General features: G+C 70.5%; 45 protein-coding genes (1 of these 45 only partly in view). 16 read left to right on the top strand and 29 right to left on the bottom strand.

Going from position 1 to position 46,444, the window contains the following annotated elements; genetic code table 11:
- Positions 1–157 precede the first annotated feature (157 nt).
- The gene (locus AB0A65_RS20920) at positions 158–1,090 is read left to right on the top strand and encodes a hypothetical protein (RefSeq protein ID WP_359953484.1); all 933 of its coding nucleotides are present in this window, start codon (positions 158–160) and stop codon (positions 1,088–1,090) included.
- Between the two features lie 57 nt (positions 1,091–1,147).
- Here the strand turns inward: AB0A65_RS20920 and AB0A65_RS20915 are convergent, their stop codons facing one another.
- From AB0A65_RS20915 to AB0A65_RS20905, 3 genes are all read right to left on the bottom strand, one after another.
- Positions 1,148–1,525 carry a DUF5130 family protein gene (locus AB0A65_RS20915; RefSeq protein ID WP_359953503.1) on the bottom strand — a complete coding sequence of 126 codons (378 nt, stop codon included), beginning with the start codon at positions 1,523–1,525 and terminating at the stop codon, positions 1,148–1,150.
- A 55-nt stretch (positions 1,526–1,580) separates the two neighbouring features.
- Positions 1,581–1,844 (bottom strand): hypothetical protein, encoded by a 264-nt coding sequence (locus tag AB0A65_RS20910; RefSeq protein WP_359953482.1) that lies wholly within the window; start codon positions 1,842–1,844, stop codon positions 1,581–1,583.
- 206 nt (positions 1,845–2,050) lie between these two features.
- Entirely contained in the window at positions 2,051–2,605 is a 555-nt protein-coding gene (locus AB0A65_RS20905; RefSeq protein WP_245888852.1) for an HNH endonuclease, read from the bottom strand.
- A 227-nt stretch (positions 2,606–2,832) separates the two neighbouring features.
- Between AB0A65_RS20905 and AB0A65_RS20900 the strand changes: the two genes are divergently transcribed.
- Both AB0A65_RS20900 and AB0A65_RS20895 read left to right on the top strand, forming a co-directional pair.
- Positions 2,833–3,840, top strand: coding sequence for a mechanosensitive ion channel family protein (locus AB0A65_RS20900; protein WP_359953480.1), 1,008 nt, complete (start codon positions 2,833–2,835; stop codon positions 3,838–3,840).
- 86 nt (positions 3,841–3,926) lie between these two features.
- Positions 3,927–4,355, top strand: a complete 429-nt coding sequence (locus AB0A65_RS20895; protein WP_359953478.1) for a globin — start codon at positions 3,927–3,929, stop codon at positions 4,353–4,355.
- Between the two features lie 60 nt (positions 4,356–4,415).
- Here the strand turns inward: AB0A65_RS20895 and AB0A65_RS20890 are convergent, their stop codons facing one another.
- The 5 genes from AB0A65_RS20890 to ettA all read right to left on the bottom strand — a co-directional run bounded on the left by AB0A65_RS20890 (position 4,416) and on the right by ettA (position 9,072).
- The gene (locus AB0A65_RS20890) at positions 4,416–5,123 is read right to left on the bottom strand and encodes a hypothetical protein (RefSeq protein ID WP_359953476.1); all 708 of its coding nucleotides are present in this window, start codon (positions 5,121–5,123) and stop codon (positions 4,416–4,418) included.
- 222 nt (positions 5,124–5,345) lie between these two features.
- Positions 5,346–6,116, bottom strand: coding sequence for a YbjN domain-containing protein (locus AB0A65_RS20885; RefSeq protein WP_359953474.1), 771 nt, complete (start codon positions 6,114–6,116; stop codon positions 5,346–5,348).
- Positions 6,117–6,446: 330 nt separating this feature from the next.
- On the bottom strand, positions 6,447–7,001 hold the full coding sequence (locus tag AB0A65_RS20880; RefSeq protein ID WP_359953473.1) for a hypothetical protein: 555 nt from the start codon (positions 6,999–7,001) through the stop codon (positions 6,447–6,449).
- A complete protein-coding gene (locus AB0A65_RS20875) occupies positions 6,989–7,390 on the bottom strand; it encodes a thioesterase family protein (protein ID WP_359953471.1) in 402 nt (133 codons plus the stop codon). Before AB0A65_RS20875 ends, AB0A65_RS20880 begins: the two co-directional genes overlap by 13 nt.
- Positions 7,391–7,392: 2 nt before the next feature.
- Positions 7,393–9,072: an energy-dependent translational throttle protein EttA gene (gene ettA, locus AB0A65_RS20870; RefSeq protein WP_359953470.1), complete on the bottom strand. Its 1,680-nt coding sequence runs from the start codon at positions 9,070–9,072 to the stop codon at positions 7,393–7,395.
- A 162-nt stretch (positions 9,073–9,234) separates the two neighbouring features.
- On the opposite strand from ettA, the gene AB0A65_RS20865 reads away from it, so the two are divergent.
- The 3 genes from AB0A65_RS20865 to AB0A65_RS20855 all read left to right on the top strand — a co-directional run bounded on the left by AB0A65_RS20865 (position 9,235) and on the right by AB0A65_RS20855 (position 15,214).
- A complete protein-coding gene (locus AB0A65_RS20865; protein ID WP_359953468.1) occupies positions 9,235–10,665 on the top strand; it encodes a trehalose-6-phosphate synthase in 1,431 nt (476 codons plus the stop codon).
- Positions 10,666–10,731: 66 nt separating this feature from the next.
- On the top strand, positions 10,732–13,326 hold the full coding sequence (gene otsB / locus AB0A65_RS20860) for a trehalose-phosphatase (RefSeq protein WP_359953466.1): 2,595 nt from the start codon (positions 10,732–10,734) through the stop codon (positions 13,324–13,326).
- A gap of 61 nt (positions 13,327–13,387) precedes the next feature.
- Positions 13,388–15,214 carry a protein kinase gene (locus AB0A65_RS20855; RefSeq protein ID WP_359953464.1) on the top strand — a complete coding sequence of 609 codons (1,827 nt, stop codon included), beginning with the start codon at positions 13,388–13,390 and terminating at the stop codon, positions 15,212–15,214.
- Between the two features lie 206 nt (positions 15,215–15,420).
- Here AB0A65_RS20855 and AB0A65_RS20850 read toward each other — a convergent pair whose 3' ends face one another.
- A complete protein-coding gene (locus tag AB0A65_RS20850; protein WP_359953462.1) occupies positions 15,421–15,768 on the bottom strand; it encodes a hypothetical protein in 348 nt (115 codons plus the stop codon).
- 392 nt (positions 15,769–16,160) lie between these two features.
- Between AB0A65_RS20850 and AB0A65_RS20845 the strand changes: the two genes are divergently transcribed.
- Positions 16,161–16,676 (top strand): DUF3145 family protein, encoded by a 516-nt coding sequence (locus tag AB0A65_RS20845; RefSeq protein WP_359953460.1) that lies wholly within the window; start codon positions 16,161–16,163, stop codon positions 16,674–16,676.
- 70 nt (positions 16,677–16,746) lie between these two features.
- On the opposite strand, the gene AB0A65_RS20840 is transcribed toward AB0A65_RS20845, so the two are convergent.
- A complete protein-coding gene (locus AB0A65_RS20840) occupies positions 16,747–17,394 on the bottom strand; it encodes a disulfide bond formation protein DsbA (RefSeq protein WP_359953458.1) in 648 nt (215 codons plus the stop codon).
- 100 nt (positions 17,395–17,494) lie between these two features.
- On the opposite strand from AB0A65_RS20840, the gene AB0A65_RS20835 reads away from it, so the two are divergent.
- The gene (locus AB0A65_RS20835) at positions 17,495–18,397 is read left to right on the top strand and encodes a helix-turn-helix domain-containing protein (RefSeq protein ID WP_359953457.1); all 903 of its coding nucleotides are present in this window, start codon (positions 17,495–17,497) and stop codon (positions 18,395–18,397) included.
- Between the two features lie 79 nt (positions 18,398–18,476).
- On the opposite strand, the gene truB is transcribed toward AB0A65_RS20835, so the two are convergent.
- The 4 genes from truB to AB0A65_RS20815 form a co-directional block, all read right to left on the bottom strand.
- Complete coding sequence (gene truB / locus AB0A65_RS20830; RefSeq protein ID WP_359953455.1) at positions 18,477–19,391, bottom strand: tRNA pseudouridine(55) synthase TruB; 915 nt, start codon at positions 19,389–19,391, stop codon at positions 18,477–18,479.
- 217 nt (positions 19,392–19,608) lie between these two features.
- Entirely contained in the window at positions 19,609–20,946 is a 1,338-nt protein-coding gene (locus AB0A65_RS20825; RefSeq protein WP_359953454.1) for an MATE family efflux transporter, read from the bottom strand.
- The gene (gene rbfA, locus AB0A65_RS20820) at positions 20,943–21,395 is read right to left on the bottom strand and encodes a 30S ribosome-binding factor RbfA (protein ID WP_359953452.1); all 453 of its coding nucleotides are present in this window, start codon (positions 21,393–21,395) and stop codon (positions 20,943–20,945) included. Before rbfA ends, AB0A65_RS20825 begins: the two co-directional genes overlap by 4 nt.
- A gap of 104 nt (positions 21,396–21,499) precedes the next feature.
- Positions 21,500–21,796: a DUF503 domain-containing protein gene (locus tag AB0A65_RS20815; protein WP_359953450.1), complete on the bottom strand. Its 297-nt coding sequence runs from the start codon at positions 21,794–21,796 to the stop codon at positions 21,500–21,502.
- A 125-nt stretch (positions 21,797–21,921) separates the two neighbouring features.
- On the opposite strand from AB0A65_RS20815, the gene AB0A65_RS20810 reads away from it, so the two are divergent.
- The 3 genes from AB0A65_RS20810 (at position 21,922) to AB0A65_RS20800 (ending at position 24,429) form a co-directional block, all read left to right on the top strand.
- On the top strand, positions 21,922–22,452 hold the full coding sequence (locus AB0A65_RS20810) for a DUF6069 family protein (protein WP_359953448.1): 531 nt from the start codon (positions 21,922–21,924) through the stop codon (positions 22,450–22,452).
- A 76-nt stretch (positions 22,453–22,528) separates the two neighbouring features.
- Positions 22,529–23,791: a sensor domain-containing protein gene (locus tag AB0A65_RS20805; RefSeq protein WP_359953446.1), complete on the top strand. Its 1,263-nt coding sequence runs from the start codon at positions 22,529–22,531 to the stop codon at positions 23,789–23,791.
- Entirely contained in the window at positions 23,782–24,429 is a 648-nt protein-coding gene (locus tag AB0A65_RS20800; protein WP_359953444.1) for a response regulator transcription factor, read from the top strand. The genes AB0A65_RS20805 and AB0A65_RS20800 overlap by 10 nt, the downstream gene beginning before the upstream one ends.
- Here AB0A65_RS20800 and AB0A65_RS20795 read toward each other — a convergent pair.
- From AB0A65_RS20795 to rimP, 5 genes are all read right to left on the bottom strand, one after another.
- Positions 24,426–25,853: a methyltransferase gene (locus AB0A65_RS20795; RefSeq protein ID WP_359953443.1), complete on the bottom strand. Its 1,428-nt coding sequence runs from the start codon at positions 25,851–25,853 to the stop codon at positions 24,426–24,428. The genes AB0A65_RS20800 and AB0A65_RS20795 overlap by 4 nt on opposite strands.
- The gene (infB, locus tag AB0A65_RS20790) at positions 25,854–28,784 is read right to left on the bottom strand and encodes a translation initiation factor IF-2 (protein WP_359953442.1); all 2,931 of its coding nucleotides are present in this window, start codon (positions 28,782–28,784) and stop codon (positions 25,854–25,856) included.
- A gap of 95 nt (positions 28,785–28,879) precedes the next feature.
- Entirely contained in the window at positions 28,880–29,170 is a 291-nt protein-coding gene (locus tag AB0A65_RS20785) for a YlxR family protein (RefSeq protein WP_359953440.1), read from the bottom strand.
- Between the two features lie 46 nt (positions 29,171–29,216).
- Entirely contained in the window at positions 29,217–30,251 is a 1,035-nt protein-coding gene (gene nusA, locus AB0A65_RS20780) for a transcription termination factor NusA (protein ID WP_359953438.1), read from the bottom strand.
- 77 nt (positions 30,252–30,328) lie between these two features.
- Positions 30,329–30,790: a ribosome maturation factor RimP gene (gene rimP / locus AB0A65_RS20775; protein ID WP_359953436.1), complete on the bottom strand. Its 462-nt coding sequence runs from the start codon at positions 30,788–30,790 to the stop codon at positions 30,329–30,331.
- Between the two features lie 82 nt (positions 30,791–30,872).
- On the opposite strand from rimP, the gene AB0A65_RS20770 reads away from it, so the two are divergent.
- From AB0A65_RS20770 to AB0A65_RS20750, 5 genes are all read left to right on the top strand, one after another.
- Positions 30,873–31,268, top strand: a complete 396-nt coding sequence (locus AB0A65_RS20770; RefSeq protein WP_359953435.1) for a hypothetical protein — start codon at positions 30,873–30,875, stop codon at positions 31,266–31,268.
- Entirely contained in the window at positions 31,265–31,678 is a 414-nt protein-coding gene (locus AB0A65_RS20765; protein ID WP_359953433.1) for a DUF4439 domain-containing protein, read from the top strand. The genes AB0A65_RS20770 and AB0A65_RS20765 overlap by 4 nt, the downstream gene beginning before the upstream one ends.
- A 119-nt stretch (positions 31,679–31,797) precedes the next feature.
- The gene (locus AB0A65_RS20760; protein ID WP_359953432.1) at positions 31,798–32,379 is read left to right on the top strand and encodes a PadR family transcriptional regulator; all 582 of its coding nucleotides are present in this window, start codon (positions 31,798–31,800) and stop codon (positions 32,377–32,379) included.
- An 8-nt stretch (positions 32,380–32,387) separates the two neighbouring features.
- Positions 32,388–33,107, top strand: a complete 720-nt coding sequence (locus AB0A65_RS20755) for an ABC transporter ATP-binding protein (protein ID WP_359953430.1) — start codon at positions 32,388–32,390, stop codon at positions 33,105–33,107.
- On the top strand, positions 33,107–35,905 hold the full coding sequence (locus AB0A65_RS20750) for an FtsX-like permease family protein (RefSeq protein ID WP_359953429.1): 2,799 nt from the start codon (positions 33,107–33,109) through the stop codon (positions 35,903–35,905). The genes AB0A65_RS20755 and AB0A65_RS20750 overlap by 1 nt, the downstream gene beginning before the upstream one ends.
- A gap of 53 nt (positions 35,906–35,958) precedes the next feature.
- On the opposite strand, the gene map is transcribed toward AB0A65_RS20750, so the two are convergent.
- The 10 genes from map to AB0A65_RS20700 all read right to left on the bottom strand — a co-directional run.
- Positions 35,959–36,855 (bottom strand): type I methionyl aminopeptidase, encoded by an 897-nt coding sequence (map, locus tag AB0A65_RS20745; RefSeq protein ID WP_359953428.1) that lies wholly within the window; start codon positions 36,853–36,855, stop codon positions 35,959–35,961.
- Between the two features lie 387 nt (positions 36,856–37,242).
- Positions 37,243–37,776: a hypothetical protein gene (locus AB0A65_RS20740; RefSeq protein WP_359953427.1), complete on the bottom strand. Its 534-nt coding sequence runs from the start codon at positions 37,774–37,776 to the stop codon at positions 37,243–37,245.
- Between the two features lie 200 nt (positions 37,777–37,976).
- The gene (gene ispG / locus AB0A65_RS20735) at positions 37,977–39,158 is read right to left on the bottom strand and encodes a flavodoxin-dependent (E)-4-hydroxy-3-methylbut-2-enyl-diphosphate synthase (RefSeq protein WP_359953426.1); all 1,182 of its coding nucleotides are present in this window, start codon (positions 39,156–39,158) and stop codon (positions 37,977–37,979) included.
- 28 nt (positions 39,159–39,186) lie between these two features.
- A complete protein-coding gene (locus AB0A65_RS20730; RefSeq protein ID WP_359953501.1) occupies positions 39,187–40,455 on the bottom strand; it encodes a site-2 protease family protein in 1,269 nt (422 codons plus the stop codon).
- 15 nt (positions 40,456–40,470) lie between these two features.
- Entirely contained in the window at positions 40,471–41,655 is a 1,185-nt protein-coding gene (gene dxr, locus AB0A65_RS20725) for a 1-deoxy-D-xylulose-5-phosphate reductoisomerase (RefSeq protein WP_359953499.1), read from the bottom strand.
- A 47-nt stretch (positions 41,656–41,702) separates the two neighbouring features.
- Positions 41,703–42,548 (bottom strand): formyltetrahydrofolate deformylase, encoded by an 846-nt coding sequence (gene purU, locus AB0A65_RS20720; protein ID WP_359953424.1) that lies wholly within the window; start codon positions 42,546–42,548, stop codon positions 41,703–41,705.
- 79 nt (positions 42,549–42,627) lie between these two features.
- A complete protein-coding gene (locus tag AB0A65_RS20715; RefSeq protein WP_359953422.1) occupies positions 42,628–43,935 on the bottom strand; it encodes an ABC transporter substrate-binding protein in 1,308 nt (435 codons plus the stop codon).
- A gap of 44 nt (positions 43,936–43,979) precedes the next feature.
- Positions 43,980–44,756: a carbohydrate ABC transporter permease gene (locus AB0A65_RS20710; protein WP_359953497.1), complete on the bottom strand. Its 777-nt coding sequence runs from the start codon at positions 44,754–44,756 to the stop codon at positions 43,980–43,982.
- Between the two features lie 103 nt (positions 44,757–44,859).
- Positions 44,860–45,849, bottom strand: coding sequence for a sugar ABC transporter permease (locus AB0A65_RS20705; protein ID WP_359953420.1), 990 nt, complete (start codon positions 45,847–45,849; stop codon positions 44,860–44,862).
- Positions 45,850–46,080: 231 nt separating this feature from the next.
- Positions 46,081–46,444, bottom strand: partial view of an MMPL family transporter gene (locus AB0A65_RS20700; RefSeq protein WP_359953418.1) — the 3' end only. The gene runs 1,802 nt beyond the window's last position; only the last 364 of its 2,166 coding nucleotides appear in the window; the start codon falls outside the window, past its right edge — the gene reads right to left on this strand; it ends in the stop codon at positions 46,081–46,083.

Below are 46,444 nucleotides of genomic sequence, written 5' to 3'. Positions count from 1 at the left end.
GGGGCCGGGCGCTCGCCGCGCACGCGCGCGGCCGCTCGGCGCGCGGGCCCCGGCCTGGCCGGTCCCGGAGCCCCGAGCGCTTTTCACACCGTTGGTAAGCTCGCCGTGTCGCGGCGCGGCCGCGGCGCCCGCCCGGGGATGAATGGAGAGAGCAGTCTTGTCCGCGCTTTTGCCGGTGGTCGTCCTCAGCGCCACCCTGGTCGCGTTGTTCGGGGTGGTCCTGCCGCTCCTGCTCCTCGGTCCAGTCCTCGCCTCGCGCACGCGCCCCCAGCCCCAGCAGCTCCTGTTCGCCGTGGTCCTGCTCATCCCCACCGTCGCCATCGGCTCGGTGTTCCTGTCCTGGTGGGCCATCGGCTGGCTCGGCCGCTACGACGTGTCCGCGCCCGAGCTCACCGGCATCGCGCTCGTCGCCGCCGCCGTCATCGGCCTCATGGCGCCCCTGCGCCTGCCCGGCGGCTCCGGCCCGTTCTGGCTCAAGCCGCTCCTGGGCTTCGCGTCCGGCATCCTCGTGCCGATGACGATCATCTGGACGATCGAGGCGGGACTCCACGAACTCGCCGCCGCCGGGATCGGACTGCTCGTCCTCGTCGTGCTCGTCGTAGTCTTCCGCGTCATCGCCAAGCCCATCGCCGACCGCCGCCAGGCCAAGCAGGTCCGCACCTCCGTGCGCCGCTTCCAAGGCCAGCTCGTGGACGTCACCGACGCCGCCTGGAGCCTCGCCAGCGCCCGCGGCGACGCCAACCGCATCATCCTCACCTACAGCGGCGAGGCCGACGGCAAGCCCGTCGGCGCGGCCCTGATGCTCAAGCGCGACATGGACTGGGTGCCCCAGGCCCGCGAGAACGAGTCCGCCGTGTTCGAGCTCGCGCGCGGCCTCAACGGCCAGCCGACCGAGGCGGTCCTGGCGCAGAAGCAGATCGGGACGCCCGCGACACTGACACTGCGCATCCCCGGGACGACGATCCTGTCGATCCGCGAGACCGTCGCCGACACCCTCTCGTGGGTCGAGTTCGTCTCCAAGCTCGAACTCACCGACGCCGACGAACTGATCAAGCGCCAGCAGCCCGACGCGCAGGACGCCAAGGAGTAGGCACGCGAAACGGCGGCCCGGATGCGATGCATCCGGGCCGCCGTTCTCGTTGCTGCTCTAGCGTCCTTGCGCGGTCTCGGCGAGCATCCGCAGGCCGGTGACGATGCCCCCGGCGAGCTGGCCCGCGCCGAACGCGGCCTCCATGGAGAAGACCACGAGGGCCGCGGAGCGGTCCGGGACCTTCTCCTGCGCAAGGCGGCCGGTGACGATCTCCAGCTGCCGCTGCTCGGGCGAGACGGCGATGAGCACGGAGCGGTCCGGGTCGGCGAGCCGGTCGTGCAGCTCCTCGGCCGCACCGCGGACCGGGTCGTGCAGCGGGCCGACGTACACGCTGTAGTGCAGGCCGCCGCCGTCGCGCTCGGCGACCGACAGCGCCTCGTCGATGTGGAGCAGCTCCTTCACGTCGAAGGGCCCCTCCAGCATCGGCTGGCGCATCAGCTCGGGGCTGCGGTCCACGCCTTCGACGACGCCTTCCGCGACCGCGACCTGGTTACCACTTGCCATGGGAGCCTCCCTTGGGGCCGCCGGCGAGGGCCTCGCCGTGGGCGGCCGCGTCGAGCTCGGCCGCGTGCGAACCGGTGTCGCCGGGCACCGCGCCGTTGCGGGCGACGAACCAAACCGGCTTGAAGTCGTAGGGCTGGCCCGCACGGTAGCGGGACTGCGGGCGCGGGTGGCGCATGAAGACCACGGCGAAGACCGCGACCACGACCAGGATCGGGGCGCCGAACAGAATCAGCCAGTCCTGGAATGTCATTGTGTTGCTCCCCTAGTTGCAGAGACAGGGTGACCTCTTCGCCAGCCTAATCCAATTGCGCCCCTCACATCGCCGCAGGTGGGAACTCGGTGCCGCGGGCCGCATGCACTGCCGATCGCGAAGGGGCGAAAGGCATCGGACACGGGAAGGGCCCGCCGGCGGTCCGGAGACCTGGCCGGCGGGCCCCGCCCGTCCGATGGGGAGCGCTATGAAAGGCGGGCGCGCTCCTTCCCGTGGCGCGGCAGCCACGCCTCCCAGGCCGGGTCGGGGCGGCGCTGGCCGCGGAAGCCGCGCAGCTGCCAGCCCGACGGGGGGCGGGGGACGCGGGGCAGGCGCCAGCCCAGCTCCGCGAGGGTCTTGTCGCTCTTGCGGTGGTTGCAGGGGGCGCACGCCGCCACGACGTTGTCCCACGTGTGGGTGCCGCCGCGCGAGCGGGGCACCACGTGGTCGATGGTCTCGGCCGAGGAACCGCAGTACACGCAGCGCCAGTCGTCGCGGGTGAACACGCCCCGGCGGGACGGGCTCGCGCCCACCTGGCGGGGGATCGCGACGTAGCGGTTGAGGCGCACCACCGAGGGGACGGGGATGTGCATGGTCTCAGAGCGCAGAAAACCGTCACCAGGAGTGACGGTCTCGGCCTTCCGGGTGAGCAGCAGCACGGCCGCCCGCTTCACCGGTATCACGCACAGCGGCTCGTAACTCTGGTTGAGCACCAGCGCCGACCCGAGGCCGACGCCGTGGGTGAAGAGATTCGGATGCACCCCTGGGGAAGGGTCATCGCTGTCAAGCGTGCTCCTATGTCGAGGACCTATCACGGTGACGTACCTCCAAGCCATCGGTCCCGTCAAGTTTGACCTATATCTCAGAAAATTGCACCCTGGTTCCGTGGGATCTTGAATGACGAACGAATATCGTCTGATCGAACCCCCGGTGGCGCCGGACGGTGCGGTCCCGGTGCCCGTGCGGCCGGGGCGGAAAGCGGAGAAGGATGAACGTGGAAACGGTTGCGGCGGCCGAGACGGCCTCTCCCTGCGAGGCGGGCTTCAACGCCTGCACGCTCCTCTACAAGATCACCGACAACGAGGAGTTCTCGATCGATGCGGGCGTCGTGCTCGACAAGATCGGGCAGGTCCTGCTGATCCTCATCGCGGCGTTCGCGCTGCGATGGCTGGTGAACCGCACGATCTCCCGGATCATCAAGCAGGTCACCACCATCAAGGGCCCGCAGTCGATCGCGGAGCTCGCCGACAAGCTCGGCTCCTCCAACTCCCGGCGCGACGAGCTGCTCGGAGACCGGTCGGCGAAGCGGGCCGACACCCTCACCGGGGTGCTCCAGCACGTCGCGGGCATCGTCATCTACACGATCGCGTTCATGCTGGTCCTCAGCGCCTTCAGCGTGAACCTCGCGCCGATCCTCGCCAGCGCCGGCATCGCGGGCATCGCGATCGGCTTCGGCGCGCAGAACCTCGTGCAGGACTACCTGGCGGGGATCTTCATCCTCCTCGAAGACCAGTACGGGGTCGGCGACAACGTCGACGTCGGGGACGCCACGGGCACCGTGGTCGACATGGGCCTGCGCGTGACCACGCTGCGGTCGCTCGACGGGACACTGTGGTACGTGCGCAACGGCCAGATCCTGCGGGTCGGCAACTCCAGCCAGTCGTGGGCGTACGTGGTGGTGGACACGCCGCTGCCGCCGACGGCCGACATCGACCGGGCCGGGGAGATCATCACCGAGGTGGCGACCGCGTTCGTCGAGGACGAGGACTGGGAGGCCCACATCCTCAAGGCCCCCGAGTACCTGGGCCCGGTGGAGATGACCATCGACGAGATCAAGGTGCGCCTGGGCGTGCGCACCACCTCCGACCAGCAGTGGGCGGCCGGGCGCGAGCTGCGGCGGCGGGTGACCGAGGCGCTGCGCGAGGCCGGGATCATCGACCCGGCGGGCTCGGGCCGGATCTACGTGCCGCGCACGCTGCCGAACGCGCCCGCCTAGCGCGCACATGGTGATATCGCGCCCATTCGGTGTGACGCGCGCCGGATCGGCTTTCCAGTGCGCCCCGGGGTTGGCACGATTGGGAGATGCCTAGTGACAGCCCGCGAGCCGTTGTGCCCCTCACGCCGACAGGACAGCCCGCGCCCACGCAGTCGTTCTACGAGGCCGTCGGCGGCGAGGACGCCTTCGACCGCCTGGTGACCGCGTTCTACGCGCAGGTCGCGGAGGACCCGGTCATGCGGCCGATGTACCCGGAGGAGGACCTCCGCCCGGCCGCGCGCCGCCTGAAGATGTTCCTGGAGCAGTACTGGGGCGGCCCCCACACGTACTCGGAGGAGCGGGGCCACCCTCGCCTGCGGATGCGCCACGCGCCGTTCACGATCGGCGAGGTCGAGCGGGACGCGTGGCTGAAGTGCATGCGGACCGCGATGGACGAGGTGGCGCTGGCGCCGGAGTACGACCGCGTGATGTGGGAGTACATGGAGCGGGCCGCGGACTTCATGCGGAACGCATAGCCAGCGACTTGAACAGGGCCCGGGCGCATCGCGCCCGGGCCCTGTCGTCGTCTCAAGGGCTCACGGGGAGCACTTGACGATGACCTCCTGGTACAGCTCGGCGGCCTGCTCCTGGTACTCGACGTACTCGTCGGTGAACAGCTCCTCGAAGCTCTCCGCGTCGGTGTTCAGCTCGCCTTCGAACTCGTAGCTGTTGTACGCGTCGAACGCGGTCTGGCACGCCTCGAAGTCGTCGGCGGTGAGCTGGAGCGCGGCGAGGTCGCTCACGAGCTCGCCGTTCTCGGTCTTGAGCTCCTCGTGGACATCGATGAGCCGTTCGAGTTCGGCGGCGTTGCCATCGGACTCCTCGGACTTCTGCGTGTAGGCGTACGCGAAGGCCCCGGCGACGAGGGCGACCACGACGAGCGCGATCACCAGGACGACGGTCCCGGCCCTGGAGGGCTTGCGGGGCAGCGGCGGGGGCGGCACGAGCATCGGGCCGGTCGGGACGGACTGGACCGGGATCGGGCCGGTCGGCATCGGGCTCGTGGGCATCGGCGGTGCGTACTGCGGAGGTGCGGCCACGGGGGGCGGGGTCATCGCGGGCGGCAGCTGGGACGGTGCGGCCGCGGGGGCGAGGCTCTCGGTCTGCGCAAGAGGCTCGGGGGCCGGGGCCGGGGCCGGGGCTTCGGGAGCCGTTGCGGCCGAGGGGGTTTCCGGCTCCGGTGCCGGGGTCTCCGCGGGGGGCTCGTTCGCCGGGGGCTCGGCGGCGGGGTTCGGGAGGGTCATGGGTGCTCCTGTATTCATTTGGATGTCAAGGGAACCTTCAGATTACCGAAGTCCCTTGGAAAGCGCAGTCCCGATTCCCGTGCGTCACATGTGTTTTCGCAGCTAGTGGGCATCACTCCCGGCATTTCCGACCAAAAGGGACTGGACAGAGGGGATTCCCGGAGTGAAAACGGGGGCCGGAGCGCTTTCGCGTTCCGGCCCCCGTTCGGGTCTGGCGGGGCGTTACAGGAGTTCGCCTTCGAGCCACTCCACGAACGTGCCGGAGATGGCGGTCCCGCAGTCGATGAGCTCCTCAAGGAGCGCGGTGGTGATGCCGGGGCGGACGGGGACCTGGATCTCGCCGAACACGGGGAGCGCGCCGGACTCGGTGGGTTCGCCGAGGTACGCCTTGAGGAAGCGGCGGGTGCGGTTCCACTCGTTCATGGCCGCGTAGCCGCGCTCGGACCACTCGCGGGGGACGGTCTGGTACGCGCGGGCGCGCAGCACCAGGATGTCGGCGTCCGGGCCCTCGGCGCGGACCTGCACGATGTGCCGCTCCCAGAGGGCAACGATGCCGCCGTTCTCGTCCACGAGGTAGCGGATGTCGAGGTTCTTCAGGGCCGCGATGATGCGGTCGGCGTCGAGCGGGGCGGCCTCGTCGCGGGCGTCGGCGGCGATCTGCTCCAGGTCCGTGATGAAGTCGGGGTCGATCTCGGCGAGGTCGGCCTTGATCAGGTGCCAGCGCTCGACCTCGGAGATCTGCTCTTCCTCGGGGCCGAGGAGGAGCTGCTCCGCGGTCGTCTCGTGGCGCAGCTCGCGGCCGGCGAGCTCCATTTCGAGGGCCTCGGCCGCCTCGCGCTCGCGCTCGGCGCGCGGGTTCGGGACCGCGCTCGGCTGGCTGCCGCGCGCCTGGGCGCGTTCGGCCGAGCCGCCGATCTCGCTGTCGGCCTCGGGGACCGCCTCGGTCACCGGGTTGTCTTCTGCGTCGCGTTTTCTGCTGCGCCACCATGCCATGGTGTTGTCCGCCTTCCCACCCAAAATGCGAATCACTGGCGTGCTTGGGTACTTCGTTGGCATTTGCACTGGACTGAAGCATTGGTTGTGATTGGTTGTGCTTCGCCGGGCACAGCCAAGTTACGTCGCGTTGCAGTGAGCAGACTAGGGACTCGGTGCGACTTGGCACAACCGTCAGTCAATCCTGACTGAAAGTATGAACCGTCGAGCGTTTGTTCGCAGGCCCGCTCTGGGTACTGTCACGGGTTTCATATGTATCAGAGACGGAAGCCGCGTCCCATCCTCCGGACGTCGGGAATCGGTCACTGAACGGTGTGACGGTCGTTCGGACTACAAGAGGGGCAGGCCGCGGTCGCGTTCCCATACGGCCCCGAACGTCCCGGACAGGCCCAGGCGCCTCCCGGCCCGCAGGACCTTCACCGGCTCGTCCCCCAGGAACCCCATGCGGCACAGGGCGGCCACGAGCCGGACCTGGACCGGGTAGTGCGCGCCGGAGTGCTCGACCGTGAGCGCCACGTGGTCGAGCATGGCGTCCCGCAGGCGCCGGTCGCCGACGCCGCTGCCGCGGCGCTCGCGCAGGGCGTCACCGGCCTTGCGGTCGATGTCGGCGACCTCGGCGGCGGGCACGGTCTCGACGACGGCCCAGGGCCGCTGCGGGAGGCGCCCGCGCCAGGCGGACTCGGGCTGCGCGGCCGCGTCCCCGGTCGCGAGGTCGGCGGCGCGGTAGACGCCGTCGGGGAGGCCCTCGGCGGCCCGCACGGCGAGGACGCCGATCGGCAGGGTGGCCCAAAGGCGCCCGTCGCGTGCGAGGACGGGCGCGTCGGGGTCGAGCCGGGCGACGCGGGCGGCGAAGGCGGGGCCGTCGCCGGAGGTCACTCGGTCCACCGCTCCAGGAACGCCCGCTCGACGTCGGTGACGCGGCGGGGCCGCTGGGTCGCGGTGTTGAACGGGACCATCACGGTCTTCGCCTTGAGCGCGAGCTTGTCGTTCGCGATGAGCTCGTAGGCGAACGTGAACGAGGAGTTCCCGATCCGCTCGACCCACAGCTCCACGCGGGTCTCGGCGGGCACCACCACGGGCAGCAGGAAGTCCACTTCGTGGCGGGCGACGACGACGCCTTCGCGGAAGCCGGAGATCCCGGCGTCCCCGGCGGCGTCGAACATCATCGCCACGCGGGCCTCTTCGAGGAGGACCAGGAACTTGTTGTTGTTGACGTGCCCGAACACGTCCATGTCCGACCAGCGCAGCGCCACGTCGACCTTGAAGCGGGCCACGGCTAGTCCCGGGTGAGCTTGCGGTGCGTGACGCGGTGCGGGTTGGCGGCGTCGGGGCCGAGGCGCTCGATCTTGTTCTTCTCGTACGAGTCGAAGTTGCCCTCGAACCAGAACCACTTCGGCATGCCCTCCGCGTCCTCGCCCTCCCAGGCGAGGATGTGGGTGGCGACCTTGTCGAGGAAGGCCCGGTCGTGGGAGATGACCACGGCGCAGCCGGGGAACTCCAGGAGGGCGTTCTCCAGGCTGGAGAGCGTCTCGACGTCGAGGTCGTTGGTGGGCTCGTCGAGGAGCAGCACGTTGCCGCCCTGCTTCAGGGTGAGCGCCAGGTTGAGCCGGTTGCGCTCGCCGCCGGAGAGGACCTTCGTGGGCTTCTGCTGGTCCGGGCCCTTGAAGCCGAACGCGGCGATGTAGGCGCGCGAGGGCATCTCGACCTTGCCGACCATGAGGTAGTCGAGGCCGTCGGAGACGGTCTCCCACACCGACTTGTCGCCGGCGAGGCCCGCGCGGTTCTGGTCGACGTAGGAGATCTGGACGGTGCCGCCGACGTTGACCTCGCCCGAGTCGGGCTTCTCCAGGCCGGTGATGGTCTTGAACAGCGTGGTCTTGCCGACGCCGTTGGGGCCGATGATGCCGATGATGCCGTTGCGCGGCAGGTTGAAGTCGAGGCCGTTGATGAGCGTGACGCCGTCGAAGCCCTTGTGCAGGTCCTTCGCCTCGATCACCGTGGAGCCCAGGCGCGGGCCCGGCGGGATCTGGATCTCCTCGAAGTCGAGCTTGCGGGTCTTCTCCGCTTCGGCGGCCATCTCCTCGTACCGGCCGAGGCGGGCCTTGGACTTGGTCTGGCGGCCCTTGGCGTTGGACCGGACCCATTCGAGCTCGTCCTTGAGGCGCTTCTGGAGTTTGGAGTCCTTGCGGCCCTCCACCTTCATGCGCTCGGCCTTCTTCTCCAGGTATGTGGAGTAGTTGCCCTCGTAGGGGTAGGTGCGGCCGCGGTCGAGTTCGAGGATCCACTCCGCGACGTTGTCGAGGAAGTACCGGTCGTGGGTGATGGCGATGACGGCGCCGGCGTAGGAGGCGAGGTGGCGCTCCAGCCAGAGCACCGACTCGGCGTCGAGGTGGTTGGTGGGCTCGTCGAGGAGCAGCAGGTCGGGCGCTTCGAGCAGCAGCTTGCACAGCGCCACGCGGCGGCGCTCGCCGCCGGAGAGGTTGGTGACGGGCCAGTCGCCGGGCGGGCAGCGCAGCGCGTCCATGGCCTGCTCGATCTTCGAGTCGAGCTCCCAGGCGTTGGCGGCGTCGAGCTCCTCCTGGAGGCGGCCCATCTCGTTCATGAGCTCGTCGGTGTAGTCGGTGGCCATCTCCATGGCGACCTCGTTGAACCGGTCGAGCTTGCCCTGGATGTCGGCGACGGCCTCCATCACGTTGCCCATGACGGTCTTCGACTCGTTCAGGGGCGGCTCCTGGGCGAGCATGCCGACCGTGGCGCCCACGGCGAGCTTCGCCTCGCCGTTCGAGACCTGGTCCTGGCCCGCCATGATGCGCAGGAGGCTGGACTTGCCGGCGCCGTTGGGGCCGACCACGCCGATCTTCGCACCCGGGTTGAAGTACAGGGTGACGTCGTCGAGGACGACCTTGTCACCGTGCGCCTTGCGCGCCTTTTCCAGGGTGTAGATGAACTGCGCCACGCTGATCCTTCGCTTTGCGACGAGCTGTACGGAACTGACCGGTACCAATGATGTCAAGCCCCGGGGCGCACCCGCCAATGGGGCCTCGCGCGGGAGCGCGTACGTCACCACCGCACTCTGAAACCCCTTCCCCGCTAGGCTTGGAGAAAGGAGGAAAACGAATTGAGCAACGCACAGTTCATCGTCGTGGCCAACCGCCTCCCCGTCGACTCAGTCGTCGATGCAGAGGGAAACCGAACCTGGCGCCGATCCCCTGGCGGCCTCGTCACCGCCCTCGAACCCGTTCTCCAGGCCAACCAGGGCACGTGGATCGGTTGGGCCGGCACCGCCGGCGCCGCCCCCGAGCCCTTCGAGTCCGACGGCGTCACGCTGCTGCCGGTCGAACTCAGCGAGAACGAGATCTTCCGCTACTACGAGGGGTTCTCGAACGCCTCGCTGTGGCCGCTCTACCACGACGCGGTCGAGCCCCGCGTCTTCCGCCGCTCCTGGTGGAAGTCCTACTACGAAGTGAACGAGCGGTTCGCCGAGGTGTGCGCCCGCGAGGCCGCGCCCGGCGCGGTCGTGTGGATCCAGGACTACCAGCTCCAGCTCGTCCCCGGCATGCTCCGCGAGCGCCGCCCGGACCTGAGGATCGGGTTCTTCCTGCACATCCCGTTCCCGCCCGTCGAGCTGTTCATGCAGCTCCCCCACCGCATGGAGATCCTCAAGGGCCTCCTCGGCGCCGACCTCGTCGGCTTCCAGCGGCCCCTCGCGGCGCAGAACTTCCTCGCGCTCACCCGGCACCTGCTCGGCTACCGGCCGAGGGGGCACTACGTCACCGTCGACGACCGCCTCGTCAGGGCCGACGCCTTCCCCATCTCCATCGACACCGCCGCCAACGAAGAGGTCGCCGGCACCGAACGGGTCCGCCAGCGCGCCAAGGAGATCCGGGCCGAACTCGGCGAGCCCGAGACGATCATCCTGGGCGTGGACCGGCTCGACTACACCAAGGGCATCGAGCAGCGCCTCAAGGCGTTCCGCGAGCTCCTCGAAGACGGCCGACTCCAGGTCCCCAAGGCCGTCATGATCCAGGTCGCGACCCCCAGCCGCGAACGCGTGGACCAGTACCGGGCCCTGCGCGAACGCGTCGAACGCGAGGTCGGGCGCATCAACGGCGAGTACGGCCAGGTCGGGCTCCCGGCCGTGCACTACCTGCACCAGTCGTTCGACCGGTACGAGCTGGCGGCGCTCTACCAGGCCGCCGACATCATGGCCGTGACCCCCCTGCGCGATGGGATGAATCTCGTCGCGAAGGAGTACGTGGCGAGCCAGGCCGACAACCGCGGCGCGCTCGTCCTGAGCGAGTTCGCCGGTGCCGCAGGGGATCTGCGGCAGGCGTTCCTCGTGAACCCGCACGATCTGACAGACCTGAAAGACGGATTCGTGACAGCGGCGACCGCGTCCGCCGACGATAGGATGAAGAGGATGCGCGCCATGAGGAGGTACCTGCGCAAGCACGACGTGTCCCGGTGGGCCCGGTCGTTCCTCACGGCGCTGGGAGTTCCGGAGCGCAGCGCGGCGTACAATCCGGGCAGCCTGCCCTCCGCCGACTGAAAACGGCAGGCAGGGGCCGGTAGGCACACATATTCCGCAACGACGGTGTTGGAGAGATACGCCACGATGACCGCACCTAGCCCAGAGGGCCGTGCTCCGGAGAGCCCCGGCTCCTCCGAAGAGCTCCGCTCGGCCCTCACCTTGCTCGCCCGCGTTCCGCAGCTGCTGATCGCGTGCGACTACGACGGCACGCTCGCCCCCATTGTGACCGACCCCTCGCAGGCCAAACCGATCCCCGAATCGGTGTCGGCCCTGCGGACGCTCGCGAACCTGCCGCAGACCAAGGTCGCGGTCATCTCGGGTCGCGCCCTGCGCGACCTGGCGGCCCTGTCCCGCCTGCCTTCCGAAGTACACCTGGTCGGATCCCACGGGTCCGAGTTCGACATCGGCTTCACCCGGGCGCTCTCCAGCGAGGACCAGCGGTTGCGCGACAAGCTCGTCGCCGAGCTCACCGCGATCGCCGAACGCTACAAGGGCGCCCGGGTGGAGCCCAAGCCCGCGGGCGCGGCCCTGCACGTGCGCGAAAGCAACGAGGCCGACGCGAGCGGCGCCGTCGAGGACGTCCGCGAGGGCCCCTCGACGTGGGACGGCGTGCAGACCACCGAGGGCAAGGCGGTCATCGACCTGTCCGTGGTCGCCACCCACAAGGGTGACGCCCTCGACAAGCTCCGCCACCAGCTCGGCGCCTCCGCCGTCCTGTTCCTGGGCGACGACGTCACCGACGAGAACGCGTTCGCGCACCTCCACGGCCCCGACGTCGGCGTCCGCATCGGCCCCGGCCCCACCCGGGCCGCCTACCGGCTCGACGACCCCGAGGCCGTCGCGAAGCTCCTCGCGAGCCTCGTGGACACCCGCCGGGCCTGGCTCCAGGGCGAGTCCGCGCAGCTCATCGAGCGGCACGCGATGATCGCCGACGGCGCCAACCACGCGCTGCTCACCCCCGAGGGCCGCGTCACCTGGATGTGCCACCCCAAGCCCGACTCCGGGTCGGTCTTCGCCGACCTGCTCGGCGGCGACCACGCCGGGCACTTCACCGTCCAGCCCGTCAGCGCCGGCATCCCCCTCGGCCAGCGGTACGTCGCCGGGACCATGTCCGTCGAGACCCGCTGGTCCGGCCTGTCGGTCACCGACTGGCTCGACTCCACCCCGCGCCGCCGCGGCGACCTCAACGCCACCGTCCTCGTCCGCGAGGTCACCGGCGAGGTCCCCGTCAAGATCACGTTCGCGCCCCGGCCGGAGTTCGGGCAGATCCCCGTGCAGCTCCAGCCCGTCGGCGACGAGGGCCTCAAGGTCCTCGGCGGCCGCGAGCCCATCAGCCTGCGCTCCCCCGGCGTCGACTGGCACATCGAGTACGACGGCCAGCACTCCCTCGCCGTCGCCACCGTCGACCTCGCCCAAGCGGGCGGGTCGCTCGTGCTGGAGATGCGCGCCGGGATCGACGACCTCAGCGAATGGCGCCCGCCCGTCCACGTCCGCCGCCGCACCACCGAGGCGGGCTGGCGCAACTGGTCGGACTCCCTGAAGCTCCCGCGCATCGAGCCCGAGACCGTCGGCCGCTCCGCGCTGACGCTCAAGGCCCTCTGCTACCAGCCGACCGGCGCGATCCTCGCCGCGGCCACCACCTCGCTCCCCGAGGAGCTCGGCGGCGTCCGCAACTGGGACTACCGGTTCTGCTGGATCCGCGACGCCGCGATGACCGCCAACGCGCTCGTCGACCTCGGCTCCCTCCAGGAGGCCGAGTCCTACTTCACGTGGGTCGCCGGCATCCTGGAGCGCACCGCCGGGCACCCCGAGCGGCTCGCGCCCCTCTACGACATCGAAGGCCAGGCCCCGAGCCCCGAGGCCATCATCGACACGCTCCCCGGGTACGCCGGGGCCCGCCCGGTGCGCATCAACAACGCCGCGTCGAACCAGGTCCAACTGGACGTGTTCGGCCCCGTCGCGATGCTCATCGAGGCCGTCGCGCAGCGCCGCGGGCACCTCTCGGAGTTCGAGGAGCGCGTCATGGCGAGCATGGTCGAGGCCGTCGCCAAGCGCTGGCACGAGCCCGACCACGGCATCTGGGAGGCCCGCCAGGCCCCCCGGCACCACGTCTACTCGAAGGTCATGTGCTGGGTGACCGTGGACCGGGCGCTCAAGGTCGCCGAGCAGTTCGGCATGGAGTACAAGCCCGACTGGCCCGAGCTGCGCGACCAGATCGCCAAGAACGTCCTCGAACTCGGCTGGCACGACGAGGCCGGGGCCTACACGGCCGCCTACGGCCACGACGACCTCGACGCCGCGTCCCTGTGGGTGGGCCTCTCCGGCCTGCTCCCGCCCGACGACCCGCGCTACCTCAAGACCGTCCTCAAGATCGAGGCCGGCCTGCGCTCGGGCCCGTCCGTCTACCGCTACCACCGCGACGACGGCCTGCCCGGCACCGAGGGCGGGTTCATCATCTGCGCCGCCTGGCTCGCCGAGGCGTACCTCCAGGTGGGGCGCCGCACCGACGCCGAGGAGCTGTTCGAGCAGATCCTCGCCTGCGCCGGCCCGACCGGGCTCCTGCCCGAGCAGTGGGACCCGATCGCCGAACGCGGCCTCGGCAACCACCCGCAGGCGTACTCGCACCTCGGCCTCATCCGGGTCGCGAACCTCCTGAACGGCGCCGCCGGACACATCTGAGAGTGATTCAGGGCGGGGGCTAATCTGGACCGGACACTGTCCCCGGCAGAGAGCCCCCGCCTTGAGCCTCCCCAACCCGGCCATCCCCGGATTCCGCGACTTCGAGATGGTCGCGCACGGGTCGACCGCGTTCGTGTACCGCGCCGTCCAGGAACGGCTCGACCGGACCGTGGCCGTGAAGGTCCTCCTCGTCGACGACGACATGACCACCGCCGACTCCGTCGAGAAGGAACTCGAAGCGACCGTGGCGGTCTCGAACCACCCCCACATCGTCTCGATCATCGACACCGGGCACACCGACGCCGGGCAGCCGTTCATCGTCATGGAGTACTGCGAGGGCGGCTCCTACTCCGCGATCCTCAAGGCCGACGGGCCCCTCCCCGTCGCCGACGTCCTCGACGTCGGCGTCAAGATCGGACAGGCCCTCCAGGCCGCCCACCACGCGGACATCCTCCACCGGGACGTCAAGCCGCAGAACATCCTCCGCGGCCAGTACGGCCCCGCGCTCGCCGACTTCGGCATCGCCCGCAGCACCGCCGCGCTGGCGGCCACGGCCGCGATCGACAAGCTCACGCCGCTCCACGCGTCCCCCGAGGCGCTCCTGCGGCAGGTCCAGACGCCCGCGAGCGACCTGTTCAGCCTCGCCTCCAGCATGTGGCACCTCCTCGCCGGGTTCGCGCCGTTCGCGAACCCCGAGGGCGGCACCGACCCCGACACGCACCGCGAGCGCGTCACCTCCGACGCGCAGCCGCCGCAGCTGCCCCGCGAGGACGTCCCCGAGTGGCTGGAGACGCTGCTCGTGCGGAGCCTCTCGCGGGACCCGGCCCGGCGGCCCGCCTCGTGCGAGGCGTTCGCCGAGGAGCTCCAGCGGGGCATGTACGGCGGCGGGGTCGGCAAGGCCGCGGCGCCGTCGGTCATCGGCGACGTCTCGAACGAGGAGACGGTGTACCGGCCCGAGGTGGCGTCGCGGGGCACGCGGGTGCCGCTCGACCCGTTCGCGCCCGTGCAGCAGCCGCCGATGCCGCACTCGGAGTACGGGAACACGCTCGGTTCGACCGCCGGGGGGATGACCGGCGGCGGGACGGGCGGGTTCGGTTCGCAGCTGGGCCACGCGGTGGACCCGCGGTACGCGCAGCTGAACGGGACCCCGGCGGCGCCGCCGATCTCGGCCGCGCCGTTCTCGGGCGCCCCGATGTCCGCGCAGCCGTTCTCGGGGGCCCCGGCTTCTCCCGCACCGCAGATCGCCCCGTACTCGGCGCCCCCGCAGGCGCCGGTGAGCATGCAGCCGCCGCCCTCGCCGTGGACGGCGCAGCAGGCCGCGCCGCCGATGCACCCGCACTCCGCGTCACCGGTGCAGCAGGACCAGCAGGTGTTCGCGCCGCCGGTGATCGGCCGCGACGGCGCGAAGCAGCGCAAGACCCAGGCGTACAAGGCCCCGAAGCAGCTGCAGCGCAAGGAGAAGGACAACCGGAGCCTCAAGGGCTACGTGATCCTGGGGATCTCCATCAGCGTGGTCCTGGGCCTGGTCATGACCCTGTGGCTGTGGCTGATCGTCCCGAACAAGGACGAGGACGACCTGGACCAGGCGAACACCGACGGCGGCGGGGCCCCCACTGGCCTGGCGATCGAGTCGTGGGACGCGGGCGAAGTGACCCTCGCGTGGACCGCGCCGGAGGGCGCCACGTCGAGCCTGCGGTACATCGTGTTCGCGCAGCGCGTCGGGGACGACCAGGCCGAGGCGCTGAACACCGACGGGACCCTGGAGACCACGTTCACCAGCGCCGGGTTCAGCCCGGACCAGGACTACTGCTTCCTGGTGAGCGCACTGTGGTCGGTCGACGAGGTGCCGAAGTCCGAACCGGTGTGCACCGCCGATCTCGGCGACTGACCGAATGCCCGATAAGGGTCGGCCGATCGGGTGATCCGCGCCAATCCGCGGACGCATTCCGCAGTTGCAGAAATTGGACCGCGAATAGCGCAGTCGAACATTTGATCGATTGGTTTTCGGGGCGCGCGAGTGCGCCCCGAGTCGCGCGCATGAAAAAGCGCCCCACACCCGAGGGCATGGAGCGCGGTTGTCGCGGGGGCGGACCCTTACGCGGCGACGGCCTCGGCGGTGAAGACGCCGGCCTCTTCGAGCGACTTCAGGGTGGTGTCCCAGCCCTGCTCCGCGGGAAGCGAGGACGCGAGGCCCTCGATCTCGGCCTTGAGCTTCTCGCCGTGGCCGGCGGCGGCCAGGGCCTTGAGGGCCTCGGTGAACGCCTCGGAGCCGGTGGCGAGGTGCAGGGTCTTGCCGGTGGTCAGGTTGCGCAGGTACACGTGCTTGCCGCCGTTGAGCGGGATCAGGTACTTGAACTCGCCGAGGACGCTGAGGCCCGCGGCACCCTTGCCCTGGCCGGCCTTGACGGAAGCGCGTGCTGTCTTGGAAGTGTTGGCTGCCACGCCGGTCTCCTCACCATGTCGTGTAGACGGATCTTCGGTCTCGCGCAGGAAGAGCAGCCCCGAAGACTGTCACGAACCTGGGTTGGACCACAAAAGAAAACCGACAGTATGCCGGTCATGCGCAAGTGTAGCTCAGGTGTGTCCTGCGACGACTAGCACATGCACCGGGTGTGACACATCGAATGATCGAAAAAGTGAGTGCCCGGGGCCGTTTAAGCCTAGCGCGATGCTTTCGAAGCTGTCAGTATGTAACAGAGCGGAATAGCGTGCCGGGTCCGAGTCCATCCCTTCTTCGACCCGGGCGACACCCGTTGTGCGGCTTCAAGTCGTAGTCAAATGACCACAAGGAGTGAGCCAGTACTCAGATACGCCGATTCCCAAGGAGGTGCGCGATGCAGACACGCGGCGTGATCTACATCCACTCCAGCCCGCCGGCCGTGTGCCCGCACGTCGAGTGGGCGATCGGGCGTGTCCTGGAGAGCTCCGGCGGCACCTCGCGGCAGGGAACGGTCAAGCTGGGCTGGTCCCCGCAGGACGCCGAGCGGGGCACCATGCGCGCCGAGCGCGCCTGGACCGGCTACGCCGGCATGGGCGCGGAGTTCGCGAAGGCCCTGGTGCAGTGGCCGATGCTGCGCTTCGAGGTCACCGAGGACCCGAGCGCGGGCGTGGACGGCGAGCGCATCATGCACGTCCCCGGCCGCGGCGCCTACCGCGCCGCGATGAGCGCCAGCGGCGACATCATGATCGCCGAGGACCGCATCCGCGCGCTCCTGGCGACCACCACCAGCGCCGAGGCGCTGCGCTCCGGGCTGGACCAGCTCCTGGGCCTGGAGTGGGAGCGGGAGCTCGCGCCGTACCGGCAGGCCGTCGGCGGCGCCGAGCAGTCCTGGCTCTCCCAGGTCAGCTGAGACGAGAGAGGAAGGCCCGCAACGCGATCGCGTTGCGGGCCTTTCCGTGTGCGCTATTGCGGTCGTGCTACTAGAGCTCGTCGGCGAGGTTGTCGAAGTTCGGGCCGTCGGTGCGCGAGCGCTTGAGCTCGTAGAAGCCCGGGGTGGTGGTCACGGCGTAGACGCCGTCCCACAGCTTCGCGGCGGCCTCGCCCTGCGGGGCGGGGGTCACGACCGGGCCGAACAGGCCGACCTTGACGCCCTCGTCGTTCTCGACGGCGACGACGGGCGTCCCGACGTCGGTGCCCACCAGGCCGATGCCGCGCTGGTGCGAGGCGCGCAGTGCCTCGTCCCAGTCCTCGGTCTTCGCGGCCGCGGCGAGGTCGGCCGGGAGGCCGACGGCGTCGAGGGCGGACGGGATGTAGCTCTCGGGGTCCTTGTCCTTGCGGAGGTGGATGCGGTTCCCGAGGGCGGTGTAGAGGCGGCCGAGGGTCTCGTTGTCGTACTGCTCGGCGACGGCGGTGGCGACGCGCACGGCCGGGAGCGTGCCGGGCATGAACGCGCGGTAGTTCTCGGGGAGCTCGTCGAGCTTGGGCTCGTTGAGCACGTACAGGCTCATGACGTTCCAGTGCACGTCCAGGTCGCGCAGTTTCGACGCCTCGATGATCCAGCGGGAGGTCATCCACGCCCAGGGGCACGCGGGATCGAACCAGAAGTCGACGGTCTTGGGTTGTGTCATGGGACTAGGGTACTTTCAATTTGAACTAGTTCCCAGGCGGCTCGGATCCATGATCGGAACCCACCGCGCAATCCGGATTAAAAGGATAAACTTGCCGCTGATGCTGGTGAATACGCGACAAGATGACATAACGGGCCGGTTCTGGGAGGGCGCCAGCGAGCACCCCGCCGAGCTCGTCGCCGAACCGTTCGGCACCGCTCCGGCCCCGTCGTTCGAGATCCACACCCTCGCGCGCCTGCGCGCGGGCGGTGCGCCCTCGCGGCCGTTCCGGCCCGACCGGCACTGCCTCGTCACGCTCTCCTCTGGGGCCCTTCGCCATTCGGTGGACTTCCGGGAGCACGCGATCGCGCCGGGCCAGTGGCTGTGGGCCCGTCCCGGGCAGGTGCAGCGCTGGGGCGCGCTCGACCGCGCCGAGGGCACGGTCATCCGCTTCGCGACCGGGTTCCTCGACCCCGACACGGCGATCGGCGTGTGCGCCGACGACCCGCACGCGCCGGTGCTGCGCGCCCCGGCCGCGGAGGACCACGCGCTGCTGCGCGCGGCGACCACGCAGCTCCAGTGGGAGCACTCGGCCGACCGGCTCGCGGAGGACACCCGGCGGCAGGTGCTCCGGCACCTCCTCGCGGTCCTGGTCCTGCGGGTGGCGAGCCTCCCGAGCGCGGCGGCAGGGAGCGAGCAGGGCGAGGTGTACCTTTCCTTCCGCGACGCGGTGGAACGCGACTTCGCGAACACGCGGACCCTGAGCGACTACGCCGAGGCCCTGGCGTGCTCCCCCAGGACGCTGTCGCGCGCGACGATCACGGCCGTGGGGATGCCCGCCAAGGAGTTCATCGACCGCCGGGTCGTGCTGGAGGCCAAGCGGATGCTCGCGTGCTCCGCGGTCCCGGCCGCGAGGATCGGCGACCGCCTCGGCTTCTCCTCGGCGACCAACTTCAACAAGTTCTTCGCCCAGCGCACCGGAACGACCCCGATCGCCTTCCGCAGCCAGATCCTCGCCGGCTAGCGGGCACCCGAAAGGCCCGCCGCACCTCAGGGTTTGGGCCCCCGGTTCGCAATGGTGCCAGCGGGGTCCGACAATCCGGCTACGAGGCCGCCGCGAAGACGGTCTCGGGTTTGGCCGTGTCGCCGTGCTCGGTCATGACGGCGAGGAGTTCGCCGGCGGCGTCGAGGACGGCGTAGCGGCCCTCGATGCCCGCGGCGGCGAGGGGCTTGCCGTAGGAGAGGGCCTTCGCCTCGGCGTCGGTGGCCGTGCGGGTCGGCATGAGGCGGGCCGCGGCGTCGCCCATCGTCAGGGTGCCGAGCGGTTCGCCCGCTTCGGAGCGCTCCGCGAGCGCTTCCAGGGTCGCGGCGGTGTCGAGGCCGAAGCCGCCGATCCTGGTGCGGCGCAGGGCCGTCAGGTGCCCGCCGACCTCAAGCACGGCGCCCAGGTCGCGGGCGATGGCGCGGATGTAGGTCCCGGAGGAGCAGGAGACGTCCACGTCCACGTCGGTGAAGGTGCCTTCACGGCGGATGTCGAGGACCTCGATCGCGGCGATCGTCACGCGCCGGGGCTTGAGTTCGACGGCCTCGCCGTCGCGGACGAGCTTGTAGGCGCGCTGCCCGTCGACCTTGACGGCGCTGACCGCGCTCGGGACCTGGTCGATCTCGCCGGTCATGGCCGCGAGCCCGGCGCGGATCGCGTCCTCGGCGACCGCGGAGGCGTCGGCGGTCGCGGTGGGATCGCCCTCGGCGTCGTCGGTCACGGTGGACTGGCCCAGGCGGATCGTCGCGGCATAGGACTTGTCGAGGCCCGACACGTAGGTCAGCAGCTTCGTGGCCTTGCCGACGGCGACGATCAGCACGCCCGTGGCCATCGGGTCCAGCGTGCCGCCGTGGCCCACCTTCCGGGTGCCGCAGATGCGGCGCATGCGGGCCACGACCCCGTGGGAGGTGATGCCCTGGGGCTTGTCGACGACGATGAGGCCCGGCTGCGGGCCGTTCTTCTGCGCTGCGGTCACGGTCGTAGAGGCTAACCGGCCGCCGCCGCGGCGCGCGCTACTGGTGGCGGTCGAGCGATTCCTGGAGGGCGCGCAGCGCCTCCGCCTTCTCCTCATCCCAATTATTGGGACGGACCCGGCGCTTGCGGCGAGGTGATGAATCAGTCTTCATCCTGGAGACCTTAACGGAGGTTCAGGTGCCTCACTACGCCGAATTCACATTGTGAGACGGAAATTGTCAGGCCCGCTCGGCGCCGGTGACGGCCCAGTCACCGGATCGCAAGCGCCACAGGATGAGTCCGAGCCGCACGAGCATGTAGACGGCGATGCCGCCCCAGATCCCCGCGAGGCCCCAGTCGAAGACGAGGGTGAGCCACATGAACGGCAGGCCGCTCGCGATCGAGGCCACCGTCATGTTCCGCAGGAACCGCAGGTCCCCCGCGCCGATGAGGACCCCGTCGAGGGCGAAGACGACGCCCGCGACCGGCAGCAGGAGCACCAGCCACGGCCACACGCTCCCGAGCTGGTCCCGCACGGCCGCATCGGAGGTGAACAGGCCCGGCAGGAACGGGATGAGCACGAGGACCACCACGAGGAACAGCAGGCCGTAGCCGACGCCCACGATCGTGATGCGCTTCGCGGAGGCCCGCGCGGTCTCGGGGCGGCCCGCGCCGAGGTCGGCGCCGATGAGGGCCTGGGCGGCGATGGCGACCGCGTCGAGGGCGAGCGCCGCGAAGAACCACAGCTGCATGCCGATCTGGTGCGCGCCGAGCGCGGCGGTGCCGACCCGGGCGGCCACGGCCGCCGCGGAGAAGGAGCTCACCTGGAACGCGGCGCCGCGGATGATGAGGTCGCCGTTCGCGGTGAGCTGCTTGGACATCAGGGGCCAGTCGACGCGCAGGCTCACCCCTTCGCGGCGCAGCGCGAGGAGGAACAGGGTGCCGGAGATGGCCTGCGCGACGGCGTTCGCCCACGCGGAGCCGACGAGGCCGAGGCCGACGGGGTACACGAGGACCGGCGCGAGCGCGGCCGAGATGAGGAACGAGACCGTCACGAACCACATGGGGCGGCGGGTGTCCTGGACGGCGCGCATCCAGCCCTGCCCGGCCCCGGCGACGAGGAGGAACGGGGCGCCGAGGATCGCCACGCGGAGCCATTCGGCCGCGGCGGCCTCCACGGCCGGGTCGTCGCCCATGAGGCCCGCGAGCGGGCCCGCGAAGACCTCGATGGCGGCGATCATGAGCAGGCCCGCGGCGAGGGCGATCCAGGTGCCCTGGACGCCTTCGGCGACGGCGCCGGGGCGGTCGCCCGCGCCGTAGCGGCGGGCGGCCCGGGCGGTGGTGCCGTAGGCGAGGACCGCGCCGATGAGCGGCGCGAGGCCCATGATGACGCCGCCGAGCGCGAGCCCGGCGAGCGGCACGGCACCCAGGTGGCCGACCACGGCGGTGTCGATGAGCAGGTAGATGGGCTCGGCGGCGAGGACGACGAGCGCCGGGATCGCCAGGGAGGCGATCGTCCGGTAGGAGGCCGGCCGCGGAGGGGCCGCGGCCGGGTCGACGGGGGTGCCGGAGGTCACCGGCGGGGCTCTTCGGCCGCCTCGTCCTCGGGCTCGTCCTTCTCGACGTACGGGTTGGCCTCGCCCGCGTAGGCGGCGCCCTCGGCGATCTTGTGGACCTCCGCGTCGGCCGCGGCGGCCTTCGCGAGGAGCTCCTCGATGCGGTTGGCCTGGTCGGGGACGGTGTCGGCAATGAACTGGAGGGACGGCGCGTGGCGCATCCCCAGGGCCCGGCCGACGGTGGTGCGCAGGTGCCCGGTGGCGCGCTCCAGGCCCGCCGCGGACGCCTTGACCTGGTCCTCGTCACCGAGGACGGTGTAGAAGACCGTGGCCTCGCGCAGGTCCGAGGTAATGCGGGCGTCGGTGATGGTGACCATGCCGACCCGCGGGTCCTTGAGTTTGCGGACCGCCTGCGCGGTCAGCTCCATGACCCGCTTGGACACCTGGGCCCGCTTCGCTGCGTCTGCCATCGCTCTTCCTGCCTTCCACTTCCACTGCTGCGCGCACCTCGGTGCGGATGCGCCTTCGTCGACCGCGCCCCGTCTGGGCGCGGATCCTCAATCGCCTGTGCTGTCTAATCGTCCTCGGGGCCGAAGACGCGCCGCCTGGCGCTGAGGAGCTCCACTTCGGGGCGGCCCGCGACGTGGTGCTCGCAGGCGTCGAGGACCTCCGCGACGTGGCGGTGGTCCCCGGCGACGGCGGCGACGCCGATCGTAGTGCGGCCGTGGACCTCCTGGTCGCCGACCTCCGCGACCGCGACCTCGTACTTCCGCAGGGAGGCGACGATCGGGCGCACGTAGGAGCGCTTGGCCTTCAGCGAGCGGGAGTCCTGGGGCAGGAGGAGGTCGAATTCAACACATCCGGTGAACACCGCTCTAGATTACGCGCAGGGCCCGACATCCCCAAGATCTTTACAGCCGCCGGAAATCACCGGTTTCGCGACGTCCGTCACGGGTACCTGCCACGATGAGGCCGGAAGCGGACCGAGGAGGAGCCATGGCGTCACCGCAGAGCGGCTGGGACCGGAACTACCAGGAGCAGCCCACGCGGCCCTACCCGCCGGTCCAGCCGGAGCAGGGCGACCGCCCGAGGGTGGACGCCGGGAAGCTGTGGGCGGGCGGCTTCGGGACGGCCGTCGTGGCCGCGCTCGTCGCGCTCGTGGGCATCCTCCTGGTGCGCGGGGTGCTCGGCATCCACATCCTCTCGCCTTCGGACGCGGGGGCCTACGGCGACACGACCACCACCACTTACGCGTTCGGGGCGTTCGGGATCGCGATCCTGGCGACCGCCGCGGTGCACCTGCTGCTCATGCTCATGCCGCGCCCGATGGCGTTCTTCAACTGGATCATGCTGCTGGTCATCGCCGTGGGCGTGCTCATCCCGTTCACCGCCTCGGCGGAACTGGAGTCGCAGATCGCGACGGCGGCGATCAACCTGGTCATCGGCCTGTGCATCATGAGCCTGCTCAACTCGGTCGCGGGCATCGCGACCAGGGCGGGCCGAGCGCCCGGCGACGGGATGCTCTGAAGGTAGGGCAGGCCCTACCGTGAACAAGCGGGACCGCCGGGTCGTACCGGGCGGCCCGCTTTTCTACTGTTGACCCATGCGTACAACCCTCCGGCAACTCGGCACCGACACCGGATACCTCCTGTCGATGTTCTTCATCGCCCTGCCCTCGTTCATCATCGGCCTGGTCGGCACCCTCCTCGGGGTCGGCACGGCGATCATCTGGATCGGCGTGCCCATCGCCGCCGCCACCATGTTCGCGATGCGCGGCATGGCCGCCGCGGGCCGCTCCATGCTCCCCGCGGTGCTGCGCCGGGAGCTGCCGAAGCCCCGCTACAAGCGCTCCCCGGAGGACGCCTCGGCGCTGCGCCGGTTCCTGACCGCGCTCACCGACGGCCAGTCGTGGCTCAACATCCTGTGGGCCGTGACGATCCTGCCCGTCGCCATCGCCGGTTTCGTCATCGCGCTCGTGTGGTGGGCCGTGACCCTCGCGACCCTGACGTGGCCGGTGTGGGGCTGGATCATCATCGCCGCGACCGGCGAGTCGGAGCAGGGCCTCGAATACGCCACCGAATGGCTCGGCTGGGGCGACTCGTACCTGGCGATGTCGGTGCTCTGCTGGATCGCCGCGGCCGTGATGATCCTGACGATCGTCCCGGTCACCCGCGGCATGGCCGTCGCCGAAGCCTCGATCGGCCGCGGCATGCTCACCTCCATCAGCGGCCTGCACGAGCGCATCGACCAGCTGGAGGAGTCCCGGGCCGCCGCGACCTCCGCGGAGGCCGACGCCCTGCGGCGCATCGAGCGCGACATCCACGACGGCCCGCAGCAGCGCCTCGTGGGCCTGGGCATGGAGCTCGCCCGCGTCAAGCGCCAGCTCGCGACCAACCCCGAAGCGGCCCAGGAGACCCTGGAGGCGGCCATCGCCCAGACCAGGGAGACCATCGACGAGCTGCGGTCGCTCTCGCGCGGCATCGCCCCGCCGATCCTCACCGACCGCGGCCTGGAGGCGGCGCTCGCGGCCCTCGCGGCCCGCTCGCTCGTCCCGGTGGAGCTGGAGACGAACCTCAACGGCCGCTACCGGGCCGCCGTCGAGAGCACCGTGTACTTCGTGACCGCCGAGTGCCTCACGAACGTGGCCAAGCACTCCCAGGCCACCAAAGCGACCGTGTCGGTCGAGGACTGGGGCGATAGGCTGGTGCTCTCGGTCGGCGACAACGGCGTCGGGGGCGCGCACGTCTCGAAGGGGCACGGGCTCTCGGGCCTCACCGACCGGGTCAAGGCCGTCGAGGGCCAGTGGACCATCGACTCCCCCGACGGCGGTCCGACAGTGATCGTCGTGGAGGTTCCGTGCGAGTAGTGATCGCCGATGACGCCGTGCTCATCCGTTCAGGGCTCGTGAAGCTCTTGGAGGAGTTCGGATGCGAGGTGCTCGCCGAGGTCGGCGACGGCGACGCCCTCGTGGAGGCCGTCGCCGAGCACAAGCCGGACGTCTCGGTCGTCGACGTCCGCATGCCCCCGTCGTTCACCGACGAAGGGCTCAGAGCAGCCACGCGCGCCCGGGAGATCGTCCCGGGCGCGCCCGTGCTCATCCTCAGCCAGTACGTGGAGGTCTCCTACGCGGACGACCTCCTCGCGGACGCCCGCGGCGCCGTCGGGTACCTGCTCAAGGAGCGGGTCATCGACATCGAGGACTTCATGGACTCCCTGAAGCGCGTCGCCGCGGGCGGCACCGTGTTCGACCCGGAGGTGGTCTCGCAGCTCATGGTCAGGCGCCGCAAGAACGACCCCGTCGCGACGCTGACGCCCCGCGAGAAGGAGGTCCTGGGACTCATGGCCGAGGGCCACTCGAACAAGGCGATCGGCAAGAAGCTGTTCATCTCCGACGGCGCGGTCGAGAAGCACATCCGGAACATCTTCACGAAGCTCGCGCTCAGCAGCGAGGACGGCGACCACCACCGCAGGGTGAAGGCCGTCCTGGCGTACCTCAGGTCCTAGAGGACGAGGAAGCCGCGCTCGATCAGGCGCTTCACGACGGGGTAGAGCTGGGCGTACAGCAGCGCCGGCTCTGCCCCGTACGTGTCGGCGAGGAGCTGCACCTGGAGGCGCACTTCCGCTTCGCCGTTGCACGCGCCGAGGAACTGGACGACGAGCGGGTCGGCCTCCTCGGCGTACCGCATGCCGTGCGCCTGCTGGAGCCACTGCCGGTCCACGTCCCAGCCCTCGTCGCCCAGAGCGGCGGTTTGCTGGAGGACCGTGCCGTCGGCGACGCGCAGCCGCGACTCCCACAGCACCTCGGGTTCGAGCGGGTCGTCGCGCAGTGCGAACCAGTCGGCGACGCGGTCGGACCACGGGGCCTCGACCGCGTGGCGGGCTTCTTCGCAGACCACTTCCGTGGGGCCGTCGATGCGGCGGACGGAGACGAAGCCGAAGCCGACGGCCTCGACCTCGTTGGCCGCGAACCAGTCGAGCCAGGCCGCGGCCTGCTCGGCGTCGTGCGACTCCCCCGAGTCGCGCTGCCAGGTGCGCACGTAGTCGAGCGGGTCGAGCACCTCGCGCTCCACGGCCCACACCCGCACGCCCGCGTTGGGGAACCAGCCCGCGACGCGCTCGGACCAGTCCTCGCCCTTGCGGTGCAGCCAGTTCGCGAGGAACTGCATGGTCCCGCCGGGGTTCAGCAGGTCGACGGAGGCCGCGGCGAGCTCGGCGGCGATGCCGTCGGCTTCGCGGCCGCCGTCGCGGTAGGTCCAGCCGGTGCCGGGCGTGCCGATGACGAACGGCGGGTTCGCGACCACGAGGTCGAAGCGCCGCCCGGCGATCGGTTCGAGCAGGTCCCCTTGCAGCAGTTCGAGCTCTGTGCCGTTGACCGCGGCGTTCAGTGCGGCGAACGCCAGGGCGCGCTCGCTCAAGTCCGTGGCGGCGACCCGGTCGGCGGGCAGCGCCAGGGCCTGGACGCCGCAGCCGGTGCCCAGGTCGAGGGCGCTCGCGACGGGGTCGCGGAGCGTCAGGTCGAGGAGGAGCTTCGAGGCGCCGCCGACGCCGAGCACGTGCTCGGGGCCGCGGCCGCCCGTGGTGTTCGGCAGCTGGTCGGAGAACAGGAGCCGGTCGCCCTCGAACTGGAGGCCCCAGCCCGCGGACACCTCGTCGCCGCCGGTCAGGAGACCGCATTCACGGGCTTCATCGAGCGTGAAGGGAGCCAATGCGCCCGCCACCGCGGCGGCAGGGACCGGGACGCCCGCGACCCACAGGCGGGCCCGCACGCCGAGCGGGTCGTCCCCGCACTGCGCGAGCAGCGCCCGGTAGTCGCCGCGGTCGGCGGCAGCGACCGCGTCCGGGCCGTAGACGCGCCGCAGCGCGGCCCGGTCGAAGCCCCGAAGGGCCCGTCCGAGCCGCGCAGCGGCTTCAGCTTCGAGCAGACGCACTTACGAGCGCGGCTTCTCGCGCATCTCGAAGGCTTCGATGATGTCGCCCTCTTCGATGTTGTTGTAGTTCTTCAAGGTGAAACCGCACTCGAAGCCCTCGCGGACCTCGTTGGCGTCGTCCTTGAACCGGCGCAGCGACGAGATGGTCGTCTCGATGACGACCGCGCCGTCGCGCATGAGGCGGACCTTCGCGTTGCGCTTGATCGAACCGCTCGTGACGAGCGCACCGGCGATGTTGCCGAGCTTCGACGAGCGGAACACCTCGCGGATCTCGGCCGAACCGAGCGCCGCCTCTTCGTACTCGGGCTTGAGCATGCCCTTGAGCGCGGTCTCGATCTCCTCGATCGCCTGGTAGATGACGGTGTAGTACCGGACGTCCACGCCTTCGCGCTCGGCCATGTCGCGGACGCGACCCTCGGCACGAACGTTGAACGCGATGATCGTCGCGGCCTCGCCGTCGCCCGCCGCGGCGAGGTTGACGTCGGACTCCGTGATCGGACCGACGCCGCGGTGGATGACCTGGAGGTGCACTTCCTCCGGGATCTCCAGCGCGACCAGCGCCTCTTCGAGGGCCTCGACCGAACCGGCGCCGTCGCCCTTGATGATGAGCGAGAGCGTGGTGCGCTCGCCTTCGGCGATCTTGTCCATGAGGTTCTCGAGCGTGGTGCGCGAGACGCGGGACGCCTGCTGCGCCGCACGGCGGCGGGCCTGGCGCTGCTCCGCGATCTGCCGGACCGTGCGGTCGTCGTCGGCGGCGAGGAACACGTCCCCCGCCATCGGGACGGACGCGAGGCCCTGCACCTGCACCGGGAACGACGGGGTCGCCTCGATGACCTTGGTGCCGTCGGCGTCGTGCATCGCACGGACGCGTCCGTGCGCGCCGCCGGCGACGATCGAGTCGCCGACACGCAGCGTGCCCTTCTGGACCAGGACCGTGGCGACCGGGCCGCGGCCCTTGTCGAGGTGCGCCTCGATCGCGATGCCCTGCGCGTTGCCGGTCTCCGAAGCCTCCAGCTCCAGGGACGCGTCGGCGGTCAGGAGCACCGCTTCGAGCAGCTCCGCGATGCCGATGCGCGGCTTGGCGGCCACGTCGACGAACATGGTCTGCCCGCCGTACTCCTCGGCGACCAGGCCGTACTCGGTCAGCTGCTGGCGGACCTTGCCCGGGTTGGCGTCCGGCAGGTCGGTCTTGTTGACCGCGACCACGACCGGGGCGCCGGCGGCGCTGGCGTGGTTCAGGGCCTCGATCGTCTGCGGCATGACGCCGTCGTCCGCCGCGACCACGAGCACCACGATGTCCGTGACGTTCGCGCCGCGGGCGCGCATGGCGGTGAAGGCCTCGTGGCCCGGGGTGTCGATGAACGTGATCGCACGGTCTTCGCCCTCGTGCTCGACGTGGACCTGGTACGCGCCGATGTGCTGGGTGATGCCGCCCGCCTCGCCCGCCACGACGTTCGTGTGGCGGATCGCGTCGAGGAGCTTCGTCTTACCGTGGTCGACGTGGCCCATGACCGTGACGACCGGGGGACGCGGGACGAAGTCGTCCTTGTCCTCGGCGTCGAGGTCGATGCCGAACTGCGACAGCAGCTCGCGGTCCTCCTCCTCGGGGGACACGATCTTGATGTCCCAGTCGAGGTGGGTGCCGAGGAGCTCGAAGGTATCCTCCGACACGGACTGCGTCGCGGTCACCATCTCGCCCAGGGTGAACAGCTCCTGGACGAGGGTGCCCGGCAGGGTGCCGATCTTGTCGGCGAAGTCGGCGAGCGACGCGCCGCGGGCCAGGCGAATGGTCTCGCCGTTCCCTCGGGGCGCGCCCGACTGCATCCTCGGCGCGGCCAGGTTGTCGAACTCCTGGCGCCGCTGACGACGCGACTTGCGGGACTTGCCGCGGGGTCCGCCGCGGCCGAACGCGCCTGCGGCACCGCCGCCGCGCGCCTTGCCGCCGCCGCCCGCGCGACCGCCGCCGCCCCGGTACGGGGCCGGCGCGCCGGTCGAAGGACCGGAACCGCCGGTACCGCCCGCGGCTCCGCCGCCGCCGGCACCGCCGAAGTTGCCGCGGTAGTTGCCGCCGCCCCCACCGGGACGACCGCCGCCGCCACCGGGACGGCCACCGCCGCCGCCGGGGCCGCCGCGACCGCCGCCGCGGGCACCGCGCGCGCCGCCGTCACGACCGCCGCCGGCCGGACGACCGGGCATCATGCCCGGGTTCGGACGCGGAGGCATCATGCGCGGGCTGGGGCGGGGACCGCCGGGGCGCTCGGCGCCGCCGTCTGCGGGACGCGACTTCGGGGCGGGAGTGCCGCCGCCGACGCCGAACGGGTTCTTCGGGCCCGGCTTCGGCGCGCCCGGACGGGCGGCCGGGGCCGGAGCGGGCTTCGGGCCGGGCTTGGGAGCCGCCGCGGCGCGCTTGGCGGCCTCGGCCTGCTCCTGCTGGCGCTTGAGCAGCTCCTCGGCGCGCTTCTGCTCCGCGGCCACCTCGATGTCGCGGGCGGACGCGGGCTTGATCTCGGGCTGGAGCGGGGCCGGAGCGGGCTTGGGGCCCGGCTTCGGACCGGCGGCCGCACCCGGCTTCGGGGCGGCCTTCTTCGCGGCCTTCTTGGCCTCGGCTTCGGCCTTCGCCTCGGACTTGGCGTCCTTGGCGTCGACCTTGGCCTGCATGATCTTGGACGGGCTCGGCGCCGCCGGGCGCGGCTTGGAGGCCGCGGGCTTCACGGGGGCGGCCGGCGTCGGGGTCTCGGTCTTCCCGGCCGACGCTGCCGGGGCGCCCTGTGCGGCGTCGTACTCCTGCCGCAGCCGACGCGCCACCGGCGCTTCGACCGTGCTCGACGCTGACTTCACGAACTCGCCCATCGAGCCGAGCTTCGCGAGCAAGTCCTTGCTCGTCGTGCCCAGTTCCTTGGCAAGTTCATGTACGCGGGGCTTTGCTGCCACTGCACTCCTCACATTCGAGGCCGTACGGGCAGCGCCCGCCGACCTCAGCCTTCCACTGACAACCAGTTCATCGGGAGAACTTCATCGCGTGGTCTTCATTCGGTCTCTACCTGCTTTTCGTGTGCGGGAGTCGGCCTCTCGGCCGACTCCGACTCGACAAGGGCTCGCACCATGGCGACGTCCACGGCTCCGTCTATCCTGAGGGCCCTGGCGAACGCACGCTTGCGAACTGCCTGGTCAAGGCAGTTCGTAGAGTGGTGCACATGGGCTCCGCGGCCGCTGAGGCGGCGCTGCGGGTCCGGAACCAAGCGGTTCTGGGAACCCTCAGAGCGTTGGACGACGACGCGCAGCAGCTCGGAAGCGGAAGCACGTCTGCGGCAACCCACACAGGTGCGGACTACCGCTGCGTCACGTTGCGATCCGTTAATAAGTCTACCTCCCGGAGCGGCGGCCGCCACCGGCCGGGCCGGTCTCCTCCTTCGTGCCGCCGGACACGTGCGCGTCGGACTTGATGTCGATCCGCCAACCGGTGAGCCTGGCCGCAAGGCGCGCGTTCTGCCCTTCCCGGCCGATCGCCAGCGAAAGCTGGTAGTCGGGGACGATCACCTCAGTGGAGCGCGTGGACTCGTCCACGACCCGCACCGACAGGGTCTTCGCCGGGGAGAGCGCGTTCGCGACGAACTGCGCCGGGTCGGCGCTCCAGTCGACGATGTCGATCTTCTCTCCGCCGAGCTCGCTCATGACGGCGCGCACACGCGAGCCCATCGGGCCGATGCACGCGCCCTTCGCGTTGACGTCCTTCGTTGTGGCGCGCACCGCGATCTTGGAACGGTGACCGGCTTCACGTGCGATCGCCGGGATCTCCACGGCGCCCTCGTCGATCTCGGGGACCTCGAACGCGAACAGCTTCTTGACCAGGGCGGGGTGGGTGCGGGAGAGGGTGATCTGGGGTCCGCGGGCGGTCCGGTTCACCTGGATCACGATGGCGCGGATGCGCTTCCCGTGCTCGTAGGTCTCGCCGGGCACCTGCTCGTTCAACGGGAGGGTCGCCTCGATCTTGCCGAGGTCGACGGTGACGATGCCGCGCTCGTTGCGCTCCCCGTGGGCCTGGACGACGCCGGTGACGATGTCGCCCTCCTTGCCGGAGTACTCGCCGTAGTTGACCTCGTCGGCCGCCTCGCGCAGGCGCTGGAGGATGACCTGCTTCGCGGTCTGGGCGGCGATGCGGCCGAAGCCCTCGGGGGTGTCGTCGCGCTCGGAGACGACCTCGTCCTCTTCGTCCAGCACCGGGACCAGGACATTGGCGATGCCGCTGTCGCGGTTGACCACGACACGTGCGCGCTCATCGGCCCCGGGGGTGTGCTTGTAGGCGGTCAGCAGCGCCGATTCGATAGCGCCGAGGATTGTCTCGAAAGGGATGTCGCGCTCGCGTTCCAGCGACCGCAGCGCGGCCAGGTCGATATGCACCCGTTCTCCTTAAGTCTTGAGTTGTCCTCACCGCGGCCGTTCAAGGCGTGCGAGCCGGTGGCGTCGCCTTCGGACGCTCATCGCAGCTCGATCTGCACCTTGCCGGGCCCCAGCTCGGCATAGGTGGCCGAGCGGCGCACGCCGTCGGCCTCTAGTTCAATCCCCCGCTCGCTGGCATCCGCGATCCGCCCTTTCACGGGCTCCTCCCCGATGTTCACGGCTACCAAGCGCCCAATATTACGCCGCCAGTGCCGGGGCTCGGTCAGCGGACGGTCGACCCCCGGCGACGACACTTCCAGGGTATATGCGGTGTCCGCGAAGGGTCCTCCCGTCGAGTCGGCCTCGTCCAGGGCCTTCGAGCACGCTTTCGAGACAACGGCCACATCGTCCAGACTGATCCCGCCGTCCTTGTCCACAAGGACCCTGACGAGGAGCCTCCGGCCCGCTTTCGTGACGGTCAGCCCCTCCAGGTCGTACCCCGCGGCCGAGACCGCCGGGTCGAGGATGGATTCCACTTCGGCGCGCTGCTCGGATCCCATGCGCACTCCTCTCGTATCGCCTATTTCGCCGAGATTAACCGCCCGGAGTCAGAATGGAAAGGCAGCCTGGGAAACTGGGTGTGTGTTCACGACTCGACGCGGACTCCTGGTAGGCGCGGCCGTCCTCACGGCCGCGGGCTGCACCGGGCAGACGGGCCAGATCATCACCGCCGACGCCGACCTCACCGCTGCGCTCCGCACCGCGCGCGCACTCGCGCAAGGAGCAGAAGCCCTGGGATACAACGAGATCGCCGAAGACCACCGGACCCACGCCGCGACACTGGAGCGGCTGCTGCGCCCGAGCTCGGTATCGGAGCAGGAAGCGGAGGCGCCCGCCGACGCGGCCGCCCTCGCCGACGCCGAGACCGCCGGGAGCGCCGAGGCCGCCGAGGCGTGCATGACGACCCAGTCCGACTACGCCGTGCTCTTCGGCGAGATCGCCGCCAGCCGCGCGGCCCACGCGGCGGTGATCGCGTGACCGCGATCGACACCGGCCTGGCCGCCGAGTACGCCGCGATCTACGCCTACGGGGCCGCCGCCGTGCACCTCGACGGCGATCCCAGGGAGCGGGCCGAGGCCCTCGAATCGGAGCACCGGTCCCGGCGCGACGTGCTGCTGGACCACTACGCGGCCGCGGGCGCCGACGCGCCCCCGCCCGAGCCGTCCTACGACGTCGGCGTCATCGGCGACGCGGCCACCGCGCAGGAGCTGCTGACCACGGTGGAGGAGAGCGTGGCGACGACGTGGCGGGCGGGCGTGGCCGCGTCCGACCCGGAGGAGCGGCAGTTGTGCCTCGACATGTACTCGGCCGCGGCCGTCGCGCTCGCGCGGTGGCGGCTGGCCGTCGGCCAGGCCGTGGCCGACCCGTGGCCGGGGCGGCCCGAGTAACGCGCTGACCTGGGATCACACCGAGGACCCATACCGCGTATCCATCATTTGCATACCCGCTATACCCTACTGAGTATCTCTTCACGGTGAAGAGTGTCCCCAGCGATGCGAGGTTGCACATGAGTGTCAAGCACAGCCTCCTGGCGCTGCTCGAACGCGGACCCGCCTACGGGTACCAGCTCCGCTCCGCGTTCGAGAGCGCCACCGGCAACACCTGGCCGCTCAACATAGGCCAGGTCTACACCACCCTCAACCGGCTCGAACGCGACGCGCTCGTCGAGGCCATGCCCGAGAACGACTCCGGCCAGCGCCCCTACCGGATCACCGACTCCGGGCGCCGCCACCTCGCGGGCTGGTTCGCCTCCCCCGTGCAGGCCGCCGACCGGCCCCGCGACGAGCTGACGATCAAGCTCGCCCTGGCCGTGACCACACCCGGGGTGGACGTCGCCGACGTCATCCAGCGGCAGCGGACGGCCACCCTCCGGCTCCTTCAGGAGTACACCCGGCTCAAGGCCGCCGAGGACCAGCCCGAGCTGGCGTGGCGGCTGGTCCTGGAGTCGATGATCTTCCGCGCGGAGGCCGAGATCAGGTGGCTCGACCACACCGAGGCCGTCGTGGCGCGCACCGGCCGCCCCGAGCCCCGCCCGTTCCCCCAGCACGCCGACGAGTCCGAGACCGAAGTCCTCCAAGAGAAGCGGTGACCCCCACCATGTCCGTTCTGCAACTCCAGGGCGTCACCCGCGTCCACGGCGACGGCGACAACGCCGTCAACGCCCTCATCGACACCGACCTGCGCATCGAGGCCGGGGAGCTCGTGGCCATCATGGGCCCCTCCGGCTCCGGCAAGTCCACCCTCCTCAACCTCGCCGGGGGGCTCGACGCCCCGACCTCGGGCGCGGTCCTGGTGGAGGGCACGATCCTCGCGTCCCTGAACAAGAAGAAGCTCGCGGCGCTGCGGCGCCGGAGCATCGGGTACGTGTTCCAGGACTACAACCTGGTCCCGAGCCTGACGGCCGCCGAGAACGCGGCGCTGCCGCTGGAGCTCGACGGGATGGCCGCGGGCAAGGCCCGCACGCTCGCGCACGCCGCGCTTGAAGAGGTCGGCCTCGACGCCAAGCAGGGCGACCGGTTCCCCGACGAGCTGTCGGGCGGGCAGGCGCAGCGCGTCGCCATCGCCCGTGCGCTGATCGGGGACCGGCGGCTCGTGCTCGCCGACGAGCCGACCGGCGCGCTCGACTCCGTGACCGGCGAGGAGGTGCTCAAGCTGCTGCGGCGCCGCTGCGACGAGGGCGCCGCCGGGCTGCTGGTCACCCACGACGCCCGGCACGCCGGGTGGGCCGACCGCGTGGTGTTCCTGCGCGACGGCCGCGTCGTGGACTCCTCCGCGCCGCTGGCCGACGCCGAGACGCTCCTCGAAGGGGCCCAGTGATGTTCGCGAGCCAGCGGCTCGGATTCCGCATCGCCCGCCGCGAGGCGTGGCGCTACAAGGGCCGGTCGGCCCTGTCGATCGTCCTGCTGGGGCTCCCGCTGCTCGCGGTCGCGATCGCGGCGAGCGCCTACGACACCGTCAGCCTCTCCGACGAGGAGACCGCGGAGCAGGTCCTCGGGAGCAACGAGGCGTACATCGAGTTCAGCACCCCCGGGGCGCCGCTGACGCAGCACAGCTGGAACGAGCTGTGGCCGTACTACGACATGGAGGACTACGAGGACCCGGGCCGCGCGGTCACCGACCAGGAGATCCTGGCGACGCTGCCGGTCGGCTCGTGGATCGCCCCGTACACGCCGTACTCCGGCTCGGGGGAGACCTCGCAGGTCGAGACCCCGGACGGGCTCGGGAACATCTTCACGTTCGGTTACAACCTGGGCGACGCGGCCTATGAGGACGCGGGGCTCGTGTACCGCGAGGGCTCGGCTCCGGGCCGCGGCGAGGTCGTGCTGAGCACGGCCGCGGCCGAGTACCTCGGCCTCGGGGTCGGGGACGACCTGTCGGTCGACGGCGGGCGGGGCTCGGGCGAGCACGAGGTGAGCGGCATCGTGGAGATGCCGTGGGACCTGAACGGGCGCTTCGCGATCGGCGGGATGTTCCCCGCCCAGGCGAGCGGCTGGCTGGTGGACACTGACGAGCCGCTGACCATGGACCAGGCCCTGGCGCTCAACGAACTGGGGCTGACCGTCTGGTCCCAGTCGCTCCTGGACACCCCGCCCTCCGGCGAGTACGCGTCCACCTCGATCGCGATGGACCAGTCGGAACTGGCGATCTTCGGCCTCATCGTGGTCGTGGTGATCATGGAGGTCGTGCTCCTGGCCGGGCCGGCGTTCGCGATCAGCGCGCGGCGGCGCACCCGCGAGTTCGCGCTCATGAGCGCGAACGGGGCGACGCCCGGGCAGATCCGCACCACCGTCCTCGCCGGTGGCGTGCTCTTCGGGGTGCTCGCGGCGGTGGCGGCGATCGCGGTCGGCATCGGCCTCATCGCGGTCGGGATGCCGTGGCTGGAGCAGCTGGTCGGCCACCGCAGCGCGGGGCTCCAGGTGCTTCCGGCGCTCCAGGCCGCGCTGGTGGGCGTCGCGATCGGGACCGGGCTGCTGTCGGCGCTCGCCGCCGCGATCAGCGCCTCCCGCATCAACGTGGTGGAGGCGCTGACGGGCCGGGCGGGGCGCCGCAAGGGCTCGAAGCGCCTGCTGCTCATCGGACTGGGCGTCCTGGCCGCGGGTATCGCGGCGGGCCTGGTCGGTGTGGCGGTGTGGAGCGTGCCGCTGCTGGCCGCGGCGATCATCCTGGCGCAGCTGGGTCTGGTCGCGTGTACGCCGTCGCTGCTGACGTTCGCGGCGAAGCTCGGCAAGTGGCTGCCGCTGGCGCCGCGGATGGCGCTGCGGGAGGCCGGGCGCAACCGCGGCTCGGCGGCTCCTGCCATCGCCGCGGTGCTCGGCGTGGTCGCGGCGGGCATGGCGTTCTCGATGGTCGTCTCCGCCGACTCGGTGCGGACCGCGGCCGACCAGGAGCAGTTGCTGTCGCAGGGCGACATGACCTTGACGATGTACAACAACCTCGCGGACCAGGGCGAGGTCGACTGGGACGCGGCGGCGGCCGAGGCCGAGCCGATCCTGGAGTCGCGCATCGGCGACGTCGACCTGGTTCCGGTGACGACGTACACGCCCGATGACGGCTGCGGGGCCGTCGCGGAGGAGCCGGGCAAGGCCGTCGACTGCCAGTGGACGTTCGTGCGGCCCGAGGAGAACCGGTGCCCGTACTGGGCCGTCGAGATCGCCGACCAGGACGACCAGCGGGCGGCCGCGGAGGCGGCGCGCGAGGACGAGCGGTGCGACGAGACGCCGAACGACTTCTGGGGCAGCCTGTGGGACGTCCCGGGTTCGACCGATCCGCAGATCGTCGCGGCCTACACCGAGCTCGAAGGCGAGGAGCTCGACGAGGCGGTCGCGGTGCTGGAGGCGGGCGGGGTGCTGGTGACCGATCGGTTCGCGATCACCGACGACGGGACGCTGACGTTCCAGCAGACGCTCACCGTCTACGAGGAGGAGACGGGCGTCCAGGGGGACGAGGAGACCGAGGAGCGCGAGGTCGCGATCCCGGCGATGTACGTGGACCGGGGGCAGCTCGGCGCCAACCGCGTGTTCTTCAGCCCTGATGCGGCCGAGGAGCTGGGGATGACCCCCGGCGTGTGGCAGCAGGTGTTCCTGGTGGAGGGCGCCGGCGAGGTGGACGCGGCTGCGGCCGAGGGGCTCGCGGCGGACTTCGACCAGGAGCTCGCGGGCGGCGACGTGTGGGCGAGCTTCATGGTCGTCGACTACACCGACGACTTCATGTTCTACTTCACGATCGCCGTGACGGGCCTGTGCGCGCTCATCGCGCTGGGCGCGACGGCGGTGTCGACGGGCCTCATCATCGCGGAGCAGAAGCGGGACATGGCGACGCTCGGCGCGGTCGGGGCGGCCCCGGGGCTGCGCAAGCGGTTCGCGATGTGGCAGACGACGGTGATCGCGCTGTTCGGCGCCGGTCTGGGCACCGTGGCGGGCGTGATCGGGTACGCGGTCATCCGCGAGGCGCTGAACCGGCCGCTCCAGTGGGAGTACCCGTTCCCGAGCCTGTACGGCTGGGAGCTGCCGTGGGCGAGCTTCGCGATCATGCTGCTGGCGGTGCCGCTGGTGGCGGCGGCCGGGGCGATCGTGTTCACGAAGGCGACGCTGCCGAGCGAGCGCCGGATCACGTAGTGCCGCAAGGAGAATGAGAAGGGCCCGCCTGCGACAGCAGGCGGGCCCTTTCGCTATGCCTGGCCCGCGGGGGTCCCGGCGGGGGCGCCCTCGGTCGGGAGGGTGAGGATCTCGAAGCCGTCGTCGGTCACCAGGAGCGTGTGCTCGAACTGGGCGGACCACTTGCGGTCCTGGGTGACGGCGGTCCAGCCGTCGTCCCACATGTCGTGGTCGGCGGTGCCGAGGTTGATCATCGGCTCGATCGTGAAGGTCATGCCGGTCTCGATCTCGACGGTGAGCTTCGGGTTGTCGTAGTGGGGCACGTAGAGGCCGGAGTGGAACGCGGTGCCGATGCCGTGGCCGGTGAACTGGCGGACCACGCCGTACCCGAAGCGGGCGGCGTACGCCTCGATTACCTTCCCGACGACGTTGAGCTGGCGGCCGGGCTTGACGGCCTTGATGCCGCGCCAGGTGGCCTTCCAGGTGCGCTCGACGAGGTCGCGGGCCTCCTGCGAGACGTCCCCGGCGAGGAACGTGGCGTTGCAGTCGCCGTGGACGCCGCCGATGAACGCGGTGATGTCGACGTTGACGATGTCGCCGTCCTGCACCACCGTGGAGTCGGGGATGCCGTGGCAGATGACCTCGTTGACGGAGGTGCAGCAGGACTTGGTGAAGCCGCGGTACCCGAGCGTCGAGGGGTAGGCGCCCAGGTCGCACAGGTACTCGTGGGCGACCGCGTCGATCCGGTCGGTGGTGGTGCCGGGGACGGCGGCCTTCCCGGCCTCCACGAGCGCGTCTGCGGCGATCCGGCCCGCGACCCGCATCTTCTCGACGGTCTCGGCGTCCTTCACCTCGGTGCCGGTGAACGGCGCCGGGCCGGGCTTCCCGACGTACTCGGGGCGGGCGATCGCGTCGGGGACGCTCCGGCGGGGACTCTGCTTTCCGGGGCGCAGGGCGGGACGGGAACTCATCGGGCCATGCTAGCGACGGCGCGCGCGGGGCCCGCGGGGCGGCTGTTGCACCGTTACCGAGACGACGCGCAAAAGTGCGGTTCGCGAGGAGAAAACCTCTTGCGTTTCGTGTCCCGAATGGGCATCCTGAGTTCTCCGGTCCGCTCCTTGAGCAGGGCCGGACCCCGCGAGGACTCTCTCCTACCGAGCCGGCGCGGGGCGCTGCTCCCGCGGTAGTTCCGCCGTCCGGTTCCGACCGGGGCGGCGGTGTACGACACCTCCCGCGGTCGAGCGCCCCGCCTGTCCAACCCAGGCGGCGTGCAGTCGCCCTGCGTCGGCTCACCACCCCCGCGAACGCCGAAGGCCCGCGTCCCCCCGTCAGGGGCGCGGGCCTCTCGGGCGAAGCGGCTAGGCCGCTTCGAGCTCCTTGGTGGGTTCCTCCGCGTCGGCCTCCGCCGCCGCGGCCGCGGCCTCGGGGGCCGTGACCTCCTGCGCGAGCCGCTCCCACAGCATCCCGCCGGAGTGCGCGATCGCGCCGATGATCGAAGGCACGAACGGCAGCACCCAGTCGGCCAGGAAGCCCGTGTGCGGCATGTTGAGCACCAGCATCGCCGAGCCCGCGCACAGCAGGCCCTGGAGGGTGCCGCGCCAGGCCGCGCGGGTGCCGTCGATGACGGCCTCGCGCCGCTCGGTCGCCGGGTCGTGGAACTCCGAGAGCCCCGCGGCGTCCCGGCGGCCGAGGTAGGCGCCGACGACCGCCTGGACCGCCGTGCCCGCGACGACCGCGGCGAGGAGCGTGTTCTTCGTGACGACGTAGATCAGCGCGAACAGGAGCCCGCCGCCGAGGAGCGTCAGGACGCCCCGGATCCAGTCGATCTTCTCTCCGGGGTACCAGTAGTACTTGGTGACGCCCTCGGATATCTGGCGCTCGATCTTGCCCATGTCGATGGCTCCCCTTCCACGGGTGCATGCACGACAGTCATTATGCGTGGCGCTCCGGGACGGGCAGGCGGAATCCCCCGAGTCACCAATGTGGAATTCTGCACATGATGGGCGGGATGTCCGGTTCGCACCCGGCTTGAACTGCCGCTGCTCTCCAGCGTAGGGAACCGCTCGATTGTCGGGAGTCGGCCATCCGACACTCAGTGGACCTTGACGACCGGCCCCGCGAGCTCCCTCAGTTCGTCGGGGAGGTCGGCGCCCATCTCCTCGGCGAGGCGCACGGCCTCCTCGATGAGCACCTCCACGATCTGCGACTCCGGCACGGTGCGGATGACCTCGCCCCTGACGAAGATCTGGCCCTTGCCGTTGCCGCTCGCCACGCCCAGGTCGGCCTCGCGGGCCTCGCCGGGGCCGTTCACGACGCAGCCCATGACGGCCACGCGCAGCGGCACCGGCAGCCCTTCGAGACCGGCCGTGACCTGCTCGGCCAGGGTGTACACGTCGACCTGCGCGCGCCCGCACGAGGGGCACGAGACGATCTCCAGGCCGCGCTCGCGCAGGCCCAGGGACTCCAGGATCTGGTTGCCGACCTTGACCTCCTCGACCGGCGGGGCCGAGAGCGAGACGCGGATGGTGTCGCCGATGCCCTCCGACAGGAGCGCGCCGAACGCCGCCGCGGACTTGATCGTCCCCTGGAAGGCCGGTCCGGCCTCGGTGACGCCCAGGTGCAGCGGGTACTCGCACTGCTCGGAGAGCTGGCGGTACGCCTTGACCATGACGACCGGGTCGTTGTGCTTGACCGAGATCTTGATGTCGCGGAAGTCGTGCTCCTCGAACAGCGACGCCTCCCACAGCGCCGACTCGACGAGGGCCTCCGGGGTGGCCTTCCCGTACTTCTGGAGCAGGCGCTTGTCGAGCGAGCCGGCGTTGACGCCGATGCGGATCGGCGTCCCGGCGTCCTTCGCGGCCTTGGCGATCTCGCCGACCCGGTCGTCGAACTGCTTGATGTTCCCCGGGTTGACGCGCACCGCCGCGCAGCCCGCGTCGATGGCCGCGAACACGTACTTCGGCTGGAAGTGGATGTCGGCGATGACCGGGATCTGCGACTGCTTCGCGATGACCTTCAGCGCGTCCGCGTCGTCCTGCGTCGGGCACGCGACCCGCACGATCTGGCAGCCCGCGGCGGTCAGCTCCGCGATCTGCTGGAGCGTCGGACCGATGTCGGAGGTCCGGGTCGTGGTCATGGACTGGACGCTGATCGGCGCGCCGCCGCCCACCAGGACGCCGCCGACGTTGAGCTGGCGGGTCGTGCGGCGGGGCGCCAGGGGCTCGATCTCGTGATCGTGGCGCTTGGTGGGGATACCGAGGTTCACTGCGGTCATAGAGCTAGTCTCCACCCAGATTCGCTGGTCAGTTGAAGATAGTGATCGGGTTGACGATGTCGGCGGTGATGGTGAGCAGCATGAAGCCGCCCAGGAGGACGATCACAGCGTAGGTCAACGGCATCAGCTTCAAGTAGTCCACTCGGCCCGGGTCGGGCCTGCCCCGCTTGGCGGCCACCCACGACCGGAACTTCTCGTACCAGGCGATGGCGATGTGCCCGCCGTCCATCGGCAGCAGCGGCAGCAGGTTGAACACGCCGATGAAGTAGTTCAGGACCACCAGCAGCATGAAGAACATCGCCCACTGGTCGTACTGGACCATCTCGCCGCCCAGGCGCGAGGCGCCCACGACGCTCACGGGGGTGTCCTCGGAGCGCTCCTCCCCCATGATCGCGTCCCACAGCGGCGGGATCTTCGAGGGCAGCTGGCCGAGTGCGACGAACGTCTCTTTGAACATGTCACCGGTGTAGGTGACGGTCTCGCCGATCCCGGCGATCGGCCCGGCGCCCGCGGCGGTGTAGGGGATCGCGGGGTCGACGTAGACGGTGACGCCAAGGCGCGCAACGGTCTCGACGGTGCCGTCCTCGTTCTCGGCCTCGGCGGCGTAGGGGGTGACCTCGACGGTCTTCTCCGTGCCGTCGCGGTCGACCGTGACGGCCACGGCCTCGCCGGGGGTCAGGTCGGAGACGGTGGCGATGAGCGAGTCCCAGTCGGTGACGGCGGTCCCGCCGACGTTCACGATCTGGTCGCCGTCCTCGATCCCGGCGGTGTACGCGGGGCCCTCGATCTGGCCCTCGGCGCAGTCCCCGGCGGTGCCGGTGGCGGGGTCGCTGGTGACCACGCACGGCGCGACCGTGACCGCGATGTCCTTCTCCGATTCGGCTGCGGCCGAAGCGTACGCGGGGTTGACGCCGATCCCGACGAAGGCGACCAGGATCCACAGCACCACGAAGCCGAGCACGAAGTGGGTGACCGAGCCCGCGGCGAGCACGATCGTGCGCTGCCACAGGGGCTTGCGCCAGAAGACCCGCTTCTGGTCCTTCTCGTCGAGGTCTTCCTCCTCCTCTTCGAGGGGGGTCATGCCGACGATCTTGACGAAGCCGCCGAGCGGGACGCCCTTGACGCCGTACTCGGTCTCGCCCTTGCGGAAGGACCACAGGGTCGGCCCGAAGCCCACGAAGTAGCGGGTCACCTTCATGCCGAACGCCTTCGCGGTGAGCATGTGCCCGAACTCGTGGAGGCTCACGGAGATGAGGATCGCCAGCGCGAACAGCGCGATCCCGGTGATGTAGGCCAGCAAGTCGGTCTCCTTCTAACGCTCGGACGCTGCCAAGACTAGCCGTCGGGCGCTCGACCTCGCCCAGTTCTCCGCTTCGAGGACGTCGGCGACGCTTGAGGGTCGGCCGAACTCGGGTGCGGCGTCGAGGACCCGTTCGATCGTGTCGACGATGCCGAGGAACGGGAGGCGCCCGTCGCGGAACGCGGCGACCGCTTCCTCGTTGGCGGCGTTGTAGACCGCGGGGCTGAGGCCCCCGGCTCGGCCGGCGTCCTTGGCGAGGGCGACGGCGGGGAACGCGGTCTCGTCGAGGGGCTCGAAGTGCCAGTCGGCGGCCTGCGTCCAGTCGACGGGGCGGGCGGCGCCGGGGAGGCGGTCGGGCCAGGCGAGGGCGTGGCCGATGGGCAGGCGCATGTCGGGCGGGGACGCCTGGGCGATGGTGGAGCCGTCGGTGAACTCGACCATGGAGTGGATCACGGACTGCGGGTGGACGACGACCTGGATGTCGTCGTAGCCGATGCCGAACAGCTCGTGGGCCTCGATGACTTCGAGGGCCTTGTTGACCATGGTCGCGGAGTTGATGGTGACGACCGGGCCCATGGCCCACGTGGGGTGGGCGAGGGCCTGCTCGACGGTGACTTCGGCGAGGTCGGCGCGGGTGCGGCCGCGGAAGGGGCCGCCGGAGGCGGTGAGGACGAGCTTGGCGACGCGTTCGGGGGCCCCGGAGCGCAGGCACTGGGCGAGCGCGGAGTGCTCGGAGTCGACGGGGACGAGCTGGCCGGGGGCGGCGGCCTCGGCGACGAGGGGGCCTCCGGCGACGAGGGACTCCTTGTTGGCAAGGGCCACTTGGCGTCCGGCCTTGAGGGCCGCGAGGGTCGGGGCGAGGCCGATGGACCCGGTGATGCCGTTGAGGACCGTGTGGGCCTGCCAGGCGGCGATCTCGGACATGGCGTTCGGTCCGGCGATGAGCTTGGGCATCTTGAAGCCGCCGCTGTCCCAGGCGCGTTCCTTGGCGGCGGCGAACAGGCGCAGCTGGACCGCTTCGAGGGCGGTCGCGTCGGCGACGGCCACGGCCTCGACGCCGAGCTCGACGGCCTGGTCGGCGAGGAGGGCGGGGTTGGACCCGCCCGCGCCGATCGCGGTCACTCGGAAGCGGCCCGGATCGGCGCGGACGATGTCGATGGCCTGGGTGCCGATGGAGCCGGTGGACCCCAGGAGCACGATCTCGCGCTGCTCTTCTTTCGCGACTGTCACGCGGCCATTATCCGCTAGCGGAAAACGACCGTGGAATGCCCGTTCAGGAGAATCCTCTGATCGAGGTGCGCGGCGAGGCCGCGGGCGAGGCAGGTGGATTCGAGGTCGCGTCCGGCGGAGACGAAGTCGTCGGGGGTCATCGCGTGGTCGACGCGGGCGACCTCCTGGTCGATGATGGGGCCCTCGTCGAGGTCGGAGGTGACGTAGTGGCAGGTCGCGCCAATGAGCTTGACGCCGCGGGCGTGGGCCTGGTGGTAGGGGCGGGCGCCCTTGAAGCTCGGCAGGAACGAGTGGTGGATGTTGATGATGCGGCCGGGGAGCTTGGCGCAGAACTCGGGCGAGAGGATCTGCATGTAGCGGGCGAGGACCACGACGTCGATGCTCCCGGCCTCGATGAGGTCGAGGATCTCCTGCTCCTGGGCGGCCTTCCCGCCGGGGCCGACGGGCAGGTGGTGGAAGGGGACGCCGGAGGACGCGGCGAGGTCGGCCCAGTCGGGGTGGTTGGAGACGACCGCGGCGGCCTCGCCGTGGAGGGCGCCGATGCGGAAGCGGTAGAGCAGGTCGTTGAGGCAGTGGCCCTGCTTGGAGGCCATGATGAGGACGCGGGGCTTGACGGCCCGGTCGGTGAGCTGCCAGTCCATGTCGTACTCGCGGGCGATCTCGGCGAAGCCGACGGCCAGTTCGTCGCGGGCGTGCTCGGTCCTGAACTCGACGCGCATGAAGAAGCGTCCGGAGCCGTGCTCGGAGAACTGCTGGGAGTCCTCGATGTTCGCGTCGCGGCGGGTGAGGAACCCGGAGACGGCGTACACGATGCCGAGGCGGTCGGGGCACGAGAGCGTGAGCACGAACTGGCTGGTCATCGCTCCAATGGTACCCGTGCGGCATGCGGGAGGGGACGGGCGCGGCCCGTCCCCTCCGGTCGTGCGGTGCTAAAGGCGCTTAAGCGCCGATGGCGGTGTTGACCTGCTCGATGAACAACGCGGTGGACTCCTCGACGGTGGCGCTGCCGAACAGCAGGCCCTCGTAGACGCCGCGCATGATGTCGGCGGCGGCGCCGGAGCCGACCGGCGGGACCGCGGGCCCCTCCGAGAGGTCGGGGGTGATCGCGGCGATGAAGTCCGCGCCGAGCTTCTGGTCGGCGGGGAGCTGCGGGAGGATGCGCTCGCGCTGGGCGATGTTGGCCGGGAGGCCGCGGTCGCCGAGCATGAGGTCCAGGGACTCGTCGCTGTTGAGCAGGAAGTCGATGAGCTTGCCCGCGGCGGCCTTGTCGGAGGTGGTGCGCGCGGCGGACCAGAACATGGCCGACTTCAGGAACAGGCCCGTCTGGGAGCCGGTGAACTCCCCCGGCGGGCGCAGCAGGACGAGATCGGAGCCGAGCACGGTCTGGATCGCGCCGATCTGGTTGGTCCAGTAGAACTCCGAGGCGCCGGTGCCGGTCGCCAGCGGCGACTGGTCCTGGCCCGCGGCCGCGTACTCGACGATCTGGGAGGACTCGGGGATGCCCCCGGCCGCCTGGAGGTCGAGGACGAGCTGCCACCACTCGTTCATGGTGCCCTCGGTGAACCCGAGGGTGCCCTCGTCGGTGTAGAGGCTCTCGCCCTTCTGGCGGGCGAACACGTTGAACAGCGACTCGTTGCTCAGGGAGAGGCCGGAGCTGCCGATCGCGTCGCCGCCCGCGGAGACGGCGGCGGTGAAGGTGAGGAAGTCCTCCCAGCTCCAGGCGGTGTCGTCGGGCATGGCGACGCCCGCGGCCTCGACGATCGCCGGGTTCACGAGGAGCGCGAAGGCGTTGACGCCGGTGGGGATGCCGTAGGTCTTGCCGTCGAACTGCCCGGTCTTGAGGGTGGCCTCCTCGATGTTCGACAGGTCGACGTCGAGGTCCTCCAGGGCCAGGAGGGCGTTCTTGTCGGCGTAGTCGCGCAGGTAGCGGTCGTCCTGCTGCATCACGTCGGGGGCGTTGTTGCCCGACACGGAGACGTTGAGGGCGTCCCAGTAGGCGTCGAACTCGTTGGGGCTGGGCTTGATCGTGATGCCCTCGTTCTTGGCGAGGAAGGCGTCGATGATCTTCTGGGTGTACTCGTGGCGGGGGTCGGAGCCCCACCACCAGAAGTCCAGTTCGCCGTCGCCGTCGTCACCGCCGCCGCCGTCGTTGCCGCAGGCCGCGAGGAGGGGTGCGGCCGCAGCGCCGAAGATCCCGGCTTTGGCGAGCGTCCTCCGCGAGACGCCCGAGGGGTTGGGTTTGCGCATTCTTCCGTCCTTTCAGGACTATGTGAGGGAATGTATGCCGGATGTTACTTGATGCCGGTCGTGGCGATCCCCCGGACGAGGTACCGCTGGCCGGCGAGGAAGAACCCGAAGATCGGGCCCAGTGCGACGATCGACATGGCGAACAGGGCGCCCCAGTTGGTGGTGCCCGTGGAGTCCATGAACAGCCGCAGCGCCAGGGGCACGGTCTGGAGGTCCACGTCGCGCAGGTAGATCAGCTGCGAGTAGAAGTCGTTCCACGTCCAGATGAACGTGAAGATGGCGGTCGTCGCGAGCGCGGGCATGCACAGCGGCATGATGATCCGCAGGTAGGTGCCCCAGTAGCCGCAGCCGTCGATCGAGGCGGCCTCGTCGAGTTCGCGCGGCAGGCCGCGGATGAACTGGACCATGAGGAACACGAAGAACGCGTCGGTGGCGAGGAGTTTGGGGACGATGAGCGGCCAGAACGTGTCGACCCAGCCGAGGTTGTTGAACAGGATGTACTGCGGGATGATCACGACGTGGATCGGCAGCATGATGGTCCCGAGCATCACCGCGAACAGCATGCCGCGCAACGGGAACCGCAGCCGCGCGAAGGCGTAGGCGGCCATCGAGCAGGACACCAGGTTCCCGACGATGGAGCCGGCCACGATGACCATCGAGTTCCAGATGTACTTCTCGAACGGGTGCGGCAGGGCGTTCCAGCCCTCGGAGTAGTTGGACCACACCCAGGTCGAGGGGATCAGGCCGGGGTCGGCGAAGATCTCGTCGATCGGCTTGAAGGACGCCGAGAGCATCCACAGCAGCGGGTAGATCATGACCATCGCCGCGACGGTGAGGGCCAGGTGGAAGACGAAGCGCTTCAGGCCGATCGCGGGGCCGCGCTGGGCGCGGCGGCGGGCCGGGGCGGCGGGGGCCGCCGTCGTCTCAGTCGTTGTCGCCATAGAACACCCAGAATTTCGACATCAGGAAGTTGAGCGCGGTGAAGATCGCGATGATGGCCAGCAGGAGCCAGGCGATCGCGGAGGCGTAGCCCATGTCGAACTGGGTGAAGCCCTGGTCGTACAGGTACAGCGTGAGGAACATCGTGGAGTCGGCCGGGCCGCCCTTGCCGCTGGAGATGATGAACGCCTGCGTGAACGACTGGAACGAGTTGATGATCTGGAGCACCAGGTTGAAGAAGATGATGGGCGTCAGGAGCGGGATCGTCACGCTGAAGAAGCGGCGCACCGGACCGGCGCCGTCCACTTTGGCCGCCTCGTAGTACATGGTGGGGATCTGGCGCAGCCCCGCGAGGAAGATGATCATCGGCGAGCCGAACGTCCACACGTGCAGGATGATCAGGGTGCCGAGGGCGTAGTCGGGGTGGGAGACCCAGCCCTGGCCCTGGACGCCGAAGATCGCCAGGACCTGGTTGACCAGGCCCTCGGTGCCGAAGATCTGGCGCCACATGATCGCGATCGCGACCGAGCCGCCGAGCAGCGAGGGCAGGTAGAACACCGAGCGGTAGAAGCTCATCCCGCGCAGGCCCCGGTCGAGGACGATCGCGAGGAAGAGCGCGGCGGCGAGCTGGAGCGGCACCGACACGAAGGTGTAGACCGCGGTGACCTGGACGGCGTTGGCGAGCCGCGGGTCCTCGAACATCCGGGCGTAGTTCTCGCCGCCGACCCACTCGCCGTAGCCGAGGCTGTAGTCGGTGAACGAGAGGTAGAACGAGGCGACCATGGGCCCGACGGTGATCGCCAGCAGGCCGATGATCCACGGGGACATGAAGCTCAGGGCGGCCCAGCGTTCGCGCGTGCGGATCGTCCCGCGGCCCTGCTTCGGGGCCGGGGGCGGCGCGGGTGCGGCGGTCTCGGGCGGTGGGCCCGAGCTGCGCTGCTTCGGGCGCACCACAGCGACATCGTTGTCGGTCATAGGGTATTGGGACCTTTCGGAGGGGGTTGGCTCCTAGATCACATCAATCTATGCAACCGCTTGCCTAAAGTCAATGGCTCAACTTAAATTCTTGGATATTGTTCGGGGCGGCCCGGAACGGGGGTGCGAACCGGGATGAGCAGTGCGTACGCCACTCCCGCAACGGGAACGGGCCCGCCCGGATCGCTCCGGACGGGCCCTGGTTCCCTTGGATTCAGACTGTGGACGCGCTCAGACCTTGACCGGGGTCCGCTCCTCCGCAGACGGTGCGGCCTCGCCGGACTCCTTGATGCCGTACTTGGAGTACAGGCGGCCCAGCGGGCCCGGGACCCACCAGTTCGCGCGGCCCAGCAGGCGCATCGTCGCGGGGACGAGGAGCATCCGGACCACGGTGGCGTCCAGCAGGATCGCCACGGCCATGCCGAGCCCGATCATCTTCATGAACGTGATGCCGCTGAACGCGAACGCCCCGACCACCACGATGAGGATCGCCGCCGCGGCGGTGATCACCGACCCGGTGGACTGCATGCCGCGCAGGACGGCGGTCCGGTTGTCTGCCCCGCGGTCCCACTCCTCGCGGACCCGCGACAGCAGG

This window comes from Glycomyces sp. NPDC047010 (assembly GCF_040644205.1).
Classification (GTDB): Bacteria; Actinomycetota; Actinomycetes; order Mycobacteriales; family Micromonosporaceae; genus Glycomyces.
The sequence above is the reverse complement of the archived record's forward strand: the minus strand, read 5'-3'. Positions and strand labels throughout refer to the sequence as shown.

Excerpts from the sequence above, each read along its gene's own strand:
- AB0A65_RS20915 (WP_359953503.1), bottom strand. The coding sequence starts at position 1,525 with ATGCGCCAGCCGATGCTGGAGGGGCCCTTCGACGTGAAGGAGCTGCTC.
- AB0A65_RS20910 (WP_359953482.1), bottom strand. The coding sequence starts at position 1,844 with ATGACATTCCAGGACTGGCTGATTCTGTTCGGCGCCCCGATCCTGGTC.
- AB0A65_RS20900 (WP_359953480.1), top strand. The coding sequence starts at position 2,833 with ATGAACGTGGAAACGGTTGCGGCGGCCGAGACGGCCTCTCCCTGCGAG.
- AB0A65_RS20895 (WP_359953478.1), top strand. The coding sequence starts at position 3,927 with ATGCCTAGTGACAGCCCGCGAGCCGTTGTGCCCCTCACGCCGACAGGA.
- AB0A65_RS20890 (WP_359953476.1), bottom strand. The coding sequence starts at position 5,123 with ATGACCCTCCCGAACCCCGCCGCCGAGCCCCCGGCGAACGAGCCCCCC.
- AB0A65_RS20885 (WP_359953474.1), bottom strand. The coding sequence starts at position 6,116 with ATGGCATGGTGGCGCAGCAGAAAACGCGACGCAGAAGACAACCCGGTG.
- otsB (WP_359953466.1), top strand. The coding sequence starts at position 10,732 with ATGACCGCACCTAGCCCAGAGGGCCGTGCTCCGGAGAGCCCCGGCTCC.
- AB0A65_RS20845 (WP_359953460.1), top strand. The coding sequence starts at position 16,161 with ATGCAGACACGCGGCGTGATCTACATCCACTCCAGCCCGCCGGCCGTG.
- AB0A65_RS20840 (WP_359953458.1), bottom strand. The coding sequence starts at position 17,394 with ATGACACAACCCAAGACCGTCGACTTCTGGTTCGATCCCGCGTGCCCC.
- AB0A65_RS20835 (WP_359953457.1), top strand. The coding sequence starts at position 17,495 with ATGCTGGTGAATACGCGACAAGATGACATAACGGGCCGGTTCTGGGAG.
- rbfA (WP_359953452.1), bottom strand. The coding sequence starts at position 21,395 with ATGGCAGACGCAGCGAAGCGGGCCCAGGTGTCCAAGCGGGTCATGGAG.
- AB0A65_RS20810 (WP_359953448.1), top strand. The coding sequence starts at position 21,922 with ATGGCGTCACCGCAGAGCGGCTGGGACCGGAACTACCAGGAGCAGCCC.
- AB0A65_RS20805 (WP_359953446.1), top strand. The coding sequence starts at position 22,529 with ATGCGTACAACCCTCCGGCAACTCGGCACCGACACCGGATACCTCCTG.
- rimP (WP_359953436.1), bottom strand. The coding sequence starts at position 30,790 with ATGGGATCCGAGCAGCGCGCCGAAGTGGAATCCATCCTCGACCCGGCG.
- AB0A65_RS20760 (WP_359953432.1), top strand. The coding sequence starts at position 31,798 with ATGAGTGTCAAGCACAGCCTCCTGGCGCTGCTCGAACGCGGACCCGCC.
- AB0A65_RS20755 (WP_359953430.1), top strand. The coding sequence starts at position 32,388 with ATGTCCGTTCTGCAACTCCAGGGCGTCACCCGCGTCCACGGCGACGGC.
- AB0A65_RS20750 (WP_359953429.1), top strand. The coding sequence starts at position 33,107 with ATGTTCGCGAGCCAGCGGCTCGGATTCCGCATCGCCCGCCGCGAGGCG.
- map (WP_359953428.1), bottom strand. The coding sequence starts at position 36,855 with ATGAGTTCCCGTCCCGCCCTGCGCCCCGGAAAGCAGAGTCCCCGCCGG.
- AB0A65_RS20740 (WP_359953427.1), bottom strand. The coding sequence starts at position 37,776 with ATGGGCAAGATCGAGCGCCAGATATCCGAGGGCGTCACCAAGTACTAC.
- ispG (WP_359953426.1), bottom strand. The coding sequence starts at position 39,158 with ATGACCGCAGTGAACCTCGGTATCCCCACCAAGCGCCACGATCACGAG.
- purU (WP_359953424.1), bottom strand. The coding sequence starts at position 42,548 with ATGACCAGCCAGTTCGTGCTCACGCTCTCGTGCCCCGACCGCCTCGGC.
- AB0A65_RS20715 (WP_359953422.1), bottom strand. The coding sequence starts at position 43,935 with ATGCGCAAACCCAACCCCTCGGGCGTCTCGCGGAGGACGCTCGCCAAA.
- AB0A65_RS20710 (WP_359953497.1), bottom strand. The coding sequence starts at position 44,756 with ATGGTCATGATCTACCCGCTGCTGTGGATGCTCTCGGCGTCCTTCAAG.
- AB0A65_RS20705 (WP_359953420.1), bottom strand. The coding sequence starts at position 45,849 with ATGACCGACAACGATGTCGCTGTGGTGCGCCCGAAGCAGCGCAGCTCG.